General features: G+C 71.6%; 48 protein-coding genes and 1 tRNA gene. 19 read left to right on the top strand and 30 right to left on the bottom strand.

The annotated features are described in order from the left end of the window. Positions 1 to 161: 161 nt before the first annotated feature. From ABD296_RS32735 to ABD296_RS32775, 9 genes are all read right to left on the bottom strand, one after another. Entirely contained in the window at positions 162 to 350 is a 189-nt protein-coding gene (locus ABD296_RS32735; protein ID WP_344276115.1) for a hypothetical protein, read from the bottom strand. Beyond that, positions 347 to 919, bottom strand: a complete 573-nt coding sequence (locus ABD296_RS32740) for a hypothetical protein (protein ID WP_344276118.1) — start codon at positions 917 to 919, stop codon at positions 347 to 349. The genes ABD296_RS32735 and ABD296_RS32740 overlap by 4 nt, the downstream gene beginning before the upstream one ends. A 181-nt stretch (positions 920 to 1,100) precedes the next feature. Further along, positions 1,101 to 1,451, bottom strand: coding sequence for a hypothetical protein (locus ABD296_RS32745; RefSeq protein WP_344276122.1), 351 nt, complete (start codon positions 1,449 to 1,451; stop codon positions 1,101 to 1,103). A gap of 148 nt (positions 1,452 to 1,599) precedes the next feature. Then, positions 1,600 to 1,983: an RRQRL motif-containing zinc-binding protein gene (locus ABD296_RS32750; protein WP_344276125.1), complete on the bottom strand. Its 384-nt coding sequence runs from the start codon at positions 1,981 to 1,983 to the stop codon at positions 1,600 to 1,602. Then, positions 1,980 to 2,189, bottom strand: a complete 210-nt coding sequence (locus ABD296_RS32755) for a hypothetical protein (protein ID WP_344276128.1) — start codon at positions 2,187 to 2,189, stop codon at positions 1,980 to 1,982. The genes ABD296_RS32750 and ABD296_RS32755 overlap by 4 nt, the downstream gene beginning before the upstream one ends. After that, positions 2,189 to 2,434: a hypothetical protein gene (locus tag ABD296_RS32760; RefSeq protein WP_344276131.1), complete on the bottom strand. Its 246-nt coding sequence runs from the start codon at positions 2,432 to 2,434 to the stop codon at positions 2,189 to 2,191. The genes ABD296_RS32755 and ABD296_RS32760 overlap by 1 nt, the downstream gene beginning before the upstream one ends. A gap of 141 nt (positions 2,435 to 2,575) precedes the next feature. Further along, a complete protein-coding gene (locus ABD296_RS32765; RefSeq protein ID WP_344276134.1) occupies positions 2,576 to 2,911 on the bottom strand; it encodes a hypothetical protein in 336 nt (111 codons plus the stop codon). Between the two features lie 251 nt (positions 2,912 to 3,162). Then, the gene (locus tag ABD296_RS32770; RefSeq protein WP_344276137.1) at positions 3,163 to 3,354 is read right to left on the bottom strand and encodes a hypothetical protein; all 192 of its coding nucleotides are present in this window, start codon (positions 3,352 to 3,354) and stop codon (positions 3,163 to 3,165) included. Beyond that, positions 3,348 to 3,701 (bottom strand): hypothetical protein, encoded by a 354-nt coding sequence (locus ABD296_RS32775; protein ID WP_344276140.1) that lies wholly within the window; start codon positions 3,699 to 3,701, stop codon positions 3,348 to 3,350. Before ABD296_RS32775 ends, ABD296_RS32770 begins: the two co-directional genes overlap by 7 nt. A gap of 811 nt (positions 3,702 to 4,512) precedes the next feature. Between ABD296_RS32775 and ABD296_RS32780 the strand changes: the two genes are divergently transcribed. Next, on the top strand, positions 4,513 to 5,178 hold the full coding sequence (locus ABD296_RS32780) for a GntR family transcriptional regulator (RefSeq protein ID WP_344276144.1): 666 nt from the start codon (positions 4,513 to 4,515) through the stop codon (positions 5,176 to 5,178). Between the two features lie 62 nt (positions 5,179 to 5,240). On the opposite strand, the gene ABD296_RS32785 is transcribed toward ABD296_RS32780, so the two are convergent. From ABD296_RS32785 to ABD296_RS32795, 3 genes are all read right to left on the bottom strand, one after another. Then, positions 5,241 to 6,074 carry a hypothetical protein gene (locus ABD296_RS32785; RefSeq protein ID WP_344276147.1) on the bottom strand — a complete coding sequence of 278 codons (834 nt, stop codon included), beginning with the start codon at positions 6,072 to 6,074 and terminating at the stop codon, positions 5,241 to 5,243. A gap of 175 nt (positions 6,075 to 6,249) precedes the next feature. Further along, on the bottom strand, positions 6,250 to 6,876 hold the full coding sequence (locus tag ABD296_RS32790; protein WP_344276150.1) for a hypothetical protein: 627 nt from the start codon (positions 6,874 to 6,876) through the stop codon (positions 6,250 to 6,252). A gap of 50 nt (positions 6,877 to 6,926) precedes the next feature. Continuing rightward, the gene (locus ABD296_RS32795; protein ID WP_344276153.1) at positions 6,927 to 8,501 is read right to left on the bottom strand and encodes an AbiJ-related protein; all 1,575 of its coding nucleotides are present in this window, start codon (positions 8,499 to 8,501) and stop codon (positions 6,927 to 6,929) included. A 717-nt stretch (positions 8,502 to 9,218) separates the two neighbouring features. On the opposite strand from ABD296_RS32795, the gene ABD296_RS32800 reads away from it, so the two are divergent. Continuing rightward, positions 9,219 to 9,782 carry a dihydrofolate reductase family protein gene (locus ABD296_RS32800; protein ID WP_344276156.1) on the top strand — a complete coding sequence of 188 codons (564 nt, stop codon included), beginning with the start codon at positions 9,219 to 9,221 and terminating at the stop codon, positions 9,780 to 9,782. 271 nt (positions 9,783 to 10,053) lie between these two features. Here the strand turns inward: ABD296_RS32800 and ABD296_RS32805 are convergent, their stop codons facing one another. Beyond that, on the bottom strand, positions 10,054 to 12,045 hold the full coding sequence (locus ABD296_RS32805; protein WP_344276159.1) for a hypothetical protein: 1,992 nt from the start codon (positions 12,043 to 12,045) through the stop codon (positions 10,054 to 10,056). A gap of 68 nt (positions 12,046 to 12,113) precedes the next feature. Here ABD296_RS32805 and ABD296_RS32810 point away from each other — a divergent pair, with 68 nt between their 5' ends. Further along, a complete protein-coding gene (locus tag ABD296_RS32810; protein WP_344276162.1) occupies positions 12,114 to 12,500 on the top strand; it encodes a VOC family protein in 387 nt (128 codons plus the stop codon). Between the two features lie 7 nt (positions 12,501 to 12,507). On the opposite strand, the gene ABD296_RS32815 is transcribed toward ABD296_RS32810, so the two are convergent. Continuing rightward, entirely contained in the window at positions 12,508 to 12,972 is a 465-nt protein-coding gene (locus ABD296_RS32815; protein ID WP_344276165.1) for a MarR family winged helix-turn-helix transcriptional regulator, read from the bottom strand. A 67-nt stretch (positions 12,973 to 13,039) separates the two neighbouring features. Between ABD296_RS32815 and ABD296_RS32820 the strand changes: the two genes are divergently transcribed. The 4 genes from ABD296_RS32820 to ABD296_RS32835 all read left to right on the top strand — a co-directional run bounded on the left by ABD296_RS32820 (position 13,040) and on the right by ABD296_RS32835 (position 15,798). Continuing rightward, positions 13,040 to 13,993 carry a quinone oxidoreductase family protein gene (locus tag ABD296_RS32820; protein WP_344276168.1) on the top strand — a complete coding sequence of 318 codons (954 nt, stop codon included), beginning with the start codon at positions 13,040 to 13,042 and terminating at the stop codon, positions 13,991 to 13,993. A gap of 180 nt (positions 13,994 to 14,173) precedes the next feature. Next, positions 14,174 to 15,001, top strand: a complete 828-nt coding sequence (locus tag ABD296_RS32825; protein WP_344276171.1) for a helix-turn-helix domain-containing protein — start codon at positions 14,174 to 14,176, stop codon at positions 14,999 to 15,001. Continuing rightward, positions 14,998 to 15,207 carry a DUF397 domain-containing protein gene (locus tag ABD296_RS32830; RefSeq protein WP_344276174.1) on the top strand — a complete coding sequence of 70 codons (210 nt, stop codon included), beginning with the start codon at positions 14,998 to 15,000 and terminating at the stop codon, positions 15,205 to 15,207. The genes ABD296_RS32825 and ABD296_RS32830 overlap by 4 nt, the downstream gene beginning before the upstream one ends. Positions 15,208 to 15,270: 63 nt before the next feature. After that, positions 15,271 to 15,798 carry a DUF6939 family protein gene (locus tag ABD296_RS32835; protein WP_407061540.1) on the top strand — a complete coding sequence of 176 codons (528 nt, stop codon included), beginning with the start codon at positions 15,271 to 15,273 and terminating at the stop codon, positions 15,796 to 15,798. 48 nt (positions 15,799 to 15,846) lie between these two features. On the opposite strand, the gene ABD296_RS32840 is transcribed toward ABD296_RS32835, so the two are convergent. Then, complete coding sequence (locus ABD296_RS32840; RefSeq protein ID WP_344276180.1) at positions 15,847 to 16,023, bottom strand: hypothetical protein; 177 nt, start codon at positions 16,021 to 16,023, stop codon at positions 15,847 to 15,849. Between the two features lie 92 nt (positions 16,024 to 16,115). On the opposite strand from ABD296_RS32840, the gene ABD296_RS32845 reads away from it, so the two are divergent. Both ABD296_RS32845 and ABD296_RS32850 read left to right on the top strand, forming a co-directional pair. Beyond that, positions 16,116 to 17,282, top strand: a complete 1,167-nt coding sequence (locus ABD296_RS32845; RefSeq protein ID WP_344276183.1) for a sensor histidine kinase — start codon at positions 16,116 to 16,118, stop codon at positions 17,280 to 17,282. Then, positions 17,270 to 17,887, top strand: a complete 618-nt coding sequence (locus ABD296_RS32850; RefSeq protein WP_344276186.1) for a response regulator transcription factor — start codon at positions 17,270 to 17,272, stop codon at positions 17,885 to 17,887. Before ABD296_RS32845 ends, ABD296_RS32850 begins: the two co-directional genes overlap by 13 nt. Here the strand turns inward: ABD296_RS32850 and ABD296_RS32855 are convergent, their stop codons facing one another. Continuing rightward, positions 17,888 to 18,724, bottom strand: coding sequence for a siderophore-interacting protein (locus ABD296_RS32855; RefSeq protein WP_344276188.1), 837 nt, complete (start codon positions 18,722 to 18,724; stop codon positions 17,888 to 17,890). Positions 18,725 to 18,762: 38 nt separating this feature from the next. Beyond that, positions 18,763 to 19,785, bottom strand: a complete 1,023-nt coding sequence (locus tag ABD296_RS32860; RefSeq protein WP_344276191.1) for an ABC transporter substrate-binding protein — start codon at positions 19,783 to 19,785, stop codon at positions 18,763 to 18,765. Between the two features lie 133 nt (positions 19,786 to 19,918). Here ABD296_RS32860 and ABD296_RS32865 point away from each other — a divergent pair, with 133 nt between their 5' ends. The 5 genes from ABD296_RS32865 (at position 19,919) to ABD296_RS32885 (ending at position 24,974) form a co-directional block, all read left to right on the top strand. After that, the gene (locus tag ABD296_RS32865; RefSeq protein ID WP_344276194.1) at positions 19,919 to 20,995 is read left to right on the top strand and encodes a FecCD family ABC transporter permease; all 1,077 of its coding nucleotides are present in this window, start codon (positions 19,919 to 19,921) and stop codon (positions 20,993 to 20,995) included. After that, positions 20,992 to 22,029, top strand: a complete 1,038-nt coding sequence (locus tag ABD296_RS32870; RefSeq protein ID WP_344276197.1) for a FecCD family ABC transporter permease — start codon at positions 20,992 to 20,994, stop codon at positions 22,027 to 22,029. Before ABD296_RS32865 ends, ABD296_RS32870 begins: the two co-directional genes overlap by 4 nt. After that, a complete protein-coding gene (locus ABD296_RS32875; protein ID WP_344276200.1) occupies positions 22,029 to 22,934 on the top strand; it encodes an ABC transporter ATP-binding protein in 906 nt (301 codons plus the stop codon). The genes ABD296_RS32870 and ABD296_RS32875 overlap by 1 nt, the downstream gene beginning before the upstream one ends. 106 nt (positions 22,935 to 23,040) lie before the next feature. Further along, complete coding sequence (locus ABD296_RS32880) at positions 23,041 to 24,510, top strand: MFS transporter (protein WP_344276203.1); 1,470 nt, start codon at positions 23,041 to 23,043, stop codon at positions 24,508 to 24,510. Further along, positions 24,507 to 24,974, top strand: coding sequence for a MarR family winged helix-turn-helix transcriptional regulator (locus ABD296_RS32885; RefSeq protein WP_344276206.1), 468 nt, complete (start codon positions 24,507 to 24,509; stop codon positions 24,972 to 24,974). The genes ABD296_RS32880 and ABD296_RS32885 overlap by 4 nt, the downstream gene beginning before the upstream one ends. Before the next feature lie 27 nt (positions 24,975 to 25,001). Here the strand turns inward: ABD296_RS32885 and ABD296_RS32890 are convergent, their stop codons facing one another. The 6 genes from ABD296_RS32890 to ABD296_RS32915 form a co-directional block, all read right to left on the bottom strand. After that, positions 25,002 to 25,604, bottom strand: a complete 603-nt coding sequence (locus ABD296_RS32890) for an Rv1733c family protein (RefSeq protein WP_455363870.1) — start codon at positions 25,602 to 25,604, stop codon at positions 25,002 to 25,004. A 172-nt stretch (positions 25,605 to 25,776) separates the two neighbouring features. Continuing rightward, positions 25,777 to 27,177 carry a WS/DGAT/MGAT family O-acyltransferase gene (locus tag ABD296_RS32895; RefSeq protein ID WP_344276212.1) on the bottom strand — a complete coding sequence of 467 codons (1,401 nt, stop codon included), beginning with the start codon at positions 27,175 to 27,177 and terminating at the stop codon, positions 25,777 to 25,779. 223 nt (positions 27,178 to 27,400) lie between these two features. Continuing rightward, the gene (locus ABD296_RS32900; protein WP_344276215.1) at positions 27,401 to 28,921 is read right to left on the bottom strand and encodes an MFS transporter; all 1,521 of its coding nucleotides are present in this window, start codon (positions 28,919 to 28,921) and stop codon (positions 27,401 to 27,403) included. Then, on the bottom strand, positions 28,918 to 29,604 hold the full coding sequence (locus ABD296_RS32905; RefSeq protein WP_344276218.1) for an LppX_LprAFG lipoprotein: 687 nt from the start codon (positions 29,602 to 29,604) through the stop codon (positions 28,918 to 28,920). Before ABD296_RS32905 ends, ABD296_RS32900 begins: the two co-directional genes overlap by 4 nt. A gap of 271 nt (positions 29,605 to 29,875) precedes the next feature. Further along, positions 29,876 to 29,949 (bottom strand) — tRNA-Ile (locus ABD296_RS32910). 101 nt (positions 29,950 to 30,050) lie between these two features. Beyond that, positions 30,051 to 30,824, bottom strand: coding sequence for an enoyl-CoA hydratase-related protein (locus tag ABD296_RS32915; protein WP_344276221.1), 774 nt, complete (start codon positions 30,822 to 30,824; stop codon positions 30,051 to 30,053). Between the two features lie 68 nt (positions 30,825 to 30,892). On the opposite strand from ABD296_RS32915, the gene ABD296_RS32920 reads away from it, so the two are divergent. Together ABD296_RS32920 and ABD296_RS32925 are read left to right on the top strand one after the other, a co-directional pair. Beyond that, positions 30,893 to 31,279, top strand: a complete 387-nt coding sequence (locus tag ABD296_RS32920; protein WP_344276224.1) for a DUF7715 family protein — start codon at positions 30,893 to 30,895, stop codon at positions 31,277 to 31,279. 14 nt (positions 31,280 to 31,293) lie between these two features. After that, positions 31,294 to 31,590 carry an MTH1187 family thiamine-binding protein gene (locus ABD296_RS32925; RefSeq protein ID WP_344276227.1) on the top strand — a complete coding sequence of 99 codons (297 nt, stop codon included), beginning with the start codon at positions 31,294 to 31,296 and terminating at the stop codon, positions 31,588 to 31,590. A 16-nt stretch (positions 31,591 to 31,606) separates the two neighbouring features. Here ABD296_RS32925 and ABD296_RS32930 read toward each other — a convergent pair whose 3' ends face one another. From ABD296_RS32930 to ABD296_RS32940, 3 genes are all read right to left on the bottom strand, one after another. Further along, positions 31,607 to 31,984: an STAS domain-containing protein gene (locus tag ABD296_RS32930; protein ID WP_344276230.1), complete on the bottom strand. Its 378-nt coding sequence runs from the start codon at positions 31,982 to 31,984 to the stop codon at positions 31,607 to 31,609. A gap of 148 nt (positions 31,985 to 32,132) precedes the next feature. After that, a complete protein-coding gene (locus ABD296_RS32935; protein WP_344276233.1) occupies positions 32,133 to 32,831 on the bottom strand; it encodes a 3-keto-5-aminohexanoate cleavage protein in 699 nt (232 codons plus the stop codon). 59 nt (positions 32,832 to 32,890) lie between these two features. Then, the gene (locus ABD296_RS32940) at positions 32,891 to 34,867 is read right to left on the bottom strand and encodes a hypothetical protein (protein WP_344276236.1); all 1,977 of its coding nucleotides are present in this window, start codon (positions 34,865 to 34,867) and stop codon (positions 32,891 to 32,893) included. A gap of 251 nt (positions 34,868 to 35,118) precedes the next feature. Here ABD296_RS32940 and ABD296_RS32945 point away from each other — a divergent pair, with 251 nt between their 5' ends. Continuing rightward, positions 35,119 to 36,081: an isopenicillin N synthase family dioxygenase gene (locus ABD296_RS32945; protein WP_344276239.1), complete on the top strand. Its 963-nt coding sequence runs from the start codon at positions 35,119 to 35,121 to the stop codon at positions 36,079 to 36,081. A gap of 34 nt (positions 36,082 to 36,115) precedes the next feature. Continuing rightward, on the top strand, positions 36,116 to 37,615 hold the full coding sequence (locus ABD296_RS32950) for a purine-cytosine permease family protein (protein ID WP_344276242.1): 1,500 nt from the start codon (positions 36,116 to 36,118) through the stop codon (positions 37,613 to 37,615). Here the strand turns inward: ABD296_RS32950 and ABD296_RS32955 are convergent. The 4 genes from ABD296_RS32955 to ABD296_RS32970 are packed head-to-tail and all read right to left on the bottom strand — an operon-like array spanning position 37,570 to position 41,730. Continuing rightward, the gene (locus ABD296_RS32955) at positions 37,570 to 38,859 is read right to left on the bottom strand and encodes an adenylosuccinate synthetase (protein WP_344276245.1); all 1,290 of its coding nucleotides are present in this window, start codon (positions 38,857 to 38,859) and stop codon (positions 37,570 to 37,572) included. The genes ABD296_RS32950 and ABD296_RS32955 overlap by 46 nt on opposite strands. 14 nt (positions 38,860 to 38,873) lie before the next feature. Continuing rightward, on the bottom strand, positions 38,874 to 39,845 hold the full coding sequence (locus ABD296_RS32960; protein WP_344276248.1) for a hypothetical protein: 972 nt from the start codon (positions 39,843 to 39,845) through the stop codon (positions 38,874 to 38,876). Between the two features lie 12 nt (positions 39,846 to 39,857). Next, positions 39,858 to 40,898, bottom strand: coding sequence for a serine/threonine-protein kinase (locus tag ABD296_RS32965; protein WP_344276251.1), 1,041 nt, complete (start codon positions 40,896 to 40,898; stop codon positions 39,858 to 39,860). 7 nt (positions 40,899 to 40,905) lie between these two features. Further along, positions 40,906 to 41,730 (bottom strand): NUDIX hydrolase, encoded by an 825-nt coding sequence (locus ABD296_RS32970; protein ID WP_344276254.1) that lies wholly within the window; start codon positions 41,728 to 41,730, stop codon positions 40,906 to 40,908. Between the two features lie 168 nt (positions 41,731 to 41,898). Here ABD296_RS32970 and ABD296_RS32975 point away from each other — a divergent pair. Continuing rightward, positions 41,899 to 42,164: hypothetical protein (locus ABD296_RS32975; RefSeq protein ID WP_344276257.1), on the top strand; the 266-nt coding region annotated here is incomplete at its 3' end.

Consider the following 42,164-nt stretch of genomic DNA (forward strand, 5'->3'; position numbering starts at 1 on the left):
GGGGTGTGCGGTGAACGCGTCCCGGCGGGCGCGGGGCCGGTGTTCACCGGGGCGGGGGTCGTCGGGTCGGCGTTCATTCTGGGCTCCTTGAAACGGCGGCACCCGCCCCGGCAGAGCGGGGCGGGTGCCGCATCGGTGAACACGACAGGGGCGGGGAGGTATCAGCGGCGGCGGTGCCGGGCCAGCACGCTGAAGGTGCCGAGCCCGGCCAGCACCGCCATCAGCACCGCGGCGGGCAGGCGCATCGCGGCCAGGTGCGCGCACACCAGCCACACCGCGCCGCCCGCGACACCGGTCAGCAGCAGCACATCGATCAGGGCCAGGTGCGCCCACCAGCGGGCCCACATCACGACCGCCCCCCACCGGCCCGCCGGGCGGTGGGACGCTCCGGCGGCGGGACCGGCTCCAGGTGGGTCAGCGGCAGCCACAGCGCGGCACCGCCGGACATCAGCGGGGTGCCGTCATAGACCAGCGCCCACGGCACCGGGCACGCCGGATCGGCGATCCAGCCCAGCACTGTCAGGGGGCCGTCCCATGGCGCCGGGTCCGCCCGCCACACCGTCGAACCGGGCGCGTACCAGCGGGCGGCGATCCGCCACCGCCACACCCGCCACGGGTGCGGCCGGACCACCTCGTACCGGCCCGACAGCCACCCCCAAGCAGTGGTGATCAGCCATACGGCGCCCGCCGCCGCCAGCCCCGTCAGCGTCAGGAGCGCCAGCGCACCGGCCGGCATGCTCGCCAGGACCGGCCAGGCCACGGCGGCTGCGATCAGCCCGAACCCGGCCGCCATCGCGGCGCGGGCCCTGCGGTCGTTGCGGTCCCGCCGCCGCAGCGCGGCCAGGTCGGCCAGCTCGGCGGCCCGCGCCGGGTCCTGACCGGCGCGGGGCGGGGTGTGGGAGGTCAGTGGATGCGACATCGCGGCTCCTTCGAAGGAACGACAGGGGGATGAGGCGCGGGGGAAGAGGACGGCGAACCTTCGGTCACGCCGGGGAAGGTCTGGCGTCCTGTCCCGCCCCGGACACCGGTTCCGGGGCCGGGGCCGGGGCCGGGGCCGGGCAGAGCGTCAGCACACGGTCAGCAGCGGGCCCACGAGCCGGTCAGGCGGCCCCCAGGTCGCCGGGGTCGCCGATGCGGCGGGCGCGGTCGGCCAGGGTGCGGGCGGTGTTGCCCGACACGTGCAGCCGGGTGGCGATGTCGTTGCGGCCACCGCCGGCGGCCAGGATGCGGGCGGCTGCCAGCACCCGCTCGGTCTGGGTGAGAGCGACCGGCCGGGCACCGCTCGCGGCGATCTCGATCGCGATCGCGTCCACGATCCCGTCCTCGGGCAGCACGAACGGCCCGTAACCCCCGCCCGCCGCGGTCGTCGCGGCAGCCCCGCCGCCGGTGGGCTCGGCGCTGTCGGTGGGCTTGGTGCGGGTGGTGGGCAGGGAGGCCAGGTCAGCGTTCATGAGGGACGTCCTCCGCTATCGGTGAGAGAAAGGGGGAAAGGGGACGTGACCTTGGGTGTTGAGGGGTGGGGAAGGTCTGGCGTCCTGTCCCGTCCCGGACACCGGTTCCGGGACGAGGCAGAGCGTCAGAGGTCAGGGGCATGGGGGGTCAGGCGGCGTGGTCGTTTTCCCATTCGCTCGCGCACGCGTTGCAGCACCCCAGCCGGCGCCGCAGCACGTAACCGGCGTCGGTCCGGCAGCGCGGGCAGAACCGTCGCGCGGCCAGTGCTTTGGCCAGCGCGGCGCGCTGCGCAGCGGTCGGGGTCCGTTTGGGCAGCGCCAGCCGCCGGTCGTACAGAAAGGCCACGCCGAGCTGGCGCCGCCGGTGCCACAGCACCTGCGCGGCCACGTCCTGCCCGCCGGGACGCAGGCCCTCGGCGGCGAGCTGGCGGCGCGTCAGTAGATGCGGCGGCGCCATCCGCCACGGGTAGGTCGGGATGCCGTACCGCTCCCCGCGCGGATCCCAGAACCGCGCGGGACTCCGGCGGGTCATCCCAGCCCTCGCGCCTTCGCGACCCGTTCGCACTGGCCGCACCGCGACAGGCCGGGACTCGGCTGGGGGACGCGGTCCGGGCTCCACGCCCGCCCGCACAGCGCGCGCGGTTTGAAGCTCCGCCACGGGAACCCAGGCCGTTCCACGAACGCGTGCTCGCGGGTCCGCTTCTCGTTGCGGCCCCAGATCGGCTCGGCGGCGGCCATCACTCCCAGCCCCCCGCCGTGTCCCCGATCACCGGCACGGCCGGCGGCAGGGGCGGCGGGGTCCAGCGGTGCCCGCACGCGCAGCGGCGCCGCCCGCCGGGCAGCACCCGCACACTGCGCACGCTTCCGCAGTTGGAACACCCGCCCGTCCCCGCGCCGGACGCGGCGCCGGTGGTCGGAGTCGAAGCGGCCGAGACAGCGGAGCCGGTCACCGAGACCGGCATCATCATCAGGGTCGTCATCACGCACAGCGCTCCCTTCTCCCCCACCGCAGGGGGATCGGATGACGAAAGGTCCGGGCATCTGGCACCGGGTGAGATGGCCCCGCCCCGCGCGAACGTGCACGCGGGGCGGGGCCGCCCGGACTCGGGTGTCAGCTCCGGCCGTCAGGCGGCCAGCCCGTCACGGGCCTGGGGAATGAGGTCGTTCAACGTCCCTGCCGGCAGCGCCCCACCCGGCCGAGCGGTCACCCGGGCGACCGAGAACCGCCACCACTCCCCGCCCCGATGCCGAGCCGCCACGAACGCCCGCACCAGCGGCACATGGGCGTGCGCGGCGTCGCGGTCCGGGAACGGGCCCAGCGCCAGCGCCGATTCGGCCATCCGGGCACTGGTGCGCACCGAGACGTAGAACCCAGCCTGTGCAGCGGGCACCGGCCCGGGCCGCGTGACGGGCGTGCGATCGGAGGGGTTGGCAGGCAGTCGGGCAGGCATGCCGGTCATGGGCACGGGGTCCTTTCGGGACGAGTCCCGCAACGCCGTCAGGCCCGCCACCATGGATGGGGCGGGCCTGACATGCGTGCGTGCCGAGCGGCCCGAGGCCGCTCGTGATGGGGGCTACTTGCTCTTGCTGGACTTGGCGTCGTAGGCGTCCCGGACGCTCTTGGGCTCACCGTTCGGCCAGTTCGAGGACTTGCCCTGGGTGGGGTTGTCGGCCATCGTTGGACTTCCTTCCTGTGAAGGAGCCCGGGACGTCACTGCTTGCCGGCGAGGGCGTCCCGGGCATCAGGGGGAAGGGCGCGGGCCATCACGTAGACCCGCACCCGGGCGGACTCGCCGCGGCACCGCCTCGGCGAAGAGACCTCGATCACCTCGAAGGTCTCGCGCAGCCGGTCGACCCCGGCCGCGACGTCATCTGGCAGGCCGATCAGCCGCACACTCAGCACGAAACCGCGACCTGCACGTTTTTCTCGTAGGACTGCCGGGCCTGATGGGCGGCCCACGCCGCGTCACGCACGCGCGAGAACCCGTACTCCACGCCAGCGATGACGAACTCGATCGACTGGGAGTGGTCGTCCTCGCTCCGGTCGAACTCGATGCCCTCGGCGGTCAGCGCCGCCGCGGTCCGTTCGATCGTCTCGGCGGCTTCAGCCTCCGTGCCGTTCAGGGCGAAGCTGATCCGCCCGTGCTCGTAGTGCGGGATGTCCGGCCGGGCCTCCAAGAGGTCAGCCAACAGGCGCAGACCGGCGATGTAGCCCGCCCGCGTCCGATCCAGATCGGCAATGATCAACATGAACAAGATCCCTTTCTCTCGGGGCCATACGAAAGACAGCGCCCCGACCTGAACCAGGCCGGGGCGCAAGAAGACGAGATGGATCAGTGAGCGGCCATCTGGACGATCGCCCGCATGGCGGGAGGCTTGGGGCGCGGCATCACGCGCGTCCGACGGCGCTGCCCGGCCTGCCGACATCCGGCTGCCAGCCGGGCCCGCCACTCCTCAAAGGTCAGATCGATCCGGATCCTCTGGCCGCTCCCCGGGCACCGCGGGGGCGACGGCCGGAACTCCGCCGGCCAGGCGTCGGCGCCCGGCACGTGCGGGCCGCGGTGCGGGGTGACCATCCCCCTCTTGATCGACTTCCACCTGCCGCACTCCGGGCACGCGACCAGTGTGCAACTGCGCTCCGAGAGACTGATCAGATTCGGGGGCAGGGAGCTGGCGAGGATGACCGGCTGTCCGTTGTGCCGCATAGGTTGAAGCCTCCAGAGGTTGGCTCTTGCCTTCCCCACCCCGCACGGAACCGGCGAACCAGACCGGGCCGACGCCCCGCACGGGACAGGCAGCGCAAGCGCTACAGACGTTCGAAGTGACATCCAGCGCCAGTCCAGGGACCTCGTGACTCGTCAACCCAGACACCCCAGAGGGCGGAGACGCTGATGCCATGTTCAGTTAGGACTTCTGCGTACTGCCTGTGACTCACCCGGACTGAGTGGGTCACCGAGAGGCAGCGTATACACATCTTCGTATACGCACAAGTTCTAGGTATACGATGGTGCGTATACGCTGGTGAACGCACCATCGAAGAGTCTGGGAGGTTGATCGCGCAGTGACAGAACCGGCCTACGTTCGCATCGCAGGCGAGTACGCCCGACGCATCCGAGGAGGGGAGCTCCCACCCGGCACCCAACTACCGAGCTACGCCGAGATCGCCCAGCAGAGCGGCGTGTCGGACATCGTCGTTCGGAAGGCCATCGAGCTACTTCAGAGTCAGGGGCTTGTGCGATCCGTGCGACGGCGGGGGATCTTCGTCGCCGACCGTCCGAACCTCGTGCGCGTGTCTCCTGAGCGTCAGATGGAGACGGCCGAGCGGTCGTTCCAGAACGAGACCGACCAGCAGATCCAGGTGAACCGCGAGGTCCGGCAGATCCCCGCCACTGGAGAACTCGCGGAGGCTCTCGGCGTCCCGGCGGAACAGGTGGTCAACCATGTCGTCACCCGAGCGACTGAGAACGGGCGACCGATCTCGATCTCGGACACCTACCACCCGCTGGACGTCTCCGACATCTCGGGGGCGGCCTTCCTCGAAGAAACGATCTCAGATCAACTACCGGCACCGCTGCACGCCGACTGGCTTCGGACAACGCCCGGCGATCTCGTCAAGACGGTGCATCAGCGATTCCTCGCCGCTGACGACCGGGTCATCATGATCTCCGACATCTCGTACCCCCGCGATCGCTATGACACGTTCGTGTTCCGCATGGCTCTCAAATAGGGCACAAAAAAAAGGGGGGGTGCCGAACGGATCGGCACCCCCCCTTTTTTTGCTGTGTGGAGCTAGATTCGGACCCAACCTTGCGCCACGTCCGCATCTGTCCACCAAGAGACGAAGTTCGAGTCTGTGGAGTCCAACCTCCAGCGAGAGGACAGAGCCTCAAAGAAGGCATCGTTGCCGGTCTTGCCGCCCTTGGGCTCCCCGATGTAGATGAGCTGCTGGCCTCCGGCCTCCTCGAACAACGCCAGGGCCTCGGAGGACATCGAGTCACCCCAGCCAGGCGGCCAGCAGAGAAAGAGCACATACCCCGCCGATCGAGCGCGAGTCCTGAATGCGGCCAGGTCCCTAACGGGGTGCCAGATGTCTGCCTGGCCGGCCGCACCGGGAAATGAAGGATTCCCGGCTCGGTCTGGCGGAGCTGAATCATACGCATCAACGATCAGTCCCGCGCGAGTCAACTGTGCTGCCCAGTAACCCCGTCCGGCGCCGAGTTCCACGACAGGTGAACCCGCACAGAAGCTCGCGAACCACTCCACAGTTTCTGGTGCGGGTATCGCGTAGGCATATGTTGCCTGCAAGAGCATTTGAGCAAACGCGAGTCGAGCACTTCCTTCCGCGCAGCCACCGTTCACCACGCGGCGGCCATCGTGCTCGCTTACGAACGGTTCAACGATGTCCCAGTACGGGTTCTTGCTGACAGCACTTCCGCCGGTCATGTAGTGCACGAACCGCAAGTCGAACTGTGCGTCGGCTTGATCGTCACCTGTTCCTGCCAGTCCTGCCGCCATGTCCAGGTACTCGGCAACCTTGGGGAACTCAGATCGAAGCCTCGGCTCATCCCGCAGCAGCGCAGTGAGTTCATCCCATCGGCTTGAGGTCATGGTCAGCTTCGCCATGCTCTGAGTCTCTCGCACTCCACGTGTCCATGCCACTCATCCAGCGAGAGGCACGGCGCTGGCGTGCATCGGACGGCCAGATCGGCTGCAAGAAGCTTGAATGCTTGATCGAGCCAGTCCCCGCCATGCGCCTTGCAGCTATGAGACTTAGCAGCACTTCAGTGTATCCGGTAGGTTACAGGTAACGGCCATTGGTGAAATGCTGCGGTTGAGGGGTCTTGGCAACTAGTGCGTTGGTGCATTTCAGCATGGCTGTGAAGCAGCCTATAGCTTCATACAAATCTTCACGTAGTTCGGACATGGTCAGCCGTTGGGGAGTTGGTGAGCGGCGACTCTTGATTACCCATTCCAGCTCAAAATCGGCTTTTAATGGCAAAGTTGGGCGTACGCCACCGACCGGCCTTAGGTGAATAGTGCCATGTGCGAGAAGGTTGCGCCGCTCTACTAGCTTCCGTACATCTGCGAGAACTCCTTCCATTTCGTCGTCCATGACGTCTCGTTCTTTGAGTAGCTTAACAAGCAGGTCCAGTCGGGGGCCAATTGTCTTCTTGGTTAGTTTTGAATAGAATTCCTCTTGGTCGGGGTCGTCTGCAAGATGCATGATAATATCGTCGATTAAGTCTTCAAGGGCGGTGACTTGTAGGACGACTAGTCCGCGACGTTCATCAATCAGCGTTCGCTCTGCGACTTCGCGCCAATCCAGATCCACCTGATCATGGAATGAGATGACGAGATCGTCTCCCGAGAATACATATAGCTCTTCCTCTTCCGAGTCGTCGAATGAGACGTTATTTAGGGCCATCTATTGCGACCTAACTTCGCATCGAATCTTTAAGTGCTATATAGCTAGGCTTACTTGACATCTTTGTATCTGTCGAACAGGTCGGCGAAGAATTCTTTCAGCATTGCAGCATTCTCGGGTTCATCTCCAGACAGTTCTTGTCCACCGAAGCGGTATACTTCGTAGCCCTTGAGTCGGAGAGATCGATCCTCGGCCACCATCTTGGCATAAAGGCGAGGCGATCCACGGCCCTTGCTGTCAGTATAGTGCTGTTTGCCGTCCACCTCTATCACAACACGGACGCCGTGCGAAAGCAGGAGAAGAAAGTCCATGCGTTCACGCCCAAGCACGCTATCGGCGCCGCCGCGCTGCTTGCGGGTCTGTGGGTCGTAATGCACATACACTTGCGGCACCAGAGCGGGGTATTGGGACCCGGTGTCGCTGATCGGGAACATGTCGGTGTACGTGTGGAAAAGCAGTTGCTCGGGACTCCTCTTCTTTTGATCGATCGCCTCCGGAAGTTTGTGTAGAGATTTGTAGAGCCGTCGCCACAGGTCACGGCCTACATCGACGCCAAGCACATCCTTCGCGAAAGGTTTCCGCTCTCGCCACCAAGTAATTAGGTCACCCCAAGTAAGCCCAGTGCCCTTGATCGGTCGGTCATAGACGAGACAGTACTTTTCGTTCTCAGTGATGCGGATGTCCCCAGAGGGGAGATCGGCAAGCACGATCTTCGGCTTTGGCCCGTCAGCGGCGAAGACGAGCTGCTTCACAGCACCAAGCGTGACGCCGCCGAGCCTGCGAGCACCGAAAACCGGCGCTCCGCTGATCCACTCAACCGGAACGATCTCATAGCCATCGTGCCGCAAGACTTCATTAAAGCAGGTACGCAGTCTTTCTGCTTCTTCCACGTCGGGGCGAACTTCAGGGTGAAGCATTGTAGCCAAAAACTTTAGAAGCGAATCATCGTTATCCGATAGCCCAAATCGCCAGTCATGAAAAATCCAGTCGCTAGGCAAGTCCTCGGGATTGTTGATGCAATGCTGATAGATGTCGCTTCGGGCGGTCAGGAAGCGCGAGTCGCAACTAGGAAGAGAGTCTAGATCATATATGCGGTCAAGAAATTCCACTTCGTTAAGCATGGGACCTAGCCAGTTTAATCCCTGCCATGCGTCGCTGGTAACCCTGAGTGATTCTATGATGCGCCGACGAGTAACCTCGGTTATGCGTCTGGCGGGAATCGGGAAAATGTCGCCTTGGCTTCGCAAAGTGTCTAACTCTGTTAGGCGTGCCAGCACTGGCGCAAAGAACTCATCAATCAAGGGGCTGTGATCCCAAGTTGCGAACTGATGTTCCTCGCAGTAGCGACCGAAAGCCCGGAAGTCGTAAATTGGGAAACGAAAGTCAATCCCGAGCCGCCGCAGTACTACACGCTGACTTTGGAGAACCTCAGCTATCCCATCGTCGTCCAGACGCTGCCCGAAGCGGGCGAGCTGCTCGAACCCCTCCTGAGCCAGCCGCGTCAGGCCCAGGGCGGCATCCAGGTCGCTTACGTCGTCCAACGGGCCTCTGCGGAGGAGTCGGAGAAGAGCAAGGTCAAGGCGTCTGTGCCAGCCGTCGCCCTCAAAGAAGTCGTCGGGCTCCATCCTTCGATTATCCCTGTATCGACCGACAATTGCCGTGATTGCTGCCGGCTGCTCGTTGGGCAGGGGCCGAGTGCGGGCCTCAGGCAGGGATGCTGTCAGGGATGCCAGGGAGGAGTCCCCTCTCGGCAGTCTCAGGGCAGAAGCAGAAAAGCCCTGGTCATCATGAAGATGACCAGGGCCTCTCGATGTCTATGCGTGGCATCCGGCCGCCCGCGGCCTGCCAGGGCTGGACTGATCTCTCCCGGAGGGAGGTTGCGTGCCTGACGAACTGCTTGACGACTGGTGCGACACGGCACGGACCTCGGCGGACCTTCGGGGACGTTCGGCGGCCGGTTGAACGACAGTGCCGCTTGCTGAGGCGCGGCCTTAGATGCTTCGAGTCCAATCGCGGGAGCTTCCTTACGCCCGAAGAAGACACAGGTCAGGCCCCAGTTCCGATCAAGGAACCGGGGCCTTTTGACGTCCGGGGGAGCCAGTCGGGGAGCCACCCGGCTGCTCGTCCCCGTGATCGACACGAGTGAGTGCCGCAACTGAGCTTGGCCCTCCGCCTCTGCTTGGGCGCCGGTTACGGGGGCAGGCTGGCGCCGGTTGGCAGGGTTTCGTTCTGTGCGCAGTAGCTGCTGGCGTGGTCAAGCGGGCCTTGGTGGGGCTTGGCCGATGATTTTTTCGCGCCGGGCTGGTCTGTACGCGGAATACCGGCTCACGGGAGGCTGCGCCATGCGGAAACTGACCTTCGGTATGAACGTGTCCCTGGACGGCTACGTTGCCGCGCCCGGCGGCGACCTCGGCTGGAGCGTGCCGAGCGACGAGCTGTTCCAGTGGTGGTCCGACCGGGTGGGGGCGACGGGCCTGGCGCTTTACGGGCGCAAGCTGTGGGAGACGATGAGCTCCCACTGGCCGACCGCCGACCAGCAGCCCGGCGTCACACCGGCGGAGGTCGAGTTCGCCCGCCGCTGGCAGGACATGCCGAAGGTGGTGTTCTCCTCCACGATCAGCACGGTCGACTGGAACACCCGCCTGGTCACCGGCGACGCGGTCGCCGAGATCACCCGGCTCAAGGCCGAGGACGGCGGCCCCATGGACATCGGCGGCGCCACACTCGCCGCAGCGGCGATGCGGGCCGGGCTGATCGACGAGTACGTGCTGGCCACCGCACCGGTCTTGGTGGGGGGCGGCACACCGTTCTTCACGGCGCTGGACAACTGGGTGAACCTGACCCTGGTGGAGACCCGGACGTTCCCCGACGGCGTGGTCATGACCAGGTACGAGACCAAGCGCTGAGTGCCCAGCGAGTGGGGACGGGCGGCGAGCGCTACTGCGCCAAGTAGTCGTAGCGGGGCGGTCGTCGTCTTCGTCGGTCGCGGGGAGGGCGGCGATCTTGCGGATCTGGGCGAGGCCGGTGTTCGCGCGGATGGCGCGGGTGTAGCAGGCCGCGTCGAGCCGTCCGCCTTTCAGGGAAGGTCCAGCCTTCGCCGTCTGGCTTCGGTTTCCTGGCCGTAGAACTCGAGCCAGCCGCGGATGTAGACCCAGGTGCCCATCTCCTCAAGCGCCGTTACTGGCGGGAGAGGACTCTTGTTATGCCGGCGGCGATGGTGGTGGCGAGGATCCAGCCGGAGGCGATGAGGGCGGCGGCCAGCCATTGGTAGGGGCCTCGGGGGTTGAAGGCGGGTTCCTGGCCGAAGCTGATGATCGGTAGGAGCAGGTCGAGGGTGTAGAGGAACGGGTTGAAGGCGGGGGCCTCGTCCTTTTTGAGGGGGACGGGGTGGTGGGCGGCGAAGAGCACGGTTCCGAGGACCAGGAGGGCGGCCAGCAGTATTCCGGCGCGGAGCGGGCGGTAGCCGTAGCCGACGGTCCAGTCCTGTGCGAGGCCCCAGAGGTGGGCCGGGCGGGGGAGCGAGCGCCGGCGGCGGCGTTGTTTCGCCAGGCGGACGGTGCGGGCCTCGGCGTCGCGGCCCATGCCCTGGAAGACGGTCGCGAGTTGCTCGTAGGGCTGCGGGTGGTAGCCGTCGGCGGCGTCCAGCCAGGCGAGGCGGGCGGCGAGCGGGCCGGGCTTGTCGATGGTCTGGTAGACGAACCCGTCGAGCTGGGGACGGGCCGGCCAGCGCGCGGGGTCGTCGCGGAGGACCTCGATGCGGGCGTGCTTCAGGTCGACCGTCCCGTCGGTGAGGGTGCAGCGGGAGAACCAGAGCATCTCCGCCCGCACGCGCCGGAGGCCGAGGGCGAGGTCGCCGAAGCCGCTGATCGTCGCGTCGTCGAAGCTGAGTTCGCCGACGCGGGCGCCGGCGAGCGACAGGCGTCCGGCGGAGGTGAAGCCGTCGCAGCAGTTCAGGACGCCGCTGACGGTCAGGCCGTAGCCGGTGAGCGATCGGCCGCCGGGGTTGGACAGGTGCGCGCCGTCGAGTTCGACGCTCGCCCCGATGACGGAGTCGAGCAGGCGGATCTCGCCCTCGGCGGTCAGGCCCTGACCGGACAGGCCGCCGGTCACCTGGGCGCGGCACAGGCTCAGGGCCTGGCCGCCGGGGTCGGTGAGGCGCGCGCCGGCGATGTCGATCGAGCCCTGGACGGTGGCGCTGTCCAGGCAGGTCCGGCCGCGCGCGTGGAAGCCGGGTGTGGCGCGCAGGCTGCTGCCGATGCTGATCAGGCGGGCGTTCAGGGCCGTGTCGCCGGGGGCGTCGAGGTCGGCGCCGCTGAGCAGGAGGGTGCCGCCGATGACCGCGGAGCGCATGCTGACCTTGCCTTCGGCGCGGAACCCCGCGTCGAGGACGGCGGCCCCGTCGATGCGGGCGCGGTCGGCGTCGAGGGCGGTGCCGCCGGGGTCGGACAGCCGCGCGGCGGTCAGGACGAGACGGCGGCCGATCCGCGCGTCCGGGAGGCGCACCGTGCCCTCGGCGGTGAGGCCGTGCGCGAACAGCCCGGACGGCAGGTCGATCCCGTCGGCGTTCAGCGCCACCGCGCCGGGGTTGGACAGGCGCGCGCCGTCGAGGACGCAGGTGCCGCCGACATGGGTGCCGCGCAGCATGACCTCGCCGGTGACGTCGACGTCGGTGGCGTCGATGTTGCGGACGATGGTCGCGGCGTCCGCGTGGACGTCCCCGCCGGTGAACCGCGCCGACCGCAGCGACAGCGATCCCTCGATCCGGGTGCCGACGAGTTGGAGCGTGCCGTCGACGCGGCAGTCGCGCAGCCAGAGCAGGCCGTCGACCTGGGCGTCCGAGGCGCGCAGGGCGGGGAGTCGCGAGCCGGCGAGGCTGAACTGCCGCAGCCGGGCCGCGTACAGGTCGAGGGGCTCGTCGAACACGCAGTCGCGCAGCAGCACCGCGTACCGCACTTCGGCGAAGGACAGGTCGAGGACGCCGGTGACGCGGGCGCCCGTGAGCCGCAGTGCGGGGACCTGGCCGGCGTCGGGGGGCCGGGCGCCGAGCAGGAGCGCCGCGAGGACCTCGCCCCGGACCGCCTCCCCGGTTCCCGTGAGATCGACCTTGCCCGCGCGCGGGAACGCGTCCCAGACCGCGCGCTCCGCGTCCGAGAGATCCTCGATATCCATTTGGCCCCATGCATACACCGGGGGAGGGGCGCGGCGCCACGGATCCGGGGGCTCCTAGACTCGGAGTCATGCTGAGGCTGGGCTTTCCCGTGATCGGTGTCGCTGACCTTCCCCGTGCCGTGGCGTTCTGGACGGCCGCGCTGAACCTGGTGGCGACGCCGGAGTTCGAGAGTTCGATCTGGCGGACGCTGAACCACGCGGACGGGTCGGGCCGGGCGCTCGGGCTGATGCTCAGCGAGTCGCCCCCCGAGCCCCGCCCGCGCCTGCACCTCGACCTGTTCGTGGACAGCACGGCCGAGCAGCGGGACGAGGTCGAGCGGCTGGTCGGGCTCGGGGCGAGCCGGGTCGACTGGGACCTGTACCCGCCGGACCCGGACTTCGTCGTCCTCGCCGACCCTGACGGCAACCTCTTCTGCGTCGTCGACCTGAGCCGCGCGCCGTCCGGTTCGCAGTGAGCCGCCGCTAGGCGTCCGGCGGTGTGTCGCGGGCGTCGATCAGGGCCTGCACGTTGTCGGAGAAGCGGCGGGTGAGTCGCGCCAGGTCGGCGCGGTCGCGGTCGCTCCAGCCGGCGAACGCCTTCTCCAGCAGCCTCCGGCGGCCCTGGTTGATCGATTCGACCACGCGGCGGCCCTCGGGTGTGAGCTCGGCCGTCTTGACGCGACGGTCATGAGGTGCGGAGGCGCGGGCGACCAGGCCGAGTTCCTCAAGGCGGGCCAGGGAGCGGCTGACCTTCGGGTGGTTGTGGTCGACGAGCTCGGCGAGGTCGAGCACGCCGGTCGGACCGCGCAGGTCGAGGTGGATGAGGTAGCGGCACAGGTCCGGGTCGAGGGCGACGCCGGCGAGGTCGAGGATCAGCGCGACGAAACGCGGCCGGGAGGTCCGGCCGAGCATGTCGAGCCAGACGTCGTAGTAGTCCTCGTCCGCCATCCCGTTCATTATGCACGGATCCTCGGCTAGCATTCCGTTCAAAATGAACGGAATAGGGGGAGGGTCCATGCCGGACGTCATGCGGGCGGCGGTGCTGCACGGGATCGGGGAGGCGCCGTGCTACGGGACCTTCCCCGCGCCGGTGGCAGGAGAGGGCGAGGCGGTCGTGACGGTGGGCGCGGCTGCGCTGAAGCCGTTCGACCGGTGGTGGGCCAAGGGGCTGCACCCCGCGAGCCCGACGGAGTTCCCGCAGGTAGTGGGCGCGGACGGGGTGGGTCGGCTGGAGGACGGCACTCGGGTGGCGTTCTTCGGCCCGGTGGCGCCGTACGGCGGGATGGCCGAGCGGGCGCTGGTGCGGCGCGGCATGTGGTTCCCGGTCCGGGACGGTGTGGACGACGTGACGGCGGCGGCCCTGCTGAATCCCGGCGGCGCGGCGTGGAAAACGGTCGTGTGGGAGGGCGGGGCGGGCCCGGGGAAGACGGTGCTGGTTCTCGGCGCCACCGGAGCGTCCGGACGGATCGCTGTGCAGGTGGCGAAGCGGGAAGGGGCGCGGGTGGTCGCGGCCGGACGCGACCGGGCGGCGCTCGACGCGCTGGCCGAGCACGGTGCGGACGCCGTGGTCCGGCTCGACCGCCCGAAGGACGAGGTGGCCGAGGACATCGCCGCGCACGGGCCGTACGACCTGGTCGTCGACTACCTGTGGGGCGCGCCGGCGGAGGCCGCGTTCGCGGCGCTGTCGCGCGGCAACGACCGGCGCGTCCGATACATCCTGGTCGGCATGTCGGCGGGCGAGGCGGCGGAGATCCCCGCCATGGCGCTGCGCGCCGCGCGCGTCGAGGTGGTCGGCAGCGGGACGGGCGGCTCACCGTCGATCGAGGAGGCGGCGGCCGCGTTCGACCGGATGCTCGGCCTCGTGGCCGAGGGCGAGATCGTCCTTGCCGCCGAGGCCGTGCCGCTCGCCGACGTCGAGAGCGCCTGGACGCGTCCGGAGAACGGTCGCCGGATCGTTTTGGTCCTATGAGTCGACTTTCGCTGGGATTATCCGTCGAACGAAAGAAAGCAGGCCGGTTTTCTTTCGATAATTGCTTCACGGTTTTCTTTGGCCGTCTTATCTTCGAGGGAGAGCAGGACGGACATGCCGGGAAAGCCGCCGGGGCTGAGGGAATGCCGACGGTGGTTTCCGACCCCCCAGGAGGCAACGATGCCCCGACGTCCCCGCGACCTCGGAATCCCGAAGAACCCCGTCGAGTACTTCGCCGCCGAGCTGCGCGCATGCCGTGATGCGGCAGATCTCGGACGCCCTCAGCTCGCGGCGAGACTCGGATACTCGCCCCAGCGGATCGGTCAGATCGAGAGCGGCACCAGCGCCCCGTCCGAGAACTTCGCCAAGGACTGCGACACCTTCTTCGAGACGAAAGGGTCATTCCAGCGCATCTGGGAATGGATTCAGGATCTCGGGCAGTTGCAGGTTCTGCCTCCCGGGTTCGCTGAGTTCTTGCAACGCGAGGCCGCGGCTCGAGCGATCTACATGTTCGAGGCCATGGTGGTGACCGGCCTCTTCCAGACGCGGGACTACGCGTATGAACAACTGAAGGCGGGACGGCATCCGGAGGAGATCGAGGAATTGGTTGCGACCAGGCTCGCCCGGCAGAGCATCCTCGAAGGGCAGGACGCCTGCCATGTCGTTGTGGTCTTCGACGAGTACGCCCTCAGGAGGCCGATCGGCGGTCCGGAGGTCATGCGCGGCCAGATCCAGCACTTGATCGACCTGGCCGACCTGCTGAACATCACGCTGCAGATAGTCCCGAGCAGCAAGGGTGCGTACGCGGGCCTCCCGGGAGCGTTCACGATCCTGAGTCTCGACGAGGAGACCGATGCCGCATACGTTGAAGGGCATGTGGGTGGGCAGTTGATCGAGCGGAAGGACGTCGTGCGGGCATATGCGCACCGTCTCGACCTGATCAGAGGTGCTGCCCTGTCCACCGACGAGTCCCTGATGTTGCTTCATGAGATTTTGGAGGCTCTGTGAGCATCCGCAACGCGTCGGGGGTCCAGTGGCGTAAGAGCAGCCGCAGTACGGACACCGGTGGCCAATGCGTCGAGGTGGCGGCTCTCACCGCGGACGTAGGGGTGCGGGACTCCAAAGACTCGGATGGGCCTGCGCTCGTGTTCTCGGCCGCCGAGTGGCGGGCGTTCGCGCGGCGGGTGAAGGACGGCGGACACGACCTCGGCTGAGCCCTCCGCGTCCGGCGGTGGATTGTCGGTGGTGGGTGGGAGCCTGCGGGTGTGGGGATTCATGTGGCGAGTCGGCGGCGGGCGCGGGAGTCGGTGGTGGCGCAGTGGCCCGGGGCGGTGGTGCTGGACGTGACGTCGCGCGGGCCGGAGCCGTGGGTGCGGTTCAGCCCGTTCTACCCGCACGGGGGCATCCCGGTGCCGTTCTCCGGCGGGGTGACGGCGGCGTCGGTGGAGGGGATCTGGCAGGCGCTGAAGGTGTTCGACGGCGCGGACGTGGACGCGTCCAGGCTCGCGGTGACCTCGATGCGGGGGATCAAGCGGACGGTCCGCAGGTACGGGCCGGTGCGCGGGCACCGGGCGGGCCTCGACGGGGACGAGCTGCTGCCGTACGGGCGGGCGCGGCGGGAGATTTACCTGCCCGCGTACCGGTGGGTGCTGGAGAACGAGGTCGCGGACCTGGTCGAGGATCTGCGGCGCCTCGGAGAGGTCGTGCTGCTCGACTACACGGTCAACGGGGACGTGGACGATCTGACCAGGCCCTTGTCGCACGCGGCGCTGATCGGGCTGTTCGCCGAGGGCCGGTGGCCGTGACCGGCGCGGACGCCGTCCCTGCGAGGCGTCCGCGCGGAAGGCGGGCGGTCAGGCGCGGCCGCGGGTGAAGCGGCCGGCGAACGCCCAGCCGAGGCCGAGCAGCACGCCGCCGATGGCGGCGACGAGCCCGAGGGCGGAGAAGTCCAGCATGGCGAGGAGCGCGATGAGGAGCCCGTAGAGCATCGTGAGGGCGAACAGGGCGGTCCGGACGGGGTTGTTGTTCATGCCCGCCATGCTTCCGGGGGCGGGGCGGCAGTACCATCCACCGGTCGGTGGACAGTGCGGGCCGCGTGGCACGCCGGGAAGGCGGGCAGGTCATGAGCGGTTTCGACGCGGGCGTGGCGAGGGCGGAGAACGTCTGGTACCGGTCGTACCCGTTCTGGGACGCCTACTTCGCACTGGTGCTGGTCGGCACGATCGCGGCGACGGCGGCGGACGGGCTGCCGCCGGGCCGGAAGGCGGCGGCGGTCATGCTGCTGGTGCTGCTCGGCGTGGCGTACGCGGCGGTGGGCCGGAAGGCGCTGCGGTCCCGCGAGGAGCGGCGCCCCGGGTGCCGGCTGTACGCGGCGGCGCTGGTGCTGATGTTCGTGCCGGCGACGCTGCTGGCGCCGGTGACGTCGACGGGGCTGGCCGCGCTGGCGCCGCAGGTCTACATGGTCTACGGCACGGCCCGCGGCTTCGTGCTGATGGTGGTGCTGTTCTCCGGGGCGATCGGGTCGACGATGGTGGCGTCCGGCGCGGGGGTGACGCTGACACTGGTGATGATGCTGGTGGCCGTCGCGTGCAGCGGGCTGCTCGCCACGTTCATCGGCCGGCTCAGCGCGCAGAACCGGGAGCGGGCCCGGCTGATCGACGAGCTGGACCGCACCCGCGGCGAGCTGGCGGAGGTGAGCCGGGAGGCGGGGGTGCTCGCCGAGCGGGAGCGGCTCGCCCGCGACATCCACGACACGATCGCGCAGGGGTTCACCGGCATCGTGATGCTGGTGCAGGCGGCCGAGGCGGAGGTCGGGCCGAACCGGCATCTGGAGCTGGTGGCGCGGACCGCGCGGGAGAACCTCGCCGAGACGCGCGGGCTGGTCGCGGCGCTGGCGCCGCCCGCGCTGGCGCGGGGGTCGCTGGTGGAGGCGCTGCGGCGGCTGGCCGCCGACTTCGCGCTGCCCGTCGACATGGACGTGGAGGGGGAGCAGCGGCCGCTCGGCCCGGCGGTGGAGGTGGTGCTGCTGCGGGTGGCGCAGGAGACGCTGGCGAACGTCCGCAAGCATGCGGGCGCGACGTCGGTGCGGATGTCGCTGGTGTACGGGCGGGACGCAGTGCGGCTGACGGTCGCCGACGACGGCCGGGGCTTCGACCCGGAGGCGGTCGCGTCCGGGTTCGGGCTGCGCGGCATGCGCGGGCGCGTCGAGCAGGCGGGCGGCGACCTCGCGGTGCGCGGCGGCGCCGGTGAGGGCGCCGTGGTCGAGGCGGTGCTGCCGTGCTCCGCGTGATGATCGTGGACGACCATCCGATCGTCCGGGAGGGGCTGCGCGGGATGCTCGCGGCCGAGCCCGGCCTGGAGGTGGCGGCGGAGGCGGCGAGCGGCGACGAGGCGGTCGCGCTGGTGCCGCGGGTGCGGCCCGACGTGATCCTGATGGATCTGCGGATGCCCGGCGGGGACGGGGTGAGCGCGATCGAGCGGCTCGGCCCGGCGCACCGGGTGCTGGTGCTGACGACGTTCGAGGACGACGCGGACATCGTCCGCGCCGTCCGGGCGGGCGCGGCGGGCTACCTGCTGAAGGACGCGTCCCGCGCGGATCTGGCCGCCGCGATCCGGGACGTCGCGGCGGGCCGGACGGTGCTGGCGCCATCGGTGTCGGCGCGGTTGAGCGCGGCGCGCGAGGCGCCCGCGCCTCCCGTGCTGTCGGCACGGGAGGCGGAGGTCCTCGCGCTGGTCGCGCGGGGGCTGACGAACGCCGAGATCGGCGGGCGGCTGTTCATCGGGCAGGCGACGGTGAAGACGCACCTGCTGCGGGTGTTCGCCAAGCTCGGTGTGTCGGACCGGACGGCGGCGGTGATGACCGCGATCGAGCACGGCGTCCTGCCGCCGCCGTGATCACCCCTCGGTGGCGGAGCCGGCGACCGCTTCGGCGAGCAGGTCCTCCTCGGTGGCGCCGCGCCGCCAGTAGCCGGTGAAGGTGACGGAGCGGCGGTCGATGCCGCGCTCCTTCACCAGGTGCCGGCGCAGCGCCTTCACGGTGGCGGACTCGCCCGCGATCCACGCGTACGCGTCGTCCGGGAGCGATGAGCCGCGGACGGCGTCGAGCAGGCCGCCGGGGGAGACCCAGCCGATCTCCGCGTCGGCCGCGGTCGGCAGGTCCTGGCGGTCGTCCGGGTGCGGGGTCTCGACGAACACCCGCGCGGGCGCCCCGGCGGGCAGCCAGCCGAGGTTCCCGGCGATGGCCGGGAGCGCGGTGAAGTCGCCCGCGATCACCACGGGCCGGCCGTCCGGCGGGCGGAAGTCGCAGCCGCCGTTGTCGGGCCCGGTCGGGCCGAGCACGACCACGCGGTCGCCGGGGGCGGCGGCCGACGCCCAGCTTGACGCGGGGCCGGACGTCCCGCCGGGGTGCAGCGCGAAGTCGACGTCGAGCTCGCCGGGGCGCTGCGCCCGCACGGTGTAGGACCGCATGATGCCGCGTTCGGCGGGGTCGAGGGCGCGCCAGTCGGCGAACCAGGTGTCCGGCGACCAGTCGGCCGGCATGACGGGCGCGTCCTGGTGCGGGTGCGGCAGGAAGATCTTGAACCGCTGGTCGCGCCCGCCGGAGACGAAGCCGCCGGGTTCGCCGTCCAGGCACGTCCCGCCGAAGGTGACGCGCACCATCGAGGGGCCGAGCGGCGCGGAGCGAAGGACGTGCAGGTCGAAGAAGGCGTACGGGTGGCTGGGTGTCCTCATCACACTGCCTTTCGGTGGGCGCGGGGCCTCTCGGCGGGTCAGCCGGTCTTCTTCGCGGATCGGACGGTGGCGGCGAGCGCCTCGATGATCGGGGCGCAGCCCTCGTAGGAGAAGCGGGGCTCGGGCTGCCAGGGGACGACCTGGCCGGCCTTCACCGCGGGCAGGTCCTTCCAGGACGGCTTGGAGCCGAGGTCCTTGGGCTGCAGGGCCTGCGTGCGGCTGTCGAGCATGATGACGTCGGCCTTGTACCTGTCGGCGTTCTCCCAGCTCAGGCTCTCGAAGTAGCCGTCCTTGTCGAGCTTGTCCGGGACGACGAGGTCGAGGCCGAGCTGCTTGAAGTAGATGAGGTCGGTGTTCTTGGCCGGGCTGGAGGCGTAGAAGAGGTCGGGGCTTGCGGACGCGGCGAGCACCTTCAGCCCGGCGTTGGCCTTCACGGCGGCGCGCAGCGACTCGACCGCCTTGTCGAACCGGGCCTTGGCGGCGGTGACCTTGGCGGACTTCAGGTCGGCGCCGAGCGCGGCGGCGAGCGCGGCGGTCCGCTCGATCGGCTTGAGCAGCGGCACCGCGCCGGTGGAGATCGCGGCCTGCGGCGCGAGGGCGTAGATCTTGTCCTTGCTCTCCGCCGGGACGTAGAACAGCTCGTTCTGCACGAACATGTTGTCCACGAGCAGGTCGGGGCGGAGCGAGGCGTACTTCTCGATGTTGAACTCGCCGTAGGCGTTGCCGATGATCGTCAGGCGGTCGACGGGCAGGTTCCCGGCCTGCGGGTCGGGCTTGCCGTCCTTGAGCTTCGTCGGCCCGTAGACGCCGACGAGCTGCCGGTCCACGCCGAAGTCGTAGAGGGCGGCGAGGGCGCCGACGTAGCCGACGACGCGCTGCGGGCGAGCCTTGAGCTTCACGGCGGTGCCGCGGTCGTCGGTGAAGCTCCAGGCGCCGCCGGACGGGGACGCCTCGCCGTCGCCGCTGCCGCCGCACGCGCTGATCAGGGCGCCGACGGCGACGGCGCCGCCGGCGCCGAGGAAGCCGCGGCGGGTGAGACGGGGCGAGGGGGATGTCCACATTTCGGCTGCTCTTCTCCGATCGAACCTGATGGCCGGATTCCGGCCCGATGGCGGCTTAGGTTAACCTAACCTAAGTCGTTGTCCAGTGGCAGGGGGCGCCCGCAGCCCCCGTCCGTCCCCCCGGAGCCAGCCAGTGCCGTTGACCAGAACCCCGCAGCCGACGGCCCCGGCGCGCGTGCCCGACGTGCCCGACGCGCCCGCGCGGGAGCCCGTGCGGCGCCGCTCCGCCCGGGCGTTAGGGCTCGTGGCGGCGGCCGTGTTGCTGCTGGCCGTCGTCATGGTGAGCCTCGCGGTCGGCGCGAAACCGCTGTCGATCGGGCAGGCGTGGGACGGGCTCGTCCACAGCGGCTCGGGCTCGTACACCGTCGTCCACCAGATGCGGCTGCCGCGCACCCTGCTCGGGCTGCTCGCCGGCGTCGCGCTCGGGCTGGCCGGCGCGGTGATGCAGGCGCTGACCCGCAACCCGCTCGCCGATCCCGGGCTCCTCGGCATCAACGCGGGCGCGTCCGCCGCGGTCGTGTCCGCGATCTCGTTCCTCGGCGTCGTGTCGTTCGCCGGGTTCGTGTGGTTCGCGTTCGCGGGCGCCGGGGCGGTGGCCGTCCTGCTGTACGCGGTCGGCGGCGGGCGCGGCGCGACGCCCGCGCGGCTCGCGCTCGCCGGGTCCGCGCTCAACGCCGCGCTGTACTCCTACGTCAACGCCGTCCAGCTGCTCGACACCGCGTCGCTCGACCGGATGCGGTTCTGGACGGTCGGCTCGCTCGCCGCCGCGCAGACGTCCACGGTCGAGAAGGTCGCGCCGTTCGTCGCCGTCGGCCTCGTGCTCGCGCTGCTGCTGGCGCGCCCGCTCAACGCCATGGCGATGGGCGAGGACGCGGCGCGCGCGCTCGGCGCCCGGCCCGGACGGGCCAAGATCGTCGCGATCGGCACGGTCACGCTGCTGTGCGGCGCGGCGACGGCGGCCTGCGGGCCGATCATCTTCGTCGGGCTGATGGTGCCGCACTTCGTCCGCGCGCTCACCGGGCCCGACCTGCGCTGGCTGCTGCCCTACTGCGCGGTGCTCGCGCCCGCGCTGATGCTGGCCGCGGACGTGCTCGGACGCGTCGTCGTCCGGCCGTCCGAACTCCAGGTCGGGATCGTCATGGTGGTGGCCGGCGGGCCGGTGTTCCTCTACTTCGTCCGCCGTCCGCGCAGCAAGGCGGTCGCGGCATGAAGCCCGCCGTCATCAGAACCCCGAATGGGCTGTCACTGCGGTTCCGCCCGCGCGCGCTCGCCGTCGCCGTCGTCTGCCTGGCCGTCGCGCTGGGCGTCGGCGTGCTGCTGATCGGCAGCGGCGACTTCCCGATGAGCCCCGCCGACGTCGTGGCGACGCTACTCGGGAACGGCTCGCCCGCCGACTCGCTGATCGTGAACGAGATCCGGCTGCCCCGCGCGGTGGCCGGGCTCGCGGTCGGCGCCGCGCTCGGGCTGGGCGGCGCGATCTTCCAGTCGCTGACCCGCAACCCGCTCGGCAGCCCCGACGTGCTCGGCTTCAGCCAGGGCGCGGCGACCGGCGTGCTCGCGGTGATCGTGCTGACCGGCGGCGGCAGCGCGGCCGTCGCGGCGGGCGCCGCCGCCGGCGGGCTGCTCACCGGCGCGGTCGTGTACGCGGTGGCCGGACGGCACGGCGCGCACGGGCAGCGGCTGATCCTCGTCGGCATCGGCGTCGCCGCGATCCTCACCGGCGTGAACGGCTACCTGCTCACCCAGGCGAAGATCACCGACGCGGCGCGCGCCGTGCTGTGGCTGACCGGCAGCCTGGACGGCCGGGACTGGGCCGACGCGGCGCCCGTCCTCGTCGCGCTCGCCGTGCTCGGCCCGCTCGTGGTGATCGGCTGCGGGCGCGCCCTGCGGATGCTGGAGATGGGCGACGACGCGGCGCACGGCCTCGGTGTGCCGATCGAGCGGGCCCGGCTGATCATGCTGGCGGCGGCCGTGCTGCTCACCTCGTTCGCCGCGGCGGCGGCCGGGCCGGTGTCGTTCGTGGCGCTGACCGCGCCGCAGCTGGCCCGCCGGCTGACCCGCACGCCCGGCCCCAACCTGCTGCCGTCCATGTGCATGGGCGCGGCGCTGCTGGTGGCCGCCGACTGGGCCGCGCAGCGCGCGTTCACCGGCCACCAGCTCCCGGTCGGCGTGGTGACCGGGCTGCTCGGCGGCGGATACCTGGTCTGGCTCCTGGTGACCCAACGCAAGACGGGACGGATTTGATGAAGGACGCGAACGCGCGGCTCAGCGGCTCGGGCCTCACCCTCGCCTACGACAAGCGCACCATCACGCGGGACCTCGACGTGACGGTGCCGGACGGCTCGTTCACCGTCATCGTCGGGCCGAACGCGTGCGGCAAGTCGACGCTGCTGCGGGCGCTCGCGCGCATCCTCAAGCCCGCGTCCGGCACGGTCGTGCTGGACGGCGAGCCGATCGCGGGCTGGCCCGCCAAGAAGCTGGCGCGCACGCTCGGGCTGCTGCCGCAGTCGTCCATCGCGCCGGAGGGGATCACGGTCGCCGACCTGGTGTCGCGCGGCCGGTACCCGCACCAGGGGCTGCTGCGGCAGTGGTCCCGCGAGGACGAGCGGGTGGTCGCCGAGTCGATGGAGGCCACCGGGGTGGCCGCGCTGGCGGACCGTCCGGTGGACGAGCTGTCGGGCGGGCAGCGGCAGCGGGTGTGGATCGCGATGGCGCTCGCGCAGGAGACGCCGCTGCTGCTGCTGGACGAGCCGACGACCTACCTCGACATCGCGCACCAGATCGAGGTGCTGGACCTGTGCGCCCGGCTGCACGAGGAGGGGCGCACCGTCGTCGCCGTCCTGCACGACCTGAACCACGCCGCGCGGTACGCCACCCACATGATCGCGATGCGGGACGGCGCGATCGTGGCGGAGGGCGAGCCGGGGACGGTGGTGACGGCCGAGCTGGTCGAGGAGGTGTTCCGGCTCCCGTGCCGGGTGATCGAGTGCCCGGAGACCGGGACGCCGCTGGTCGTGCCCGCCGCGCGCGCCGCCCGTCTCGCCCGTGCGGCCGAGGACGCGCGCAGTGGCGAGGGCGCGCGCGACGCCGAGGACGCACCTGCCGCCGCCGGGGGCGTCCGTGCCGTGGAGGACGCACGCGCCTCGTGACCGGGACGTCCGTGGCGTGATGAGGGACACGAGCGGAATGTCGGGCGGCATCCAGAAATAGTTGTACGCTTATAACGGTTATAGGGGTACAACGATTGGAGCCCGCTTGACCGACCTCACCCCCCGCCGCCGGATGCTGGTGCTGGCCATCTGCTGCATGAGCCTGCTCATCGTCAGCCTGGACAACACCATCCTCAACGTCGCGCTGCCCACGCTGCGGCGCGAGTTCCACAGCTCGGTGTCCGGCCTGCAGTGGACCATCGACGCCTACCTCATCGTGCTCGCCTCCCTGCTGATCCTCGCCGGCTCCACCGCCGACCGGATCGGCCGCCGCCGCGTCTTCCAGACCGGGCTCGCGCTGTTCGTGCTCGGCTCGGTGCTGTGCAGCCTCGCCCCGTCGCTCGGCTGGCTCGTCGCCGCCCGCGTCGTGCAGGCCGTCGGCGGCTCGATGCTCAACCCGGTCGCCATGTCGATCATCACCAACGTGTTCACCGAGCCCCGCGAGCGCGCCCGCGCCATCGGCGTGTGGGGCGCCGTCGTCGGGCTCAGCATGGCGATGGGCCCGCTGGTCGGCGGCGTGCTGGTCGACTCCGTCGGCTGGCGCTCGATCTTCTGGCTGAACGTGCCGATCGGCCTCGCCGCGCTCGCGCTGACCGCCGTGTTCGTGCCCGAGTCGCGGGCCGAGCGGCCGCGCCGCGCCGACCCGGCCGGCCAGGTCTTCATGATCGTGCTGCTCGGCGCCCTGACGTACGCGATCATCGAGGGGCCCGGCCGCGGCTGGGGCGACCCCGCCGTCCTCGGCGCCGCGCTCGCCGCCGCGCTGTCGCTGGCCGGGTTCGTCCGGCACGCGCTGCGCGCCCCCGAACCGCTGATCGACCTGCGCTTCTTCCGCAGCGTCCCGTTCACCGGGGCGACCGTGATCGCGGTGTCGATGTTCGCCGCGTTCGGCGGCTTCATGTTCCTCAACGCCCTCTACCTGCAGGACGTCCGCGGGCTGTCGGCCCTGCACGCCGGCCTCTACCTGCTGCCGATGGCCGCGATGAGCGCGGTGTTCGCGCCGCTGTCGGGACGCCTGGTCGGCAGCCGCGGCCCGCGCCTTCCGCTGGTCATCGCCGGCGCCGCCACGCTCGCCAGCGCCCTGCTCATGGCGGTTTTCGACGCCGAGACCCGCAACGTCACGCTGTTCCTCGCCTACGTGCTGTTCGGCATCGGGTTCGGCATGGTCAACTCGCCGATCACCAACACCGCGGTGTCCGGGATGCCGCGCGCGCAGGCCGGCGTCGCCGCCGCGATCGCCTCGACCAGCCGGCAGATCGGCAACGCGCTCGGCGTCGCGGTGATCGGCGCGGTGCTGGCGGCCGGCACGTCCGGCGGCCGGTCCGGCGGTGCGGGCTTCGTGGACGCCGCGCGCCCGGCATACTGGGTGCTGGCCGGCTGCGCCGCCGCCGTGCTGGTGCTCGGCGCGGTCACCACCGGCCGCCGCGCCGCCCGCAGCGGCGAGCGGACGGCCGCGCTGTTCGAGACCGCCGAGCCGGCCTCCGGCGGACGCCACGTGACGGGAGCGACCACCCGATGAACCAGCCCGGCCCCGGCGCCGCGGCCCGGCCGGCGGACGGCACCGAGCCGGATCGCGCCCGCCGCGTCTGGCGCAACCTGTGGACGCTGATGCAGGAGCGGGGCGACCGGCGCGCCGAGGTCACCGAGGCGCTCGGGATGAGCTTCTTCCGGACCAAGGTGCTGCGCCGGCTGGCCGCCGCGCCGGAGCCGCTCACCCTGCGCGGCCTCGCCGACCTGCTCGTCACCGACCGCCCCTACATCACCCTCGTGGTGGACGACCTGGTCGAGCGCGGGTTCGTCGAGCGGGCCGCGAACCCCGCCGACCGGCGCTCCAAGCTCGTGACCGTCACCGACGCCGGGCGCGTGGCCGCCGCCGAGGCCGAGCGCATCCTCGGCACCCCGCCGGCCGCCCTCTACGAGCTCCCGCCGGAGGACCTGGCCGTCCTCGACCGCGTGGCCGCCCGCCTGGTCGAGGACCACTAGGCCCGGCTCCCCGCCCGCCCTGGCGCCTCAGCGCTGGCCGGCGGCGTCCATGCGGGCCCAGTCGGCCTCCCACAGCGCGTCGCGGTGGCGGTCGCAGCGGCGGCGGACGAGCACGTAGGCCAGCAGCACCGGTGTCGCGACGCCGAGGACCGCGGCCGTGGCGGCGTAGGCCGCGTCGGTGATCGTGCGGCTGTGCGGGCGCGGACGCACCGTCGGCTCGCCCTTCGCGTCGATCCAGATCGTCCGGTGCGCGCCGACCTCGGCCTTCTTCCAGCTGGGCAGGGTGCCGGTGCGGATCGACCCGTCGGCGCCCGGCCATTGCGCCTGCACCGTCTCGTGGATGTAGCGGTCGCCGGACGACCCGATGCCGCCGGTCGAGACCACGGTGGCGACCACCTGGTGGCGGTGCGCCCGCTCCGCGCGTTCGGCGCCGCTGCCCGCCTGGTAGGACCACGTGCCGGCCCACAGGGCCAGCGGCGGCGCCAGGCCGATCAGAAGCAGGAGCAGGCCGAGGCCGATCAGCCGCTGGACGCGGTCGATGCGGCGGCGCAGCTCGTTGTGCTCCCAGCCGCACCTGCGGCGCAGCCTGACGAGCGGCCCGCCTCCCTGGCCGATGCCGGACCCGCGCATCTGCGTCACCTCCCGGGAGTGTGCCCACCCGGCAAGAGGTCCTGGACCTTCTTCTTTTCCCAGGATATTCCCGAGTTCGATGATCGGCACATGACCGGTGCCCGAATCCTTTCCCAGCTGGGGCGGGGGATGCCGAGGCGATGGCCGGATCCGGCCATCGCCTCGGCGGGGGTCAGCGGCCCTGCGGCGCCGCGCCGCGGGCGTCGGCCGCCGCCCGCATGAGCTCGTCCAGCCCGCCCTGCACGCCCTTGGACAGCACGTCCAGATCGGGCATCGCGTCGAAATCGCCGGTGATCCCGAAATGGAGCGTCCCGCAATAGGAGACGATCGCGGTCGCGACCCGGATGCCGCCGGTCAGCGGCACGTACGGGTGCATCTCCAGGACCCTGCGCCCCATCACGTACAGCGGGAAGTCCGGGCCGGGGACGTTCGTCGTGACCGTCTGGACGATGTCCTGGCGCAACCGCACCGGGATCCGCGCGGCCAGCGACAGCAGGGCCGGCGCCACGGCCGTGTCGGTCAGCCGGGTGATCGCCTGCGTCCCCGCCGCCTGGTTGCTGCGCTTGACGTCGTCGGTCTGCTCGCGGACGCGGCGCAGCCGCTCCAGCGGGTCGTCCACGCCCACCGGCAGGTTCACGAACACCGCCGCGACCCGGTTGTTCAGCTCGCCGCGCTCGTCGGCGCCCCGGTGCGACACCGGCACCGCCGTCCGCACGACGGTGTCGTCCTCCAGCCGCCCGCGCGCGTTCAGCAGGTCGCGGTATCCGGCGGACACGGCGGTCAGGACGATGTCGTTGACCGTCCCGCCGAGCGCTTTGCGGACCGCCTTCACCTCGTCCAGCGGCACCCGCTGCCAGCACCAGCGCCGGTGCGGACAGATCGGGCCGTTCAGGGAGCCCGCCGACGGGCTCGCGAGGCGGGCCGTGGCGCGGGTCAGGCCGGACGCGAACGTGCGCAGCCGGTGCGCCTCCCGGACGGCGCCCGCGCTGCGCGCCACGTCCGTGAGCTGGCGCAGCGGCCGGGTGACGGTGCGCCTCGCGGCGTCGGCCAGCAGCGTCAGGTCGGACGGCTCGGCGGCCGGTTCCCACGGCTCGCCCTCGCGCGGCTGCTCGAACTCGGGGGACAGGTCGAACAGCACGGTCGCCAGGTCCATGCCGGCGATGCCGTCCACCATGCAGTGGTGCACCTTCGCGATCAGCGCCCAGCGCCCGTCGGTCAGGCCCTCGACCAGCCAGATCTCCCACAGCGGCTTGGCCGGGTCGAGGCGCTGCGCGAGCACCCGCCCGGACAGGTTGCGCAGCTGCTCGTCGTTGCCGGGCGCCGGGAGGGCGGTGTGCCGGACGTGGTAGAGGATGTTGAAATGCGGATCGTCCACCCAGACGGGCCTGCCGAGGTGCAGCGGGACACCTCGCACGCGCTGCCGGTACCGGGGGACGAGCGGGAGCTTGGCGGCGATCGTCCTGACGACGTCGCCGTACGAGGGCGCCGGGCCCTCGAACACGACCACCGAGGCGACGTGCAGGGGCGTGTTCTCGTCCTCCAGGAGGTAGAAGCTGGCGTCCAGTCCGCTCATGCGATGCACGGGGGGCTCACCGTCTTTCTGCCGTGTTGCGCGGGTCGGGGGGATGCGCGCCACCGGGCCGGCCGGCGGGGCGCAGGCGGCGGAGCAAGTCACGCTAACCGCGCGCCGCGCGAATAACGGGGCGAATGTGCCCGGTGTGAGCGGGGTGGCATCCGAGCATGGCCACATCCGGCCACATCTCTTCCGGCCCTTGATTCCTTGGCGAAACGCGAGGTCAGCGCGCGGCCAGGCTCTCCTCCGGCTCCGGTGACGGCTCCGCGCCGTCCCGCCGCGCGCCGGCCGCCAGCGCCAGCACCGCGCCCAGCACGCACATCCCGGCCGTGATCCAGAAGATCTCCCGGTACTCGGCGCGCAGCGCGTCCCGCAGCGCCGCCTTGTACACCGCCCACTCCTTCGCGAACTCCGCCTTCGACATCAGCATCGGCAGCGGCGGCTGCAGATGCGCCGTCAGCACGTGGAACCGGTGGAACCCCCACGCCGAGAGCGCCGAGATCCCCAGCAGCATCCCCATCATCCGCGCGACCACCACCGCCGCCGACGCGACGCCGTGCCGCGCGGCCGGCACGAACGCCAGCACCGCCGACGACACCGGCGCGATCACCAGGCCCAGCCCGAGCCCCGTCACCACGAGATCGACGTCCATCCGCGGCAGCGGGCCGTACGACGCGTTCGCCAGGTCCGCGGGCCACCCCGCGATCAGCACGTAACCGACGGCGGAGACGGCCATCCCCGCGGCCATCGGCCACCGCTCGCCGACCCGCCGCGCGATGATCCCCCCGGCCACCGCGGCGACCGGCAGCGCCACCAGGAACCGCGTCAGCAGCAGCGCGCCCTCGGTCTCGGTCTTGTTCAGCACGGTCTGGGCGACCAGCACCACGTCCACCAGCGTCACCATCAGCGCCGCCCCCGACAGGAAGCTCACGCCCAGCGTCGCCAGCAGCGGCCCGCGCCGCACCCCGCTCAGATCCAGCAGCCGCGTCCGGGCCCTGACCTCCCACACCACGAACACCGCGAGCACGACCGCGCCCGCGACCATCACCGGCAGCCCCCACGACGGCAGCGCCGACTTCTCCGGATCCGGGTTGTAGACGCCCGACACCAGCAGCGCCAACCCCGCCGCCAGCAGCAGCCCGCCCACCACGTCCACGCCGGGACGCGGCCCCTGCGGCCGACCGCCCGGCACGGTGAACTGCACCGCCACGATCGCGATCGCCGCCAGCGGCACGTTGATCCAGAAGATCGCGCGCCACTCCAGTGTCGCCGCGATCCCCGCCCCGTACAGCGGCCCGAGCACGCTGCCGAGCTCCTGCGCCGCGCCCACCGCGCCCAGCACCACCGGACGCCGCCGCTCGTCCCACAGGTCCCCGGCCAGCGCCATCGTCACCGGCAGCAGCGCACCGCCCGCCACCCCCTGGACGACCCGCCCCGCCGTCAGCGCCGGCACGTCCTGCGCCAGCGCCGTCACCACCGACCCGGCCGCGAAGAAGACCAGGCAGGCCTGCAGCAGCGGCCGCCGCCCGAACCGGTCGGACAGCTGCCCGAGCAGCGGCATCGCCGCCACGTACCCGAGCAGGAACCCGGTCAGCACCGGCGTGATCCGCTCCAGCCGGTTGACCGGGACGTGCAGGTCCTTCACCACCGGCATCAGGATCGTCGTGACGACATAGGCGTCCAGCGCGGCCAGCAGCACCACCGCGCCGCCGGCCCCGATCGCGATCCCGCGCCGGGCGGTCACTTCGGTGCGCTGATCTTGTAGGGGGCGTTGAAGCCGGTGAACGTGATCACCACCGCGCCCTGCCCCTTCGGGAACGCGCCCCGCACCTTCAGCAGCCGCCCGTCGGCCTTGCTCACCCACACCTGCCCGGCGAGGTCGTCGTCGATGCCGGGGATCAGCCCGCCGACCTGGTCCTGCGGCAGCGTCGCCCCGACCCGGTAGGCCTCCTTGCCGTCCACCTTCTCCACGGCCTCGGCCTTCGGCGCCCGCATCGAGGTCAGCAGCTTGGAGATGCCCCGGTTCGGGTCGAGCACCGCCGACGGGTCGTACACCGCCGACGCCATCGACTTCGGCAGCTTCCGCCAGCCGCCCGTCCCGGCGTCCAGGTAGAACGCGTCGCCCTTCGCGACGACCTTCGCCTCGACGTTCTGGCCCGACTGCTCCAGCGTCAGCGTCCCCTGCGCGTCACCGTCCCGGAGCAGCTTCATGTCGCCGCCCTTGACCATGATCGGCGTCTTGCCGTCGGACGCCACCGTGAACGCGACGCTCTTCAGGCCCGCCATGGCGCCGGCCGACCGCTTGAGGGTCTGCGCCCCGTCGAAGTTCGCCTTCGGCGCCGGCTTGTCGGATCCGCCGCCCCCACCGCACGCACCGGCCAGCAGCACGAGGGACAGCGGGACGAGACCGAGGATTCGTCTGGACATACGCGGACCCTACCGACCGGTCACCTCAGCCGTCACTCGGTACCAGGTCTGACTCGCCCTCGTCCTCCAGAGGGACCCGCTCAACCGGCACAGGTCAGCCGCAGTGCCCGTAGATGAACCTTGTACCGCCGGCGGCCCGGTACCGACGGACGGACCTGTACCGGCAAGGGGCGTGGGGGCGGAGCCCCCACATCGGGGGTCTGGGGGTCGCCCCCCAGAAGGACAGCAGGTTGGCGGGAAGGCGGCCGAAGGCCGCCGAACATGACGCCCGTAGGGCGGGCGGGACTCGAACCCGCGACCGGGAGATTATGAGTCTCCTGCTCTGACCAGCTGAGCTACCACCCCGGAGGCGGCGCCCCGTCGGTGACGCGTGGTCGGGGGCGTGCCGGTTGTCATCTTAGCGGCGGGGCGTCGGCGGGGGCCACCGGGAAGTCGCGGGGTGCGGGTCAGGCGGGCCAGGTGGGTCGGCGTTTGCCCAGGAAGGCGTGCATGCCCTCCTGGGCTTCGGGGGTTTGGCTGGAGGCGGCCATCACTTCGACGGCGTAGGTGTAGGCGTCGGCTTCGGGGCGGTCGAGCTGGGCGTACATGGCCTGTTTGCCGAGGGCCTTGCTGCGGGGGCTGCCCTGGGTGGCGCGCTGGAGGAGGGCGAGGGTGGCCTTGTCGAGCTCGCCGTCGGGGACGGCGTAGTTGACGAGGCCCCAGTCGGCGGCGGTGGCGGCGTCGACGGTGTCGCCGGTGAGGGCCATCTCGGCGGCGCGTTTGCGGCCGATGTTTCGGGAGATCGCGACGAGGGGGGTGTGGCAGAACCAGCCGCCCTTGCCGCCGGGGGCGGCGAACGCGGCGCTCTCGGCGGCGACGGCGAGGTCGCAGGACGCGACGAGCTGGCAGCCGGCGGCGGTGGCGAGGCCGTGCACGCGCGCGACCACGACCTGGGGGACGGACTGGATCGTCTGCATGAGGGCGGTGCAGACGCGCAGCAGGTCGCGGACGTCGGCGTGGGAGGCGCTGGCCATGTCGGCGAAGTCGTGCCCGGCGGAGAAGACGGGGCCGTTGGCGGCGAGGACGACGCCGCGGGCGTCGGTGCCGGCGGTCTCGGTGAAGGCGTCCGTGAGCTGCAGGAGGAAGGTCCGGGACAGGGCGTTGCGGCGCCGCGGGCGGTTCATGGTGATGGTGGTGAAGTCGCCGTCGCGGCTGAGGAGGACGTCATCGGCTTCGCTCATGCTTCCGACGTTACGTCAGACCCTCGTCGTACCGTGGGTTCGTCCACGGACGCCGAGGGGGTACGGCCTTGAAGCTGCTCACTGCCACCAACGTCGGCCAAGGTTTGCGCGACAACGATTTCGACTGGTGCGTCGAGGGCGAGCTGGTGCACATCGGCGTGGTGTGCGCCCGTGACCGGGACGACCCGGACGGCGGCTGCGGGTGCGGCCGCTCGTTCGCCGGGCTGAACTCGCACCGTGCGACGACGACGGCGATGGTGCGGGACGTGCCGGGGTTCACCGGCGAGGACTATGTGGAGGCGATCCGCTCCAGCCTGGAGCAGCAGGGGTGCGACCCGTCGTTCGCCGAGCACGACGCGGCGCTGCTGCGCTGCCTGGTGCGCGACTGGCCGGTGGGGGCGATCGTGGAGCGGCGGCTGAATGAGATCGTGGTCAGGCAGGTCGTGCAGCCCTGATCAGGAGGTGCGTTGTGCTCGTCGCGTTCTCGGTGACGCCGCTCGGCACGGGTGAGGACGTCGGTGAACTGGTCGCGGAGGCGGTGCGGGTGGTGCGGGCCAGCGGCCTGCCGAACCGCACCGACGCGATGTTCACCACGGTGGAGGGGGAGTGGGACGAGGTGATGGCGGTGGTGAAGGCCGCCACGGACGCGGTGGCGGCGCGGGCGCCGCGGGTGAGCCTGGTGGTGAAGGCCGACGTGCGGCCCGGGGTGACGGGTGCGATGGACGCGAAGGTGGAGACCGTCGAGCGGTACCTGTCGGAGGGCTGAGCGCCGGCCGGCGCCGCTAGGCGAGCCAGGCGGCGATCTCGTCGTCGGTGCGCGGGAGGGCGCACCAGAGGGCCTCGTCCATCGAGGAGCACAGGGGGACGCGGTCGTCGAGGCCGAGGACGCGGAACATGCGCTGGGCGAAGGGGCGGGCGCCGACGACCGCGAGGGCGGCGCCGTTGTCCTCGCAGCGGCGGGCGCAGTGCGACACGGCGCGCATGCCCTCGGCGTCGAAGAAGGAGACGCCCGCGACGTCCAGGACGAGGGGGCGGGCGGCGAAGTCCAGCAGCCGCGCCCGGACGGCGGGGGCGGACACCCGGTCCATCTCCCCGGTCAGCAGCACGGTGGTGTGCCGCTCGTGCTCGATGACGACCATGGCGACGGCGGTGTCCTTCACGGTGCCCCCAGTCCGTTGAGCCGGCCTGTCCGGTGACTTAAAAGCATCGCGCGAGCACGCAAGGTTGCCAAGCCGTTGCCCGCCATTGGCCCGTTCCTGTTCGTTCCGATCCGTCCGGCCGGGTGAGCGGGGCGGCACGGGCGAAGGCTCAGGTCATCAGCATCCTGGCCGTCTGGACGAGGGCGGTGTTGTCGGCGGCGGTGCCGTCCGGCAGGGTGAGGACGTCCTCCAGGCCGATGCGGGTGTCGAGGTTGAAGCGGACGGCGAGCCGCAGGACGGGCCAGGCGCCGCCGTCCTCGCCGTGCAGCAGGACCGGGCGGCCGTGGCCGGTGCCGAGCGCGTGCAGGAGGTCCTTCGCGGTCTCGACCGAGGACTCGGCACCGGTGTCGGTGACCTCGGCGAGGACGCGCAGCACCTCGCGGGCGCGGGGCCAGCTCAGAAAGCGGCCGGCGGCCTCGGTGCCGGAGAAGATCCCGGCCTCGACGGCGACGCCGCGGTCCAGGAGGGTCCCGGCGACGAGTTCGGCGCCGTCCTCGTGGAAGTTGACCGACGCGTGGTCGGGCAGGACCGTCCACGACCGGATCAGCGCCGCGCGCTCGGCGGGGCCGGCGGCGGTCCAGGCGCCGGTGGTGACGCCGACGGGCACGCCCGGCGCGGCCTCGCGGACGGCGGACAGCGCGGCGGCGACGTGGACGGGGTCCAGGGTGTCGGCGCCGGCGCCGTCGCGGGGATGCAGGTGGACGTCCTGCGCGCCGACGTCGACCGCGGCGCGCACGGCCGTCGCGATCTCGTCCGGCGTGACCGGGACCCCGGCGGTCCGCGTCCCGTTCGGGCAGACCTGAAGCATGTTCTGATTCTCCCAGCCGCCGATCGGCACCTCTGTGCGGGGCGTCCTCCGGGCGCCGGTCAGGGGGTGATCACGCAGGGGCCGCCGGCGCAGACGTCGACGGTCCGCCCGGTGGTCAGGAAGATCGCCTTCTGCTTCCGGGCGTCGGCGTTGCCGCGCGGGTCGGAGTGCGGGTCGCGGCCCTCGGTGGGCGGCGTGTTGGTAGTCGGCGGCGCGGGCGAGCCGCTGTCCCACACGACCATCGCCGACCCGCCGGTGGACGCGCCGAACGTCGGGATGCCCCAGTACGGCACCGTGTCGAGGCTGCGTCCCGGCCGGACGGTCGGGGCGTGGATCCGGGCGCCGATCGTGCGGGCCTCGACCTCGGCGGCGACGGTCGCGACCTGGTGGTCGCCGAAGGCGACGTGCATCAGCACCTGGTGCTTCGGCGTGCCCGGGTACGGGTCGTCGGTCATGTGCCAGGCGTAGCCGTCGGCCTCGCCGCGGTCCCAGAGCATCTGGATCAGCGAGAGGCCGATCTGCTGGTCGAGCTTGTCCGGGTAGAACAGGTCGAGCACCTTGGCGTACTGCGGGAAGTCGGCGCTGCGGTTGAGCAGCGTGCTGTAGTTCATCGCGGGGACGCCGAGGACGGAGCGGTGCAGGTCGGGGGAGACGGCGGTGAGCGCGCCGCCCATGATGCCGCCCTGGCTGTTGCCGTCGTAGGTGAGCGGCGCGCCCGGCGCGATCAGCGGCTTGCCCGACGTGTCCTGGAAGGCCTTGTCACCGGTGAAGCCGCGGGTCATCGCGCGGCCGAGGAACATGAAGTTCAGCATGCTCTGCTGGAGGCGGTCGGCGACGGTGCGGAACCGGGTGATGTCGGCGAGCGCGGAGATGACGTTGGGGACGTCCTCGTCGGACATGCCGATCCACTTGGTCGCGCAGAACACGAAGTCGTGCTCGGCGGCCATCGCCTTGACGTTCCCGACGTCGACCTCGCCCTCGCTGCCGAGCAGGCCGTGCCCGTACAGCGCGGGGTTCGCCGGTTTTCCGAACGCGGCCTTCGGGATCTCGCACTGGAACGGGACCGCCTGGCTGTTACCGGGCAGTTGCGACGGGAGCCCGTCCTTGCCGTAGTGGAACGCCGATCCGGGGAGGCCGCCGTACTGGTCGAGGTAACTCGGTGCCCACACGACGCCCTTCACCTCGCGGGCGATCTTGTCGTCGACGTCGTTCGTCACCTTCGTGACCAGGAACGAGGGCGACCTGTTCCCGAGCTTGCGGAGCGCGTCGTCGCGGATGTGCAGCATCGGCCCGGCGATGCTCTGCGCGCTGGCGACGGTGAAGTCCCAGGCCAGGTAAAGGCCGGTCGCGCCGACGCCGCGCCTGGCGAGGTCGGCGAGGACCTCCTTCTCGGCCTTCTGTCGCGCGTAGAGCGGGTCGGTGGACGGCAGCGCCGGGCCGAGGACCTTGCTGAACGCCGCGTTCGGCTTCAGGAGGTTCCCGGACGCGTCGCGCAGGTTCCGCAGCGCGACCGCGTAGTGGTGGCCCTCGACGAGGTTCTTCGCGGGCCGGACGATCAGCGCCTTGCGGTCGTCCGGCGCGTTGGCGTCCAGTTCCGCCCAGTACGGCCAGCGCTGCCCGGTCGCGGTGTCGACGAGGACGATCGGCGCGTCCGGCTTCAGCGACGCGCCGATGTCGGTGACGGGCGCGGCGCCGCTGCGCGCCAGGTCCACGCCGGGGACGCGGGCGAGCAGGTCGGAGCCGGGAGAGAAGCCGTCCGCCTGGTTCCACGCGTCCGGCGAGACGGGCAGGCCGAGCGCGTTCTTCAGCGTCGTGGTCATGTTCACGCGCAGACCGGTGGCGGTGTGCGGGTCGCCCTTGGTGTACCAGTTGCTCGGGAACGGCAGCAGGCACGACGCCGGGTCGATCGGGTCGCATCCGTCGTCGGTCCCGCCCGCGGTCGCGGTGTCGGCGGACGCCGGCGTCGCGGCGAGCAGGGCCGCGGACAGGACCAGAGCGGCGCCCGCCGAGAGGGCGCGCAGGGACAGGGCACGCATCGTCCACCTCCGGGGAGATCCGCGGCATTCGGGGAGATCTTGGTCTCACCGCGACCCGCGGTCAATGGGCGTCCGATGCCGGCCACCCGGAGGCCGTCCGGCGCGCCTTCCGGGGGGCGTTCGTCATCGCATGTTCCGGCCAGGTTAAATCTCGTGAAGTGACGGTTTCATGTCCGTTTCGGGGGGTGATCCGGCCTTGATCGCAAGCGATAGTGAGCGCAGCGCCGCACCCGCCGGGAAAGGACCGTTCCATGAAAGCCGTCCCGATCATCGACCTCGCCCCCTGGTTCCACGGCGGCGAGCGCGACCGCGCCGCCGTCGCCGCGCGGGTCGACGCCGCGCTGAGCGAGATCGGCTTCCTGGTGGTCACCGGGCACGGGGTGCCCGCCGCGGACCGGGACGCGATCCGCGCCGCCGCCAAGCGGTTCTTCGCGCTGCCGCCGGAGGCCAAGCAGCGGTACGCGGCGACCGTGGGGGAGCGCGGCTGGCTGCCGCCCGGCGTCGAGGCCAACGGGTACGCCGAGGGCACCGCGACGCCGCCGGACCTGAAGGAGACGTTCGCGGTCGGCGCGGACCGCCCGATCGGCGACCCGTTCTTCGACGCCGAGTGGTTCCTGCCGAACGTGTGGCCGGGCGAGGTCCCGGAGCTGGAGGCGCTGCTGACGCGCTACCTGGCCCGGATGAAGCGGCTGTCGGACGATCTGCTCGCGCTGTGCGCGGTCGCGCTCGGCCTGCCGTCCGGCTTCTTCACCGCGCACGCCCTGCACCCGTCCTTCACGCTGAACATCAACCGCTACCCGCCGCTGTCGCAGCTGGGGGAGCCGGAGCCCGGCCAGTTCCGGATCGGCCCGCACACCGACTTCGGCACCGTCACGGTCCTGGACCGGCAGGACGGGGTGGGCGGCCTGCAGGTGCACTCCGAGGAGGCCGGCTGGGTGGACGCCCCGTGGGTCGAGGACTCCTTCACCATCAACGTCGGCGACCTGCTCGCCCACTGGACCGGCGGCCGCTGGAAGTCCAACCGGCACCGCGTCCTGCCACCGGACACGAGCGCCCCGGACGAGGAGCTCGTGTCGCTGATCTTCTTCTACGAGTGCGACCCGGACGCCCGCGTCGAGCCGCTCGCCCCGCCCGTCGGCCGCACCGCCGGCGGCGCGGCCGTGCGCGCGCACGACTTCCTCCTCGAACGCCTCGACGCCATCACCCTCGCCTGAACGCGCTTCGCCTGAACAGTTGAAAGGTCCCCCCATGACGGAATCCTCTCGAGGGGGGACGACCCCCCACACCCCCCTTCCGACTTCGTCGGAATCAGCGACACGGGAAGGCGCGCCCGAGGGCGTCGTCGTCCGCGAGGGCGACTACGGCGCCCGGATCGCCGCCGTCGAGCCGGGCGGCGCCGGCTTCATCCCCCTCGGCCAGCGGCACGGCCGGCCGCTCGACCTGCTGTGGACCTGGACGTCGCCGAACCTGGAGTTCGCGACGGTGTTCCTCGGCGTGCTCGCGGTCGCCGCGTTCGGGCTGACGTTCTGGCAGGCCACCGCCGCGATCGTGGCCGGCACGCTGCTCGGCTCGGCGACGCACGCGGTCCTGTCGGCGCGCGGCCCCCGCTACGGGGTGCCGGAGATGGTGCTCGGCCGGGTGCCGTTCGGGCACCGCGGCAACATGCTGCCGTCCGCGATCAACTCGGTGGCGGGCGGCGTCGGCTGGTTCGCGGTGAACAGCGTCAGCGGGTCGCTGGCGCTCAACACGCTGACCGGGATGCCGAAGCCGCTGTGCCTGGCGATCGTGGTCGCGCTGCAGGCGGGCGTCGCGTTCTTCGGGCACAACCTCGTGCACGCCTACGAGCGGTACGCGTTCCCGGTGCTGGCGGTGGTGTTCGGCATCGCCTCGGTGATCATCCTGGCGAAGGCGGACGTCGGCGCTCCCGCCCCGGACGGCGCCGGGACGGGCGGGATCGGCGCGTTCCTCATCGTGGTCGGCGCGAGCTTCGGCTACGCGGCGGGCTGGAACCCCTACGCGGCCGACTACACCCGCTATCTGCCGTCCACGGCGAGCCCGCGGGCCGCCGGCCTGTGGGCGGGGCTCGGCGTCTTCGCCGGATGCACCGTCCTGCAGATCGTCGGCGCGGCGTCGGCGACGCTCGGCGGCAAGGCGCTCGCCGACCCGACCGGCGCGTTCACCGGGCACCTGCCCTCGCTCGTCGCGAACCTCACCCTGCTGGTCATCGCGATCGGCGCGGTCGGCGCCAACGCGATCAACATCTACTCCGGGTCGATGTCGTTCGTCGCGACGGGGATCCGGCTGCCGCTGCCGGTGCGGCTGCAGCGCGCGCTGGTCGCCGGGGCGTTCGGCGCGGTCGGGCTCGTCGTCGCCTACTTCGGGCTGGACGACGCCGGCCACGACTACGAGGCGTTCCTGCTGGTCATCGCGTACTGGATCGGGCCCTGGCTGGGCGTGGTGCTGGCCGATCTGGTGCTGCGACGCGGGGTCTGGACGGCGCGGGACGCGGACGCGCGGGTGGACGCGATGGTGTTCGACGTCCGGCGCCGCAGCTGGGCCGGGCCCGCGGCGATGGCGGTCGCCGTCGTGGTGTCGGTGTGGCTGTTCTCCAACCAGGAGAAGTACGTCGGGATCGTGCCGAGCCACCACCCGTCCTTCGGCGACATCACGTTCGCGGTCGGGTTCGTCCTGGCGGCGCTGCTCTATGCGGTCCTGCGCAAGGTGCCGGGGTTCCGCGAGAACGGCTGACGGGTGGCGCGCTTCGCCGACGCCGCCGGGCCGTGCGAGGTCAGCACGACCGGGGCGCCGAGCGCGTCCTCGATCGTCTCGACCGGACGGCGGCCCAGCGGCGCGTACACCGGCCGCGCTTTCAGCAGCCGTCCGGTGAGGGCGGCCTGGCGGTCCAGGTCCAGGTCGCCCCCGCCGGACGGCAGCCGCTCCACCCGCCCGTCGGGCAGGTCGTAGGCCAGGCAGACGCGCAGATCGGGACGCGCCCCCGCGACGTCCAGATGCGTGACCGCCAGGCCGTCCATGCCGCCGGTGACGTCCAGCGCGTACCGGAGGGCGACGGCGTCGAGATGGCCGGCACGGAACGCGCCCTGCCACGGGCCGGTGCCGTTGTGCGGGTCGGGGAGCGTGGCGGTCAGCGCCGCGTCCTCGGTGACGAACGGGCCGGGACCGTGGCGCGTCGCGTACGTCCGCAGGACGCCGAGCCGCGCCGCCGACGCGCCCGCCTCGGCCAGCAGCGTCTCGGCGTTGGCGAACGTGGTGGTCGACCAGGTCGTGTACGGGTGGAAGCCGTGCCACTCGTCCAGCAGGACGCCCTGCGCGCCCTCGAACACCACGTCGCCGGACCGGAGCAGGCCGTGCAGGTGCCCGCCGCCGACAATCCGGACGCGCCCGCCGAACGCGGTGAACGCGTCGGCGCAGTCGTCGACGTCCGGCACGCCCTCGCCGGACGGGAACGTCTCGCGGTACCAGTTGTGAAGAGCGGTGAGCCGGTGCCGCAGCCGTGCGGGCGACAGGCAGTCGCCCGCGCGTGGCGCGTCGTCGTGGGTGAGCGCGTAGGACGCGGTCTCCCCGATGCCCATGCCGCACGATCCGTGCCGGGCCGCGCCGCGCGCCCGTTCCCGCGCGCGGTTGGCGGCCCGGTGGTACGGCGTCGTCAGCAGGGCGTCCCGGTCGACGGTCAGCCGGTCGAGCGCGTCGGCGACGCCGAGCGAACGCAGGTGGTCGGCCTCGGCGGCGAGGGAGAGGGGGTCGACCAGCATGAACCGCGACAGGTGGGTCCGCACGCCCGGCGTGAACGTCCCCGAGCCGAACTGGGCGAACGTGTGGTGCCGCCCGTCGTCCGTCACGACGTTGTGCGCCGCCTGCGCGCCCCCGTTGAACCGGACGACCGCGGCGACCGGTGACGTGCGGCAGAGGTGGTCGACGACCGTGCCCTTGCCCGCGTCCCCGAACCCGAGGTCGACGACGATGACGTGCCCCATCGCGGTTCCCGCCCTCAGAGCCTGGTCGTGCCGGAGGAGCCCGACGCGTCCAGGCCGGGCGGCGTCGCCGCCACCGCGACCGGCGCGCGCGACGCGTCCAGCCGGGCCAGCGCCCGCGACACCGACGCGGCCGCGTCCGAGCCGGCCTCGGCCAGGTGGTCGAGGCCCTCGTCCAGGTCGATGGCGTCCTCGGCGAGCCCGACGGTCAGCGCGATCGTCTCGCACACCGCGTCGAGATCGTCCAGGTAGAGGACGTGCTGGCCGAGCAGCCCCTGCCAGAAGTCCTTCAGCTCGCGGCTGCCGGAGTGGTAGGCGCCCTCGGGGATGATGAAGTACACCTCGTACATCCGCTGGAGCTCGCGCAGCACGTCCTCGATGGGCAGGTCGCGCTCCAGGTCGTCGCCGATGACCTTGGCGACCTCGCGGCGCTTGATCTTCGGGTACGCCAGCTCGTCGCCGATCATGAACAGGTAGCCGCGCTTGCCGCGCTTCTCGAAGCAGTCGATCGAGGTGTGCCGCGCCATGAAGTACATCGCCAGCTCGTAGGACTCGCGCATCTGGCCGCCGCCCCCGCCCTCCAGCAGGATCTTGCCGAGGCCGTCGTCCATCCGGTTGTCGGCCTCGAACTGCCCGATCTGCAGCGGCGCCCGGTCGCAGGTCGCGTCGCCGACCGCGCCGAACAGGATGTGCGGGTCCTCGGCGTACCCCTTGCGCAGCAGCAGGCCGAGCAGGTCGGGCAGCTTGGTCTGCAGGGTGCGCGGCACGCCGCCCATCGAGCCGGTCACGTCGAACAGCACGCCGATCGCCAGCGACGCGGGGTGGTCGTCGGAGTCCCGGCTCTCCCGGGCGCTCACGCCCTTCGGGTCGAGGTCGGGGTGGACGGTGGTGGCGCCCCCGTCGTTGTAGGCGAACGCGCTGGCGCCGGTGGACGCGCGATAGCTCGCCCGCGCCGCGTAGACGTCGGTGGACCAGTTTCCGCTTCCCATGGATCTTCTCCTTCAGTGGGTGACGGGCAGGTGGAACGGGCGGAAGCGCCGGGGACCGTAGAGCCGTTCGAGCAGCTCGTCGAGTTCGGCCAGCAGCCGCCAGGCGTCGGACGGGCGGCGGTTCTGCGCGGACAACAGGCAGCCGCGCGCGAACCCGCGCAGCGCCTTGGGCGCCTGGTCGCCCATCAGGTCGGTCATGCATCGGGTGGCCATGAAGATGTCGGTCGCCGGGCTCGCGGGACGCCGCTCCGGCACCTCCGGCGGGTACCGGTCGCGGTAGCGGTCCACCATCGCGGGGACGCGCCCGGACGGGTCGGCGTGCGCGTAGCACCCCGGCACGGAATAGCACCAGTCGACCAGGACCAGACCGTGCTCCCCCGGGTGGATCATGACGTGGTCGGGCAGCACCGCGCCGTGCAGGACGCCCGCCCGGTGCGCGAAGCCGAGCGCGACCAGCAGCCGCCGCCACATCCACGCCGCGTCGCGCGGGTCGACGCCGCCGGGGAAGGCGGCCTTGACCTCGGCCAGGCTGCGGAAGCCGTCGAGTGCGGCGATCGCGTTCGACCGCCGCCGCGCGCCCGTCGCGGCGTCCTGGTGCTGGAACGACTCGACCAGGCGCGGCACGTACGGCAGGAACCGCCCGTCCCCGTCCTTGGGGAGCTGGCGCAGCGCGACGGCCTCGCGTTCGAGCAGGTCGCCGTCGCGGGGGTCGCACGGCATCTTCAGCAGCACCTCGCCCGGCGCGGCGTCCGTCCGGGCCCGGTACAGCCGGGCGAGGTCGCCGGAGACCGGGTCGCCCGCGATGCGGTAGGAATGCCGGCGGGTGGTGACGACGGCCGGATCGGACCGGTTGTAGGTGCGCCACAACGCGTTCAGCCGGACGAACGCGTCGCGCGTCCGGCCGCCGGTCGCGTCCGGGTGGACGAGCCGGGCGAGCCGCCGGTAGCGCCGCGCGGCCTCTGCGGCGTCCTCGCCGAACAGGTCGGCGGGGACGCGCGCGCGGGCGAGGCGGGCCAGCGCGTCGTCGAGCTCGCGGGTGTTCACGTCGTTCATCGGAGGATCACCTGATCTCTTCCTCGCGGCTGGGGCGCAGCAGGGCGGGGTGCAGGAGGCGGGCGTCGCCCGCGCGGTAGAGCCGGGGCCGGGGGCCGCCGCGCCGGCCGCCCTTGTCGGACGTGGCGCCGGTGCTCTCCACGAAGCCGGGGACCGACAGCACCTTGCGGTGGAAGTTGCCGGCGTGCAGTTCCTCGCCCCACACCGCCTCGTAGACGGCGCGCAGCTCGGGGATGGTGAACTCGCCGCCGCAGAACGCCGTGGCGAGCGGGGTGTACTCCAGCTTGCCGCGGGCCCGCTCCAGGCCGTCGGAGAGGATCCGCGCGTGGTCGAACGCGAGCCGCCGCGTGGTGCCGGGGCGCTGGTCGCCGGAGTCGGTCAGGCCGAGCGCGCCCACCGGCGCCCAGGCCGCGTCGGCGGCGTCGCCGCCCGCCTCGGGGTCGGGGAGCTCGGGGGCGAACGCCAGGTAGGCGACGGAGATGATCCGCATCCGCGGGTCGCGGCCGGGGGAGCCGTAGGTGCCGAGCTGCTCCAGGTGCACGCGGCCGAGCACGCCGCCCTTGGCGCTGAGCCCGGTCTCCTCGGCCAGCTCGCGGACGGCGGCGTCCGGCAGGTCCTCGGCCTCGCGCCGGCCGCCCGCGTGGACGAAGCCGCCGGGCAGCGCCCACATCCCCTCGAACGGCGCGCCGCCGCGGCGGACGAGCAGGACGTGCAGCGACCCGTCCCGGATGGTGAGGGCGACGACGTCGACGGTCACCGCGACGGGGTCGTAGGCGCGCGGGTCGTAGTTCGCGAGGAACTCGCTCTCGTCGCGCGTCGGGTCCGGGGTCATCGGTGCCGCTCCATGGTCTCGCTCTGAGTAAATCTCAGTATGAGTTCATCTCGATATGAGAAGAACATAGCCCGGGGCGGGCGGTATGTCCAGCCGGTTTCCGCGCACGCGCAGAGCGCCGCCTCCCCACCTGGGGAAACGGCGCTCTACGGACGATCGTCAGCGGCGGTGGCGGCCGCCCGGGTAGGGGGGCTCCGGACCGGACGCGAACGGGTTCGGCACGTCCGGGTCGAGCGCGTACGGATCGTCCGGCGGTTCCGCGGCGTCCGCACGCCCGTACGGCGCGGGGCCGCCCGCATAGGGCTCCCGCCGGGGCGGCGGCTCGCCTCGGTACTGCTCGCCCCCGTGCTGCTCACCCCCGTGCTGCTCACCCCCGTGCTGCTCACCCCCGTGCTGCTCACCCCCGTGCTGCTCACCCCCGTGCGGCTCACCGC

Source organism: Actinomadura napierensis (assembly GCF_039529375.1).
GTDB lineage: Bacteria > Actinomycetota > Actinomycetes > Streptosporangiales > Streptosporangiaceae > Spirillospora > Spirillospora napierensis.

Coding starts and splice junctions, on each gene's coding strand:
- ABD296_RS32970 (WP_344276254.1), bottom strand. CDS start 41,730: ATGACCCCGGACCCGACGCGCGACGAGAGCGAGTTCCTCGCGAACTAC.
- ABD296_RS32750 (WP_344276125.1), bottom strand. CDS start 1,983: ATGACCCGCCGGAGTCCCGCGCGGTTCTGGGATCCGCGCGGGGAGCGG.
- ABD296_RS32745 (WP_344276122.1), bottom strand. CDS start 1,451: ATGAACGCTGACCTGGCCTCCCTGCCCACCACCCGCACCAAGCCCACC.
- ABD296_RS32740 (WP_344276118.1), bottom strand. CDS start 919: ATGTCGCATCCACTGACCTCCCACACCCCGCCCCGCGCCGGTCAGGAC.
- ABD296_RS32775 (WP_344276140.1), bottom strand. CDS start 3,701: ATGTTGATCATTGCCGATCTGGATCGGACGCGGGCGGGCTACATCGCC.
- ABD296_RS32785 (WP_344276147.1), bottom strand. CDS start 6,074: ATGGCGAAGCTGACCATGACCTCAAGCCGATGGGATGAACTCACTGCG.
- ABD296_RS32805 (WP_344276159.1), bottom strand. CDS start 12,045: ATGGATATCGAGGATCTCTCGGACGCGGAGCGCGCGGTCTGGGACGCG.
- ABD296_RS32755 (WP_344276128.1), bottom strand. CDS start 2,189: ATGGCCGCCGCCGAGCCGATCTGGGGCCGCAACGAGAAGCGGACCCGC.
- ABD296_RS32800 (WP_344276156.1), top strand. CDS start 9,219: ATGCGGAAACTGACCTTCGGTATGAACGTGTCCCTGGACGGCTACGTT.
- ABD296_RS32905 (WP_344276218.1), bottom strand. CDS start 29,604: ATGTCCAGACGAATCCTCGGTCTCGTCCCGCTGTCCCTCGTGCTGCTG.
- ABD296_RS32885 (WP_344276206.1), top strand. CDS start 24,507: ATGAACCAGCCCGGCCCCGGCGCCGCGGCCCGGCCGGCGGACGGCACC.
- ABD296_RS32810 (WP_344276162.1), top strand. CDS start 12,114: ATGCTGAGGCTGGGCTTTCCCGTGATCGGTGTCGCTGACCTTCCCCGT.
- ABD296_RS32870 (WP_344276197.1), top strand. CDS start 20,992: ATGAAGCCCGCCGTCATCAGAACCCCGAATGGGCTGTCACTGCGGTTC.
- ABD296_RS32935 (WP_344276233.1), bottom strand. CDS start 32,831: ATGCTTCAGGTCTGCCCGAACGGGACGCGGACCGCCGGGGTCCCGGTC.
- ABD296_RS32950 (WP_344276242.1), top strand. CDS start 36,116: ATGACGGAATCCTCTCGAGGGGGGACGACCCCCCACACCCCCCTTCCG.
- ABD296_RS32840 (WP_344276180.1), bottom strand. CDS start 16,023: ATGAACAACAACCCCGTCCGGACCGCCCTGTTCGCCCTCACGATGCTC.
- ABD296_RS32825 (WP_344276171.1), top strand. CDS start 14,174: ATGCCCCGACGTCCCCGCGACCTCGGAATCCCGAAGAACCCCGTCGAG.
- ABD296_RS32945 (WP_344276239.1), top strand. CDS start 35,119: ATGAAAGCCGTCCCGATCATCGACCTCGCCCCCTGGTTCCACGGCGGC.
- ABD296_RS32845 (WP_344276183.1), top strand. CDS start 16,116: ATGAGCGGTTTCGACGCGGGCGTGGCGAGGGCGGAGAACGTCTGGTAC.
- ABD296_RS32860 (WP_344276191.1), bottom strand. CDS start 19,785: ATGTGGACATCCCCCTCGCCCCGTCTCACCCGCCGCGGCTTCCTCGGC.
- ABD296_RS32875 (WP_344276200.1), top strand. CDS start 22,029: ATGAAGGACGCGAACGCGCGGCTCAGCGGCTCGGGCCTCACCCTCGCC.
- ABD296_RS32955 (WP_344276245.1), bottom strand. CDS start 38,859: ATGGGGCACGTCATCGTCGTCGACCTCGGGTTCGGGGACGCGGGCAAG.
- ABD296_RS32965 (WP_344276251.1), bottom strand. CDS start 40,898: ATGAACGACGTGAACACCCGCGAGCTCGACGACGCGCTGGCCCGCCTC.
- ABD296_RS32855 (WP_344276188.1), bottom strand. CDS start 18,724: ATGAGGACACCCAGCCACCCGTACGCCTTCTTCGACCTGCACGTCCTT.
- ABD296_RS32890 (WP_455363870.1), bottom strand. CDS start 25,604: ATGCGCGGGTCCGGCATCGGCCAGGGAGGCGGGCCGCTCGTCAGGCTG.
- ABD296_RS32940 (WP_344276236.1), bottom strand. CDS start 34,867: ATGCGTGCCCTGTCCCTGCGCGCCCTCTCGGCGGGCGCCGCTCTGGTC.
- ABD296_RS32895 (WP_344276212.1), bottom strand. CDS start 27,177: ATGAGCGGACTGGACGCCAGCTTCTACCTCCTGGAGGACGAGAACACG.
- ABD296_RS32915 (WP_344276221.1), bottom strand. CDS start 30,824: ATGAGCGAAGCCGATGACGTCCTCCTCAGCCGCGACGGCGACTTCACC.
- ABD296_RS32815 (WP_344276165.1), bottom strand. CDS start 12,972: ATGGCGGACGAGGACTACTACGACGTCTGGCTCGACATGCTCGGCCGG.
- ABD296_RS32765 (WP_344276134.1), bottom strand. CDS start 2,911: ATGACCGGCATGCCTGCCCGACTGCCTGCCAACCCCTCCGATCGCACG.
- ABD296_RS32960 (WP_344276248.1), bottom strand. CDS start 39,845: ATGGGAAGCGGAAACTGGTCCACCGACGTCTACGCGGCGCGGGCGAGC.
- ABD296_RS32790 (WP_344276150.1), bottom strand. CDS start 6,876: ATGGCCCTAAATAACGTCTCATTCGACGACTCGGAAGAGGAAGAGCTA.
- ABD296_RS32820 (WP_344276168.1), top strand. CDS start 13,040: ATGCCGGACGTCATGCGGGCGGCGGTGCTGCACGGGATCGGGGAGGCG.
- ABD296_RS32795 (WP_344276153.1), bottom strand. CDS start 8,501: ATGGAGCCCGACGACTTCTTTGAGGGCGACGGCTGGCACAGACGCCTT.